The sequence below is a fragment of the Novosphingobium profundi genome (assembly GCF_020524485.1).
Taxonomy (GTDB): domain Bacteria; phylum Pseudomonadota; class Alphaproteobacteria; order Sphingomonadales; family Sphingomonadaceae; genus Novosphingobium; species Novosphingobium profundi_A.
In genome coordinates this window covers 682775-740445 of sequence record NZ_JAIVLF010000003.1, presented here as the reverse complement: position 1 = coordinate 740445, position 57671 = coordinate 682775, and the positions used below count along the sequence as shown (strand labels likewise).

The window sequence follows — 57671 nt, the reverse complement described above, 5'->3', positions numbered from 1 at the left end:
ATGGACATCGACGGTTGCGCCGATCGATGCACCGTTCACGTTGGCCTGCGGGGACTTGTAGACATCGGCGCCCGAGATGATTTCGGAGGGCAGAACGTCGAACGAGAATTCGCGCCCGTTGTTATCCGTGGCAAGCGTGCGGCCGTTGACCGTTACCGCGTTGAACTTGGGTCCGAAGCCGCGCACCGTGATGTAGCGTCCCTCGCCGCGGTTGCGCTCGATGGTGACGCCCGCGATACGCTGGAGGGATTCGGCGACGTTCTGGTCGGGCAACTTGCCGAGATCCTCGGCCACGATGGAATCGACCACAGACACCGCATCGCGCTTGATATCGATGGCCGCGCGCTGGCTGGCGCGGATGCCGCTGACGATGATCACGGCCTCGGCATCAGCTGCGCTCAACTCGCTTCCCTGGTCGGCCCCGTCGTCCGCGGCCTCCTGGGCAAGGGCCTGGGGCGCTGTGGCCAGGGCAAGAATGGCGGCCGAGCATAGCAGCGCGGTCGGCCCCGCGCGACGAAACCTTCCCTGAGTGGGCATTCTCAACTCTCCCTTATTTATTGTTCGATGTAATTACGCCTCCTTTGCGGAGAGTCAACATACATCATATGTATTACGCTTTTGGCGTGAGATTTGTAGCTTAGCGGACTGAGCGAATGGGCAGGACGCACAGCGCCGAGCCGAATACGAAGATGATGGCGGTTACGAAAATAGCCCTGTAATCACCGGAAAAAATCCCGAGCAGCACGGCGGCCATGACAGGGCTGATGATCTGCGGGATGTTGACGGCCGTGGTCAGCACGCCGAGGTCCTTACCCTCGTCGCCCAGCGCGGCCTCGGGCAGGACCTGGGTCATGAGGGCCATGTCGATCGACATGAACATGCCGTAGCCAACCCCGATGATCGCGGCGTAGATCCACATGCCCGTCATCGTCGGATGGAGGAGCGGAGCGAGCATGGCGGCCCCCATGATCAGGCTTCCGGCAACGACGAAGGGCTTGCGCCGCTGCCAGCGGTCCGAGAGCCAGCCCGAGGTCAGCGAGGACACCACCAGGCACACGAGCGTCACCATCGCCATGTTCGCTATCGCTCGGTTCGAGGCCGCGTCTTCCAGTCCGATGTAGTCGCGTAGGATATAGAGAAGGTAGGCGGCGATGGCCTGATAGCCCATATAGATCGTGAAGCGACTGGCGAAGGCCCAGGCAAAATCCGGGTGGGCACGCGGGCTGATCCAGAAGCTCTTGAAGAAGGTCCCCCAATGGATGGGACGGCGCGGCATCCGGTCGCTGGGCGGCTCGCGGTTGATCAGCACGAAGACCAGGCACGAGACCGCGATGGCACCCGCAAAGAGGCCATAGGCCAGCACGCGTTCGCCGGCGAGATAGCCCGCAACGACGGTTCCGGCGGTCAGCCCTGCGGTCATGCCCGCCCCTACGATACCCGAGACTGCGCCGCGCGTTTCGGGAGCGAAGCGGTCCGCGATGAGAGTGGTCATGGCCGGTTGCACCGAATTGTAGGCGACCGAGGCCATGACCCACAGCACGATCAGCGAGACGAATCCCGTCACCCCGGAAATGCCGAAAAGGCACGCCGAGCCGATAACCGATCCCAGGGCCATCCAGGGGGTCCGACGGCCCCAGCGGGTCCGCGTCCGATCCGAAAGCGCACCGGCGATGGGCGTGGTCAATGTGGAGAAGACCGAGGTGATCGCGAAGAGGATCGCCAGGTTATTCTCCTTCGACGCGGGCGAGATCTCGGCAATCTGGTTGGGCAGAAGCACGCCCAGGACCCCGCTGTAGAGGGCCATAAGCAGGAAGAAGTTGACCATCAGCGACAGTTGCAGGCGCCAGCGCTGCGCGCCACCGACCCATGCTGTCCGGCCAGGTCCCGGTGTAAAGGACATATCGTGTTTCATCCTTCCCCCCGCGCAGCGGACGTGGGTTCGGTGGTTGGGGCAAGACACAGTCCGGTGCGTTCGGCCCGGCGATGCGGGCCCCCGCGCACGTTCCAGCCCAGCGCGCTTGCGCGCTCGGCGATACGGCTCTCGTCGATCTCGATGCCCAGGCCCGACCGGTCCCCCAGCACGAGCCCGCCGTCGCCGATCTCCTGATCGACGTCGAGACCTTCGGGAAAGGAAAAGTCCTGAATCTCCAGCCCGATCATGTTCGGTACGGCGACCGCGGCATGGGCCAGCGGATTGGCGTTGTAGGCGACCGGCGATACCGGGAGCCCACGCGCGTGCGCAGCCATCGCCACGCGTAGGAAATGGGTGATGCCCCAGCAGCTTCCGGTCTGCACGATATCTACCGCGCGCTGGTCGAAAAGGGGGGTGAATTGCTCGATCCCGGTAAGGTTCTCGCCGGTCGCGACCGCCGTGCGGGCGCAGGCCGCAATGCGAGCGAGGCCCGCTGCATCCCACCGTCGAACCGGCTCCTCGATCCAGGTCAGGTCCACCCGCCTCTCGATCTCGGCAAGATGGCGCAGCGCCTGCTTGCAATTCCAGGCCTCGTTGACATCGAGCATCAGGGCCGGGCGGGGACTGTTGCGCTCCAGGATCGTGCGTACAATTTCGAGGCGGGCGATGTCTCGGTCGAGATCGCGCCCCCCCTTTACCTTGGCCGCGGTGAAGCCCAAGTCCGCCCAGCGGTTGTAGTGGGCTGCGAACGCGGCGTCATCGAGGCCGTAGCACAGTCCCGAGGCATAGCCATGCACGAAGCGGTTTCCGGCTCCGAGTGTGCGCCATAGCGGTTCGTCTGCCATCTTCGCCTTGAGATCCCACAAGGCCATGTCAAGCGCGGCGATGGTGCCAAAGGTCGTGCCGGCATGGCCGCTCTTGAAGACATGGGCCAGCATCGCGTCATAGAGCGTTGCCACTGCGCGCGGATCGGCGCCGTCCACGGCCGGGAACACGCGGTCGATCTCGGCGTGGGCGCCAAGCCCGATGCCGGTGAGGCCGCCATCGGTTTCGAGAAGGAGGATCGGCACTTCGGTGATCCCCGATGGCACAAGCCCATTCACGTCCCCGACCGGGCGGCCCCAGTCATGTAAGGCGACAAGGCTTCGATAGCCGGTGATCTTCATCTACGCATCCTCTGCCCATGGCATCATTGATAATTCGTATTATGTATGATCTATCAAGCTTTGCAAGCCTTGACGAATCTTTCCCGGTCGGGTCAGCGTTTCCAGGGCGCCGCGCGCGTCCAGGATCCAGAGTTGAAGCGAGCACGTAGCAAGATGCAGGACAAGGTTAGCAGCGACCGCCCGGTGAGCGTCCCTCCACGGCGCCGGCCCAGGCTTGCGGTTGCCGTGGTCGAGGAACTGGTCAACGCGATCGTGACGGAAGTCTACCCGACCGGGACCGCGCTGCCGCCCGAGAACATGCTCTGCGACCGCTTCGAGGTCAGCCGTACCGTGGTGCGCGAGGCGACGACCGCACTGACCGAGAAGGGGCTGGTCGTCTCGCGGCAGGGGCGCGGTACGATCGTGTGTGAGCAGTCCAATTGGAACCTGCTCGATCCGATGATCCTGGCCGCGCTGTTCCGCCGGAGTGATGGGCTTCTCTATCTCGACAACCTGTCCGAGATTCGGGCCTCGCTTGAAGGGGCGATGGCGGCCAAGGCCGCGCGCAAGGCCACGCCCGAGGACTTGGCCGAACTCGAAACGCAGATCGGGAAACTGGAGAGCCTCGTCGAGATGCCCGCCGCCTATGTTCAGGAAGATGTCCTCTTCCACGACGTTATCATGCGCATGTCCGGCGACCGGCTGAGCAAGGCCATTATTGACCGGGTCCAGTCGCGCGCACTCAACAACCACGGCTATGCTGGACGGCTCAGCGTCGCGCACGTGCGCGAGACGCAGAAGGCTCATCGCCGTATCTACGATGCGATCGCCGCGCGCGATCCGGATCTCGCCAGCCGCGCCATGAAGGAGCATATCGAAAGTTCCTGGGCGAAGCGCCGCGCTTCGGATGGGACCACCTCCGTCACGGCTTAGCGCGGCACCCTCGCGCCCGACGGGCCGATACGCGTTCACGTTTGTTCGGCAAGGGCGTAGATCCGCTCCATCTCCACCCATGTCCGGTCCGGAGCGGAGGGCAATGCCCGCTGGAACTGTGCCATCAGCGCGTTCCAGGCCTGGACGTCGGGATTGGCGGCGTCGCGTGCGGCCTTTCCGGCATCGTCCCGCGCCAGCGCGGCATCCTGTTCCATGATCATGAACATTCGATCGGCGACCTGCCAGATCTGGAGGTCACGCACGCCGTCGTTGCGAATCGCCTGCGTGACGGCGGCGGGCGGACCACCGGGCGCGTGCCAGGCGCGATAGCGCGCGATCATCTCCGGCTCGTCGATGAGGTCGACGGCGAAGCAGCGGCGGGTGATGGCGGTCATTGAACTCTCCCTGTTGACGCGTCTATCCTTCCTACGTATTCATCATACATCTTACAAGATGAAGGGAGCAGGAATGGCCTGGTTGTACGGGGCCCAGGTGCCGCGAAGGCACCTTGCGGCGCACACCGGATCGCTTTCGCAGTTTGCGGGCGTACGCCTCATGACGCTGGCCGATGGGGCCGAACGGGGGGTGAGGATGCTGGAGTTCCGCACCGGCACGGGTCTGCGCTTCACCGTGATGGTGGACCGCGCAATGGACATCGCCGAGTGTGAGCACGCAGGTCGGGCGATCGGCTGGCACTCGCCCTCTGGCTTCCGCCATCCCGCGTTGCACGAGTACGAAGGCGAGGGCGGGCTTGGATGGTTCCGGGCAATGTCCGGGCTGAACGTGACCTGCGGGCTCGACCATATCCTGTTCATGCACGAGGATACGGCCCATCACTATCATTACGGCCCGCGCGAGAAGGTCGCTTCCTCGCTGCATGGGCGGATCGGGACGATCCCGGCGCAACTGACCGGCTACGGAGAAAGCTGGAACGGGGATGTCTGCACGTTCTGGGCCGAAGGTATCGTGCGCCAGGCGACGGTTTTCGGCGAGGATCTGTATCTCGTCCGGCGGATCGAGGCTGACATGGGCAGCGACGAGATCCGGCTGAACGACCGGGTGGTCAACCACGGCTTCTACACGACGCCGCACATGTTCTGTTACCACATCAACGTCGGCCACCCCGTCGTCGCCGAAGGCGCGCGCTACGTGGCACCCGTGCGCGAGGTGCTTTGGGCGTCCCATGCCGGGGACTATGGAGGACAGGGGGTCGGCTATCGCACACTGCCCGCGCCCATCGTTAACTTCCACGAACAGGTCTGGCAGCACGACATGGCAGCTGATTCACAGGGGCGCGTCGAGGTGGCCATCGTCAACGAGCGGATCGGTCTCGGCTTCGCCGTGGTTACTCGCAAGGACCAGTTCCCCTGCATGTTCGAGTGGCAGAATTTGCATGCCGGGCACTATGCGGTGGGGATCGAGCCTTCGACCAACCACGTCCATGGCAAGGACTTCGCCCGCCAGCGGGGTGAGTTGATCGAACTCGAACATGGCGAGGAACGACTCTACGAGACCGTCCTGCGTGTCCTGCCCGATGCCGATGCGGTCGCTGCGGCGATCACGCGGATCGAGGCCAGCGCGCGCCAGCCTGCCGAGGACTATCCGGCGCCGACCGGTGATTTTCCGGCCTTGGGAGGTGTGGTATGAGGGGGCGCACTGTACTCTACACCGGCGCGGCCGGGGGGCTCGGGCTCGCGACCAGTCTGCACCTCCTTGACCGCGGGGCGAATGTCATCGCGCTCGACAACGACGTGGCCAAGATCGCTGTGCTCGAGGCTGCCGCGCAAGAACAGGGACATGGACCGGGTGCAGGCACGTTGACGGTGTCGCGCTGCGACCTTGCTGATCTCGATGGTCTGGAGGGCGCCCTCGACGGTTTCGTCGAACGCTTCGGCGGCATCGATGTCGTCATTAACAATGCGGCCATCTATCCCTCCAAACCCTTCGAGGACTTCTCAATCGAGGAGTACCAGTATGTGCAGCGGATCAACGTCGATGCCGGGTTCGTGGCCGTACAGCGCGCCCTTCCGGGCATGCGCGCGAAGGGCTTCGGGCGGATCATCAACATCTCCTCCATCACCATTTCGGGGGGCTGGGCGAACCTTGCTCCCTACGTGGCGTCCAAGGGGGCGCTGATCGGCCTGACCCGTGCCTGGGCGCGCGAGTTCGGGGCATGGGGGATTACTGTCAACGCCATCGCGCCGGGTGCCTTCCCGACCGATGCGGAAAAGATACACCCCGATCCGGCTGGCTACGAGGCGATGGTCCTCGAAGCGCAGGCGATCAAGCGGCGTGGCCGCGCCGGCGACATCGCCCACGCCATCGGTTTCTTCGCCGCCGAAGAGGCGGGTTTCATCACGGGCCAGACGCTGCACGTCAACGGCGGTTGGACCATGTCCTGAAGGGCACCAAGCACATGACAATTCTCAAAGGAATCCGGGTACTCGACTGCTCCATAGCGATGGCCGGTCCATTCGCCGCGCAAAGGCTTGGCGACATGGGCGCGGATGTCGTCAAGGTCGAGCCGACCAGTGGCGAATGGCAGCGCCATGCTTCTGCCGGGGGGGCGCAGGGCAACCGTATCAACGTCTCGTTTCTCTCACTCAATCGCAACAAGCGCTCGCTTGCGATCGATCTCAAGTCGCCTGAGGGCAAGGCGGTGCTGCTGGACCTGGTGAAGGACGCGGACGTGTTTCTCCAGAACTACAGGCCCGGTGTCGCCGAGCGTCTGGGCGTCGATTACGCCACGCTTCGCGCGATAAACCCGCGCCTCATCTACATCTCGATGTCGGGCTACGGCGAGGATGGTCCCTATCGCAACCTGCCGGGCCAGGACCTGCTGCTGCAGGGCATGTCCGGAGCCATGCTCTCGACCGGCGTCGAGGGCACCCCGCCCAGTCCGGCGGGGCAGTACCTTGTCGATGCGGTGGCAGCCTACAACGCCTTCGAAGGCGCGCTGGCCGCTCTCTTCCACCGGGAACGGACTGGCGAGGGGCAGCTGGTCCAGGTCAATATGCTCGATGCGATCACTACCATCCAGATGCAGGAGCTGTCCGTCTTCACCGTGGGGCACAAGGCCCAGTCCCGCTCGGCTGAACCACATGCCCATAGCTATATCCGCGCGCCCTATGGCGTCTTCGCGACCAGCGATGGGTACATGACACTGGCAATGGCGCCGCTTAAGGTGCTGGCCCGCGAGCTCGACGATCCGTTCTTTGCCGAGCTGGAGGAAGAGCGCGATGGCTGGACCCAGCGCGACGCCATTTTCGCTCGTGTGCGCGAGCATCTCGTCACGGCCAGCACTCAGCACTGGCTTGCCAGATTTCGCGCGGCCGACATCTGGTGCGGCCCCGTCTATGGCTACGCCGATCTTCTCGAGGATCCTCAGATCAAGCACAACGGCACGTTCGTGGAGTACGAACACCCCACCGAAGGCCATGTAAAGGTGCCGGGCTTTCCCATCCGTTTTTCCGCTACGCCCTGCGCAATCACGCGCGGCGCACCGCTGGTGGGCGAGCACAGCCGCGACGTCCTGGGTGAGACCGGGCGCAGCGAGGAGGAAATCGCGCAGCTGATCGAATCGGGCGTGGTGCGCCAGCACGCATGAATACCCCCAGCTACCTTGGCCTGACCTGGGATCACCCGCGCGGCTATGCGGCGCTCGATGCCGCCGCTGCGCAGGTGGCGCCGGGGCATGGAATGTCGCTGCACTGGGAGCGGCATCCGCTCGAAGGCTTCGAATCCCACCCGATCGCCGAGCTTGCCGCGCGCCACGACCTTATTGTGCTCGACCATCCCCACATCGGCGAGGCACTGGCCACCGACTGTCTTCGGCCAATGGAAGACGTTCTGGGTATGGCCGAAGTCTCGACGCTGGCGCGCGAGACCATCGGCCCTTCGATGGCCAGCTACGCCTTTGATGGTGCACACTGGGCCCTTCCACTCGACGCGGCAAGCCAGGTCATGGCCTTCGCCCCCGGCGTGGTAGAGGAGCCCCCCCGCACCTGGGACGACGTACTGGCACTGGCGGACAAGCGGCGGGTCGCTCTGTCGCTGTCCGGTCCGCATGCAGCGCTGACTTTCCAGTCCGTCGCGGCAGCCTTCCAGGGACGAACCCGGCCCAAGGGACGCTTCGTCACGCCTGAGGCGGGGCGCGAGGCTTACGCCGTCATGCAGGCTCTCACCACACAGGCCACGCGCGACTACGCAGGTCACAACCCGATCGCGCTGCTTCACGCCCTTGCCGCAGGCGCGGATCTGGCGCTTGTTCCGCTTGTCTACGGCTACGTGAACTACGCGGCGAGCGGCCAGGTCGTCTTTTCCGATGCGCCGCGCGGCCCCGCCGGAATCGGTTCAATTCTGGGAGGGACGGGGATCGCGGTCTCGCGCTGGGCGCCTATAACCCCAGCGCTCCGACGGCACTTGCGCTGGCTCATGTCGAGCGAGGCGCAGTGCAGCTTCATTCCCGCACATGCCGGGCAACCGGCTCTGCATGCGGCGTGGTGCGACGCCGCATGCGATGCTGCGGCCGGGCATTTCTACAGCGCAACGCGCGCGACGCTGGAAGGCGCCGCGCTACGCCCCCGGCACGCCGGTGCCATCGCCTTTCAGACCGAGATTGCGCAGCGTCTGCGCGAAGGGCTCCTGACAGGCGAAGCCGCCGAGCCCGTTCTCGCGGCACTCGAAGCCGCGTTTGCCCGCTACTACGAAGAAGGAACCGAGACATGAGCGCCCATCTGAGCTTCGAGATCGCCGACCATATCGCCACGATCACGCTCGATCGCCCCGACAAGCTCAACGCGATGACCCCGGACATGGCGAAGGCGCTGGTCGACGCGGTCGCGACCTGCAATTCCACCGACGATGTGCGCTGCCTTATCGTCACCGGGGCGGGGCCCAGGGCGTTCAGCGCCGGCTCGGACATCTCCACGCTCGATGCCTATGCAACACCCTGGGACTTTCGCAACCGCGCGGACTATTGCGATGCCCTTCGCGCCTGCCGCAAGCCGGTCATCGCGGCAATCAACGGCTATGCGCTTGGTGGCGGGCTGGAGACCGCGTTGGCCTGCGATATCCGCATCGCCTCTGCCAGTGCTCGCTTTGCCGCGCCCGAGATCAAGCTGGGCTGGATCGGGGGCGGCGGCATGGCGGTGGGGCTCGCTCAGTCGGTGGGCATGTCGAACGCCGCCCTGATGCTCCTTACGGGAGAGATGGTCGAGGCGCCTCAGGCGCTGTCCTGGGGGCTCGTCAGCGAGGTCACCGCGCCCGAGGAGCTGATGCCTCGCGCCTGCGAGATCGCGGCGCAGATTGCGCAGCGCGCGCCTATCGCAGCGGAGACGGCCAAGCTGAACCTGCGCGCGGCGCACCAGATGCCCTACGAGAAAGCCGTCGAATACGAGCGCGATCTCCAGGCCATCTGCTTTGCCACCGAGGACGCGGCCGAAGGACGCATGGCCTTTGCCGAGCGTCGTGCCCCCGAATTCAGGAGACGCTGAACCATGCCTCTCGACCTTTCCCCACGCGCCATCCTGCCCGAGGACCCTGCCGCCTTGCTGGTGGGACGTGTCTGGCGGCCCGAACTATGTGGCCCCTCGGTGGTCCGCGTCGACGGCGCGCAGTTGACCGACATATCCGGTAGCTTTCCGACCGTGCGTGACCTGTGCGAGAGCACCGATCCGGTCCACGCGCTGCGCGAGGCAACCGGAGAGAACATCGGTGCGCTCGACGCGGTCCTGTCCAATAGCGATCCCCTGCGGCGTGATCCCACGCGGCCCTGGCTGCTGGCGCCAGTCGATCTGCAGGCGGTGAAGGCCGCCGGGGTCACTTTCGCGAACTCGATGCTGGAACGCGTGATCGAGGAACGTGCGCGTGGGGATGCCCGCGCGGCGGAGGCAATCCGCGCGCAGGTCCAGGCGCTGGTGGGCGATGACCTGGGCCGTCTGCAACCCGGCTCCCAGGCCGCGATGGCGCTCAAGCAGACGCTGATCGAAGCGGGCGCCTGGAGCCAGTATCTGGAAGTGGGCATCGGCCCGGATGCGGAAATCTTTACCAAGGCGCAGCCACTGGCGAGCGTGGGTGCAGGCCATGACATCGGCGTTCATCCGGCCTCGGACTGGAACAATCCCGAGCCCGAGGTGGTCTTGATGATCGCTTCGGACGGGCGCATTCTGGGCGCGACACTGGGCAATGATGTAAATCTGCGCGATGTCGAAGGCCGCTCTGCGCTGCTGCTGGGCAAGGCCAAGGACAACAACGCGGCCGCCGCGATCGGGCCATTCGTACGCCTGTTCGAGCACAATTTCGATCTCGCCGCCGTGGAACACCTCAGCCTGACCCTGACGGTGCACGGAGAGGACGGTTTCACCCTCGAGGGCCATTCCCAGATGCGCGAGATCAGCCGCAGTCCCGCCGATCTGGCCGGGCAGGCCTGCAACGCGCACCATCCCTATCCCGACGGGCTGGTACTGTTCCTGGGCACGTTGTTTGCGCCCACCCAGGACCGGGGCGAGCCCGGGCGCGGCTTTACCCATGCCGCAGGCGACGTGGTGCGCATCCACTGCCCGGAACTGGGGACGCTTGCCAACCGTGTACAGGCAACAGATGCTTGCGAACCCTGGACTTTCGGCGCGGCGGCGCTGATGCGGAACCTCGCGCAACGAGGACTGATCTGATGACCAAGCCCAAGATCCTGCTGACCCGCCGCTGGCCCCGCATCGTTGAGGAGCGACTTGCCGAAACCTATGAGGTCACACTCAACGATACCGACACGCCGCTGGGCGAGGCCGAGATGATCGCAGCCATGCGCACGCACGATGCGCTGTGTCCCACCGTCACCGACAAGGTGACGCGGGCGGTTCTTGCCGCCGAGGGACGCCGCGTGCGCATCGTGGGCAACTACGGTGCGGGCTACGAGCATATCGACCTTGACGCCGCGCGCGCGCAGGGCATCGCGGTCAGCAACACCCCGGACGTCCTGACCGAGGCGACCGCCGACATTGCGATGACGCTGATCCTGATGGCGATGCGCCGTGCCGGGGAAGGGGAACGCGAACTGCGCGCGGGTGACTGGACGGGGTGGCGCCCGACGCACCTCCTGGGGCGTTCGCTCGACGGCAAGTTGCTCGGTCTCGTCGGCTTCGGGCGCATCGCCCGTGCGGTGGCCAATCGCGCCCAGGCCTTTGGCATGAAGATCGCCTACCACAGCCGCCGCGCCGCGCCCGACATGCCCGAAAGTGCCTACCACGCCAGCCTTGACGAACTGGCCGAGTGCGCGGACGTGCTCTCGCTCCACGCGCCTGGCGGACCGGAAACGCGCCACATGATCGATGCGGCGATGCTCGCGCGCATGCCTGCGCATGCAGTGCTGGTGAACACCGGGCGCGGCTCGCTGATTGACGAGGCGGCGCTGGCCAAGGCTCTTGCACAGCGCTCCATCGCGGCCGCCGGGCTCGATGTCTATGAGGCCGAGCCGAAGGTAAACCCCGCCCTCGTGGATCTTCCCAACGTGGTACTGCTTCCGCACCTGGGAAGCGCCACGCTGGAAGCGCGCACGGCGATGGGCATGAAAGTGGCCGATAATCTTGATTGCTTCTTTGCCGGGGAGTCCCTCCTTGATCGTGTCGTCTGAGGCCTTTCCGACTGGCGAGGCGGTGCTTGCCGCGCTCGCGGAGTGGCTACCTGCCCACCCTCAGCGGCCGCTGATCCTGGGCCTGTGCGGCGCGCAGGGGTCGGGCAAGTCCACGCTTGCCGCCTGGCTTGCCGAGCGGCTGGGGGAAAGAGGCCTGCACGCCGCGACTCTCTCGATCGACGATCTCTACCTTGGCCAAGCGCAGCGCCGGGATCTTGCTCGCACGGTCCACCCCCTCTTTGCTACGCGCGGGGTCCCCGGCACACACGACGTTGCGCGGGGACGGGACCTTTTTACCGCGCTGGGGGAGGGCTTCAGGCCGCTTGACCTGCCGCGCTTCGACAAGGGCCGCGACGAACCTGCGCCGCAAGGGCAGCGGGTCGAGACCCCGCTCGACGTTCTCATCTTCGAAGGCTGGTGTGTCGGCGCGCGACCGCAGAGAGCCGCGCAGCTGGTGGCCCCCGTCAATGCACTTGAGCGCGAGGAGGATCCCGAGGCTATCTGGCGTGGGCACGTCAACGCCGTGCTGGAGAGCGACTATGCCCCACTGTTCGGCGCGATCGACCGGCTGGTCCTGCTCGCCGCGCCCGGTTTCGAGGTCGTGCGGGGGTGGCGCGGGGAGCAGGAGGCGCAGCTGCGCACCCGGCTTGCCAGCGCGCCTGAAGCGGGGCGCGAGGTGATGGACGCGGCGACCCTAGACCGCTTCGTGCAGCACTACGAGCGCCTGACCCGCCACATTCTCGACGAGATGCCCGCGCGCGCGGATCTGCTTCTGCGCCTCGCACCGGACAGAAACCTGAGGCTCCAGCCATGATCATTTCCTCTCCCACGGACTTTCGCGAGGCTGCCCGGCGCCGTCTTCCGCCTTTTCTGTTTGACTATCTCGACGGCGGGGCCTTCGGGGAGGAGACGCTGGCCGCCAATCGCGCTGCGTTGGCGGAAGTCCATCCGCGCCAGCGCGTGCTGCGCAACGTCTCCGATCTCAGCCTGAAGACGCGCCTGTTCGGCGAAGACACGGCTATGCCGGTGATGCTGGCCCCGATCGGGCTGGGCGGCATGATGCGCCAACGTGGGGAACTGCAGGTCGCGCGCGCCGCGCGTGCTGCGCAGGTCCCTTACATCCTCTCCACCGTCAGCGTCTGTCCGCTGGCCGATGTCATCGAAGCGAGCGGCGCACCGATCTGGTTCCAGCTCTACGTTCTCAAGGACCGGGGCTTCATGCGCCACGCGCTCGAGCGCGCGCAGGCGCTGGGTGTGACCAAGCTGGTCTTCACCGTCGACATGCCGCTGCCCGGTGCGCGTTACCGTGATGCCCATTCCGGCATGAGCGGCCCGGCTGCCCCGCTGCGCCGTGCGCTCCAGGCGATGACCCATCCACGCTGGAGTCTCGATGTGGGCCTGATGGGCCGGCCGCATGACCTGGGCAACATCTCCGACTATCGTGGCATGCCCACAGACCTGTCCGACTACATCGGATGGCTGGGAGCCAATTTCGACCCGTCGATCACCTGGTCGGATCTCGAATGGATCCGCGACATGTGGAAGGGCGAGATGATCGTAAAGGGCATACTCGATCCCGAGGACGCGCGCGATGCGGTGCGTTTCGGGGCCGACGGGCTGGTCGTTTCCAATCATGGCGGGCGCCAGCTCGACGGCGCGCTGGCGAGCGCGCGGGCGCTTCCCGCGATCGCCGAGGCGGTGGGCAAGGATCTGACCGTGCTGGTCGACGGTGGCGTGCGCACCGGGCTCGACGTCGTGCGTATGCTCGCACTTGGCGCCAAAGGTGTGCTGCTGGGCCGTGCCTATGTCTACGCGCTTGCGGCAGGCGGCGAGGCGGGGGTCGCCCGCCTCCTCGATCTGATCGCGCAGGGTATGCAGGTGACGATGGCCCTGGGCGGGGTCACCTCGGTTGAGGATATTGGTCCCGATCTACTGGCCTGATGATCCCAAAAAGACGGCCATCTGCACGGAGCAGATGGCCGTCAGGGAGGGTGGGGCTGAAGGGATGAGACGGGCTTGAACGTTCCAAGGCCCTGATGCCTCGGCATCAGGGCCTTGGTGTCAGTTCGGGCCTTCGGAGCGGTCCGGGCGAACCCCTGCTTGGGCGATTACGAGGGCGGCCGCCTCGGGCCAGGCGCGGTCAGGAACCAGGATGTTGCCCCGTGCATCGTTGCCGATCTCGGGTAACCAGCGTCCTCCGGTCGTGTTGGAGGTATGCCAGTTTCCCGTGGCCCGGTTGTCGGTGGAGATGCGCCGCCGGAACATGTCGCCTGCGGTATTGATGTTGAGCCACTTCCCGCCGGTCTCCACGACATTCCCGGTCACGGTGACGTGCTTCGACCCCTCGTCGAGATAGATCCCGATGCGGTTGCGGATGTCGAAGATGTGGTTGGCGCGGATCACTGCGTCGGGGTTGGCGGACAGGTTGTAGATCGCGCCGCCGTCCATATACCAGGTCTTGACCCCGTGGACGCGGTTGCCCTCCACCAGGGTGGCGCGCAGGGTGGTGGGGGTCGTGAAACGGGGATTGTGCACATAGCCTTGCTGGTTCTCGGCGTAGTTCGGATTGCCGCCGGCATCGTTATAGCCCCAGCCCCAGCCGACCGCGATCCCGTCGTAGGGCGCATCGGTGATGTCGTTGTGGACGATCCTGGCACCCTCAACGTAAGTCGAGAGGATCGCGGCGTTGTCCTTGTAGTGCTGGCTCACCGTGGCGACGGTGTTGTCCGCGATCGTCAGCTCCCGGTTGACGAGCGCGGGGCTGTCTGGATGGTGTGCCTCCAGCCGCACGCCGCCTGCCATGATCGCGCCCCCCGAAAGCACCGCGAAGCGGTTGCGGCGGACCGTGATACGCTGCGTGGCCAGTCCCACGCCCGAGAGATTGGCGTTGGCATCGTTGCCGATGCCCAGCGCGATCTGTCCGATCTGGGAGAAGGTGTTGCGAGTGAAAGTGATGTCGCGCGCCGCGGCCACCTGTACGGCGGCAGGCATCTGGTGCCAGCGCTGGCGCAGCGATTCGAATTCCACGCAGCCCCAGTCACAGCTTTGCCAGGCATCGGCCGGGCGCAGCGGCGTCGTCTCCAAGAGGTATGCACCGCTCTGCTGGTTGGCATAGCCGGTCGGGCGCGAGGCCCCGAGCCAGCTGGTATGAGCAAAGCCCAGTCCCTCGAACCGCAGGCGTTCCACCGGGGCTTCGGGCGTTCCGGCGATGGAGACGAGTGCCTCCAGGCGGGGCAGTACTACCGTGCGCTCGGCCATGTCCTCGTCTTCGCCAATGCGAAGGTAGAGCTTGCCCGCATCGGGATCGATCACCCATTGGTAGGGGCGGGCGTGCCAGTCGTTGGTGCGCCCTATGAATTCGAGCGCGTTGACGAGGAAAAGGCGGCTGTCGTCGGGAAAGATCGGCTGCGAAAGGGTGTCGTAGCCCCAGGTGTTGTTGTCCCAGGCGGGCTGCTGCATGGTGACGCGTGTTCCCGAAATTTCCTTCACGGGCGAATAGCGGTCGGTGAAGAAGCCGGTTGCCTCCACTTCGAGACGTTCGGGATGGGCGATCTCTCCGAGCCAGGCGAGGTCCGGCGCGGTGATTGTGAAACCCGTGGCATCGAAGCGCACATCGCTTGGCGCGATCTCAAGCCAGGGGCGTTCGGCCATTGTCCCATCGACCCAGATGTCCCGGGTGTTGAAACCGCGCGGAACGTCCGCCACCCAGATCTGGCGCTCAGCATCGAAGAGGGTGAAGCCGGTAACCTCGACGCCACCCGAGAGGACGGGGTGCGCGCCGGTCTCTGCCCGCCAGATCACGTCATGTCCGTTCTGCCCACCGTCGACTTTGCGGAAGAGGAGTGGGGCTTCGAGGTGGTAGGTTCCTTCGCCAAGGAGCACGGTGACGTCGGCTTCGAGGTTGGCGCTTCGCACCAGCGACTGTGCGTGCGGTAGGGTGCGCACCGGGTGGAGCTTCGTGCCGGGATTGGTGTCATCGCCCTCGGGTGAGACGTGGATCTCGACGGTCCGGGCCTCGGCCAGGGTTGGCAGGAGGCTGGCTGTGCCCAGCGCGCAGGCCAGCAGGGACGCGATCGTGCGCCGTTTCATCATCTCTTCTCCCATAAGGTACCGCCGCGTGTCGCGGTCAGTTTGTCCATCCCCCGTCGATCACATGGGTCATGCCCGAGGTGAACGCGGATTCGTCCGAGGCCAGGTAGACGGCCAGCGCGGCGACTTCCTCGACCCGGCCGAAGCGGCCCATGGCCTGACGTGCGGTGAACTCGGCATAGGCCTTGTCGAAGTCCCCGGTATCGCGCAGGCGCTGCAGGAGCGAGGGTGTCTCTACCGTGCCCGGGCAGATTGCGTTGCAGCGGATGCCCTGCGTCACGAAGTCCATCGCCACTGACTTGGTCAGTCCGACCACAGCGGCCTTGGTCGTGGCGTAGGCAAAGCGGTTGGGAACCGCCTTCACGCTGCCCGCAACTGAGGACATATTGATGATCGAGCCGCCGCCCTTCGCGAGCATATTGGGAAGGATCGCCCGGATCATGCGGTACTGCGCGGTCACGTTGAGCGTATTGGAAAAGGCCCAGGTGTCCTCGTCGCAGTCCAGGATTGTCCCGGAATGGACGAAGCCGGCGCAGTTGAACAGGACGTCGATCTCGGGATGTGCAGCCGCAATCTGTGTGACCGCGGCCGCATCGGTCACGTCGAGGCGGACACAGGTACAGCGTGGTCCAGCAAGATCCGCAAGCCCTGCCGCGTCGATGTCCGTCGCGATCACGCGCGCGCCTTCGCGCACGAATGCCTCCACGCTGGCCCGCCCGATGCCTTGTGCCGCGGCCGTGACCAGCGCTGTTTTCCCGGCGAGACGCCCCATCATCACTCTCCTTGAATTATGTAATATGTATGATGAATTATGAGGCGTCGCAAGAGATGTCAATCGGCTGCGATGAAATCCTGGCGCTGCTCGCCCAGCTTGGCGATGCCCAGGCGCACTACGTCGCCGGACTTGAGGTACCAGGGCTCCGGTTTCTGGCCGAGGCCCACCCCGGGAGGCGTTCCAGTGGTGATGACGTCCCCGGGCAGCAGTGTCATGAAGCGGCTGAGGTAAGATACGATCTGCGCTACGTTGAAGATCATGGTTGAGGTGTTGCCGTCCTGGACGCGCCTGCCGTTCACCTCCAGCCACATCGCGAGGTCCTGAGGATCTCCGACTTCGTCGGCCGTCACCAGCCAAGGGCCAATCGGTCCGAAGGAGGGAAAGCCCTTGCCCTTGTCCCAGGTCGCACCACGCTCGGTCTGCCATTCGCGTTCGGACACGTCGTTGATGACGCAGTATCCGGCCACGTAGTCCAGCGCCTCTTCCTCACTGACGTTGTGCGCCCTTGTCCCGACTATGACACCGAGTTCAACTTCCCAATCGGTCTTGACCGAGGCGCGCGGGATGGTGACTGGATCGTTCGGCCCCTGAATGCAGCTTACCCACTTGTTGAACACAACCGGTTCCTCGGGGATGGGCAGGTTCGATTCGGCGGCATGGTCGGCGTAGTTAAGACCGATTGCCACGAATTGCCGTGTGCCGGCCACGCAGGGTCCGTAGCGCTGGTCATCCGAAAGGAGAGGGAGACTGGCGGGATCAAGCGCGGCGAGGCGGGCGAGCCCGGCTGGTGAGATGGCCTCTTCGCCGATATCGCGGACGAAGCCGGACAGGTCGCGCAGCTTGCCCTCGGTGTCGATCATCGCGGGACGTTCGGTCCCGACTTCCCCAACACGGCACAATTTCATGAATCTCTATCCTTGGTCTTTAGTGGATCAGTGGCATGGACAGCCACCTGCTATGTTGTATGATGTCGTATGTTTGTTCGGTGCGCAATAGGTAGCGGACGGCAAGGAGAGGACATGACAGTACAATTTTCGGGCGTCCATACGCGCGCCATGGGCCATCAAGGCTTGCGCGTGCTCGACTCCCACCAACATTTCTGGCGTTTGCAGGATCCTTGGTGTGTCTGGCCAGACAGACAGTGGCCGCGCCTGTACCGCGATTTTCTGCCCGGAGACCTTGCCGCCGCAACAGCGGATCTGTCCTTTGTCGGATCGATCCTCGTCCAGTCACAGCCCGATGATCGGGACACCGACTGGCTGCTTGCACTTGGCGAACACGACCCCGCGATCCTGGCAGTCGTAGGCTGGGTGGACATGGCCGCCTCGGCCGCATCGGCGCGCATTCGCGATCTGGCTGGGCATGCCAAGCTGCGCGGGCTCAGGCCGATGCTCCAGGCCATCCCCGAGGTGGAGTGGTTGCTGAGGGACAGGCTGCATCCCGCGCTTGTGGCCATGCAGGAGCAGGACCTGCGCTTCGATGCCTTGGTCGAGCCTCGCCATCTCGGAGCGCTGGCCACGTTTGCCCGGCGCTGGCCGGAGCTTCTCATCGTGATCGACCATGGAGCGAAGCCCGATGCACGCGGCGATGTTCCCCCGCGCTGGCGCGACCAACTGGCCGCTCTGGCCGAGCTTCCCAACGTGTGGTGCAAACTCTCAGGCCTGCGCACGCAGCAGGCCCCGGGCGATCCCGCCGCGACGCTTGCTCCTTATGCGCGTCATATCCTCGAATGTTTCGGGACGCGTGCCATGTGGGGCAGCGACTGGCCGGTGATGCACCACATGGATGACAGCTATGCCGGGGCTCTAGCCGACCTTCAGGCCCTCTTGCCTGAACTGGACGAGGCGCGTCAGGCCCGCCTGTTCGAAGGCGCGGCTCGCGAATTCTACGGACTGTGAAAAAGGACGCCCACCCTATGCTGCAAATTCCCGGAACACTCGGCTTCGGCGCGGCAGCCATCGGCAATCTCTACAAAGCCGTTCCAGACGAGGAGGCATATGCGGTTATTGAAGCTGCCTGGCAGGCCGGGCTGCGCTATTTCGACACCGCGCCCCACTATGGCTTCGGGCTCAGTGAAAAGCGCCTGGGCCAGACCCTTGGTGAACTCGATCCACAGGCCAGCGCGGTCATATCCTCAAAGGTCGGCCGTCGTCTCGACCCCGACCTTGAGGGCGATCTTGCCGCTGATCGGCAGGGTTTTGTCTCACCGGAGCCCTTCCGCAGCGTCTTCGACTACACCTACGATGCGATCATGCGCTCCTTCGAGGAAAGCCAGGCGCGCCTCGGTCGCACGCGGATTGACATTCTCTATGCCCACGACATCGGGCGCTATGCCCACGGCGATGCGCACGAGGCTCGTATGCGTGAATTCCTCAACGGTGGTTTGCCCGCGATGCAGGCGCTCAAGGAGCAGGGGGTTGTCGGTGCGATAGGCTTGGGCGTGAACGAGACCGCGGTGTGCGAGGAGATTCTCGGCCATGCCGATCTCGACGTCATCCTCCTCGCAGGCCGCTACACGCTTTTAGACCAGTCTGCTCAGAAAAGTCTGTTTCCCCTTTGTGAACGGCGCGGCGTCCGCATCGTGGCCGGAGCCCCCTTCAATTCGGGCATTCTGGCCAAGGGCGTTCGCCAGGGGAGAGTGGCTCACTTCGAATATGGCGAGGCGCCCCGCGCGGTGATCGAAAAAGTTGCCGCCATCGAGGACATCTGCGAGGCTTACGCCGTGCCGCTGGCCGCAGCAGCGCTGCAATTCCCGCTGCGTCACCCCGTTGTTGATAACGTCATCCCGGGTATTGGATCGCCTTGCCATCTGGAAAAAGCAGTCGCTTTGATGGCGCATCCTATCCCCGAGGCGTTTTGGACTGCGCTTCATGACAAGCAATTGCTCAACCTTTCAACCTAACCAATATCATGGATTTCGGTTGAGGTGGGGCGGAGGGAATAGATTGGTATGCGCCCTTGTCGGTTGTTGGTGGGCCGAATCTACAGGCTAAGGAGCTGACCGTCTGGTTCCCCTTGTCCACCAAGCTTGGCAGCGGCGCAAAGGGATGAAAAGCTGACATTGGGATTGAGGCCTTTATCCTGTGATCTCAACCAGTCGGTCTGCGAGACATCATGTCGAAAATACAACGATATTGGTCAGTCTTTCTAAGTGGCGGTTGTCTTGGTGTGGCCGCTTATTTCACGCTGACCGATACAGCCTATCGGATGATCGGATGCCCAGTTGAGGTTTACCCTGAGGCAGGCTTTCTCCTCATTGTCGGGCCTATGGCGTTCATAGCGCTCGTACTTGCAATCATAAGCATGAATGTACAGGTCCGGCCGCGATTGCGGAGAGCCCTGGTCATCGGTTCTGTCTTGCTCAGCGTTGTTTGCGTGTGTTTCACACTTGTGTTGGTTTGGCCGACAGGTAGCAGCTGTTCGTAGATTACAACGTCCACAACGGGCGACGTTGGAAGCGCCAACTTTAGTGGCGATCAACCCGTCCACGGATGTCCTCCCGCTACGGCGAACGTGCAGGATCTTGCGGCGCAAGAAAGCGCAAGGGGGGCGCTCCTGATACTCCATCGCCGTGCTCTGCCGGGCCTTAGACCGCTGCGCGACCGTACTGGTTGTCAGTCCCGTTGGCTGAGGTCTGGCGTTTTGTCTGGGGCCTGCATGGCCAGAATGGCGGTCAGTGCGGCGACTTCGATCGAGATAGTGTCGATGATAAGATCCTGACCACTGGCGAAGTATTCCTCTTCGCCCGGTTCATTCCCAGCCTCGGCACCCAGTGGCAAAAATGCCCGGCATTGCGCAAGCGAGAGAATGCGGTGTTCGGTCTCGACGTCCGGCATCGCGTCCGCAAAGCCTGCGAGGGTGATGCGGGCCGCTTCAAGCATGTCGCCACTTTGTCCGCCAAGATAATAAAGCGCGTCCATCGGGCTTCCTGCATCGGCATTGTTTCGCACATCGACGTGTATCACGTCGCTATCGAAATCGATCCCGGCAAAGGCCTCAAGGGCCATTTCTCTGTCGCCATCCAGCGCGTTCAGAAGTTCATTGAATGCGTTTGGGGGCGTGTCATGCGCGTCGATTGTCAGGCGCAGCGCGATAACCACGAGATCAGGAGGCAAATTCTCCGCCGTAATCGTGACGATAGTCCGATTGGCTGAAGGGCTTGTGACATCAATGGAGACGCTGCGGGCACCAAGAAAGCCCCTATCGGTCAAAGCCACCAACGCGTTCATCGTGCCCTGCAGGTCTTCGACGCCGGCCTCTCTGCTGTCCTTACTAGCCCTGCTCTCCGACAGGGTCAGCGCGATGATTGCCTTATTGGGCGTTTCCAGATCGAAGCTTTGGCTGATCTTGTTCGAGTAACGCGAAAGGGGCACTGGGGAATCCTCGTGAAGGCGCTGCCGGTCGTAGCGCGATAATCGCATGCGTCAGCAAAGCCGACCCCATCTTTTATGGCAAAGGCTTCGTCGTGATCGCGTTGCGCTGGGCACCCCTTAAAGCCAGAAATTCCAGCCATATAAGGAATGAGCAGCGCTGCAGGATGAGGCGGTTTGGGACAAAATCGCCGCTCCCTCCTGACTTCGCAAGGGGCAGAATTGGCTGGCAGCGACCGTTAGAATTCTGTGAGAACGCGCTCTCCGAAGATAAGGACTGGACGATAAATGCTTTAGGGTGGAACTGGGAGGGATGAAGATGTCTTCGCTGATGTTCGGGGTGCTGCTTGCCATCGCTACATTCGCGTGGTTCTTATATGTTTTGCCGCCGGGCTGTGCCATGAACACAACCGGCTGCCGCGAGCGGTTCGACGTGTTGAGCTCTGTCGATCTGCTCCACTTCAGGACACCTCTGGCCCTGGCCTTTGGCGCGTTTTCTACGGCGCGAGACGCAGCTGAGCAGCCTCCGCTGCAGTTTACGATTGAAAGGATTGGCCCCCCCGCCGAGCAACGGGGCGATAGCACTCGCCGCCTACAATGACTCCTGCCCGGCCGGGCTGACGATGAAGGGGGACTGACGTGTGCCCACCCACGACATCAGATAGCCGCTGGATTGGGGACGTGCATTCTTATTGCGGTGAACAAGGCTGGGCAGTGATAGCATCGCCTGCGACGCGACCTGAGCCCGATATTCCATCGGCTGAAGTGGTGTTCTGCGACTTGCTGCAGGCGGGGCTGGACACGTCGTTCTCCCATCGGCATAGTCTCTAAGGCACCGGAATAAAGAGACGTTCTGGGTGCGTGAGGTAAGAAATGTGGGAAGCAGGCTAAGGCGTCTCAACAAGGTGAGCCATTTCAGAGCTTTGTAACTAAATCTGAAAATCCCACCCTCTCCGCCACGAACCTGGATGATCAGGTTTTCCACAGTCCCAGATTTGGCAGCAGGTCTCGCTTCGCGCGCGAGCACGGCGTCTTTTGGCCTTGCCCCGGTCGGGTTCGTGCTCTTCCTGCAGGATGCTGCACCTCGCCAACGGCTCAGGCCGTGTTCGCGCCAGAGCGACGTTGACGAGACAGGCGCCCGTATGGTCAGTCGGAGCCGAACAGGTCGCGGGTGTAGACCTTGTCCGCGACATCGCGGATGGCATCGGTCTGGCGGTTGGCAAGGATGATGTCGCAGTCCTGCTTGAACGCGTGGAGATCGTGCATGACCTTCGAGCCGAAGAAGGTTTCCTCGCTCATCGCCGGTTCGTAGATGACCACCTCGATACCCTTGGCCTTGATCCGCTTCATGATCCCCTGGATCGAGGACTGGCGGAAATTGTCTGAACCCGCCTTCATCACGAGCCGGTAGACGCCGACCTTCTTCGGGCTGCGTGCGATGATCTGATCGGCCAGGAAGTCCTTGCGGGTCCGATTGGCATCGACGATCGCTCGGATCAGGTTCTGGGGAACTTCGGAATAGTTCGCGAGCAGCTGCTTGGTGTCCTTGGGGAGGCAGTATCCGCCATAGCCGAAGCTCGGGTTGTTGTAGTGCGTGCCGATCCGCGGGTCGAGGCCGATCCCGTCGATGATCTGGCGGGTGTTGATGCCCCTGGAAATGGCGTAGCTGTCGAGCTCGTTGAAGAAGGCCACGCGCATCGCGAGATAGGTGTTCGCGAATAGCTTGATCGCTTCGGCCTCGTCGGCGTCGGTGAACAGGACCGTGACATCGTCCTTCTCGGCGCCTTGCACCAGCAGGTCGGCAAAGATCCGGGCGCGCTCCGAGCGTTCCCCGACGATGATGCGCGACGGGTTCAGGTTGTCGTAGAGCGCGCGGCCCTCGCGCAGGAACTCCGGGCTGAAGATGACCTGCTGCGTGTCCATGCGCTGGCGCACCTCACGTACATATCCAACCGGAACCGTGGACTTGATGACGATCGTGGCCGCAGGCGCGTGGCTGGTTGCCAGCCCTATGACCGCTTCCACCGAGGAGGTGTCGAACTTGTCGGTTTCGACATCGTAGTTGGTCGGCGTCGCGACGATGACATAGTCGGCATCGGCCAGCGCCTCCTCAGGCGAGGTCGTGCCGCGCAGGTCAAGCTCGCGGTTAGACAGGAACTCTTCCAGCTCCGCATCCACGATCGGAGACTGGCGTGCGTTGAGCATCGCCACGCGCTCGGCCGAAATATCGACGGCCAGGACCGTGTTGTGCTGCGCGAGCAGGACGGCATTGGACAGGCCGACATAACCAAGGCCAAAGACAGCAATTTTCATCTACGAGTACTCTTGCGGTGACAATGCGGTGATGCCCGAATGTACGGGAACGATCAGACCTGTCGCCATATACTGCGAACTTGGCACGGGAATGTCACGTTTCGAAGAGAGGTAAGCCATCTGCGCTGCCTTGCGTCAGGCGCGGACATGGGCCGGGCTTCCTCTTCGTGGCGTCAGGGCACGGAAAAAGGGGGGCGTACCTGTGCACGGCGCCGTAATCGAACTTTGTCCTTGCGACAACGGCGACAATCCGTTCGAATTCCTTGCCGAATATGCTTGTGCCCATGGCCAAAGCACAGGGCCCATGCAAAGCGGGCCCGCCGCGGATGAGTGCGGCGAGCCCGTTGGTGCTTGGGTATGATCGTGTCGCGGCGCGGACCAGAGGCCATCGGCGCGCGTCTCCCTGGTCAGTCGGGCAGCATGGCGGTGGGCCACCAGGTGATGATGTGCTCGTCGTGGGCGGAGGTCCATACGCCCTCGGGTGTGTAGCGCAGCGCTCCGCTGCCCGCCGCCTTGCCCATGCGCGCGGTGATTTCGGAGGTCGCCGCGTCGATGACGACGAAGCGCTGGTCGTCGGTGGTGCGCAGCCAGACCTTGCCTGCGCCGGTGTCGATGTCGCCCCACTTGAGATTGTCGCCGACCTTGATCCGGCCGGTCACTTCGACACTGGCCGGGTCAACGCGCGCCAGTGTGCCGTCGCCCTGCTCCTGCACCCAGACCGCGCCTTCGCCCGCAGCGAGGAAGCCGGGCGTGGTGCCAAGAGGGGTGCTTCCGGTCACGTCGTTGGTGGCCGGATCGATGCGCTGGAGGGTCTGCTTCTCGGCGCTGACGGCCCACACGGCATCGAAGCCATAGGCCAGATACCAGGTGCCCGGATCGACGGTGATCTGCGCGATGACGGCGTTGGTGGCCGGATCGATGCGCGCGACCTGCCCGTTGGGATTGCTTGCGACCCAGATCGAGCCTGCGCCGAAGGCGACGTTCAACTCGCCCGCCTGGTTGGCGATGCCGGTGTAGATCGCGGCAACCAGCTTGCCGCTGGCAAGGTCGATGCGGTTGATCGTGCCCGCGCCGCAGTCCGCTACCCACAGCGAACCGGCCGCGATGCTCATGGTGCCACACGGGCGGCCAAGTGGGACTTGCGCCTGCTTGCCCTCACGCGACCACTTCTCGACGCGGCCGCGGTTGGTCGCCCACACGCTCTCGCCGTCGACGGCCAGGAAGTCCGCGAAATCGGGGACATGGACGACGGTTTCATCCTGCGCCAGCGCAGGGCTGGCGAGCAAAGCCGTGGCGGCGGCGGCGCCTGCCGCCAATGTGCGGGTGTACCTGTTCATCCGATGTCCCCCATTCAACGTAGTGTGCGCAAGAGTGCCTGGTGCGACCCGAAGCGTGGCTCTCGCCTTAGCCGAGGCTGGCGATGTAGTTGCGCCAACCTCCAAGCGAAGTGATGTCGGTGGCGCCGATCGTCGCGCGCGGCTCGGACACGAAGCCCTTGACGCTGGAGCCATCGGCCAGCGTGACCGTACCGATGGCAAGCGGCGCGGGCACTTCGGCGACGAAGCTGCCGAATTCGGCTGCACCCAGCTCGTAGACTTCGACCGGCAGGCTGGTGCCGCCTTCCTCGAAGACGAGGGCGGGCTTGGGCGGCGTGCTGTTGGCCAGCGCGTAGAGGCGGTAGCTGGGCGCGGTGTCGAAGGCCCCGATGAATTTGGCATCGCGCGAGGTCAGCTGCCAGTGGAGCGGCATGTCCTTCAGGTGGGCGCCGACAACGGCCAGTTTCACGGTTTCCATACGTCCCTCAAGATCAAGCGGTGGCAAAGGAGAAGATGTGCGCGCGGCCAGGTAGCTGTCGGCCACGTCGAGCAGCGCGCGGTCGGTGTCGGCGGGCCCGATCAGGGTCACGCCAAAGCCGGTGCCGTTGTCGCGGATCCCTGCCGGGACCGCCAGTGCGGCCATGTCGAGCAGGTTCACGAAGTTGGTGTAGTAGCCAAGGTTGGAATTGAGCGCGACGGGCGCTTTTGCCAGCTCGGCCACGCGGTAGGTGGTGCCGGTGGTAGGGAAGGCGAGCATGTCGACCTCCTCCCACAGAAGGTCGGCGTGGCGCTTCAGCTCGGCCATGCGGTAGATGCCGTTGAAGAGCTCGACCGCGCCGATCTTCAGGCCCGGTTCCACCACTTCGCGCACGACCGGATCGATGGCCTCGGGATCGCTGGTGAGAAGGTTTTCGATGGCGGCGGTGCGCTCGGCAACCCACGGGCCGCCATAAAGGAGCAGGGCGGCTTCCTGAAGCGGAGCGTAGTCGATCTCGACGATCCTGGCCTCGCGGCCCAGCACCTCGAGCGCCTGCTCGTAGAAGTATTCGGCTGCAGCGTCGCCGAAGAACTGGCGCTGATCCTTGCGCGGCACGCCGATGACCCTGGGCGCAAGCGGCGCGTCGGCCAGCGGCTTGGAGTAGGGATCGGCGACATCGAAGCCCGCGATCACGCCATCGACCAGACGCGCGTCGGCGGTGTCGTCGGTGAAGACGGTGATGCAGTCGATAGTGCGGCAGGCCGGGACCAGCCCCTTGGTGCTCCAGCGGCCCTTGGTGGGCTTGAAACCGATGAGGTGGTTGAAGGCGGCGGGAACGCGGCCCGACCCCGCCGTATCGGTGCCCAGTGCAAAGGGTACGATGCCCGCCGCGACCACGATCGACGAGCCCGAGCTCGACCCGCCGCTGACGTAGGCCTGATTATAGGCGTTGCGCGGGATGCCATAGGGGCTGCGCGTGCCGACAAGGCCCGTGGCGAACTGGTCGAGGTTGGTCTTGCCGATGAGGATGGCGCCTGCCTCGCGCAGCCGCGCGACCACGGTGGCGTCCTCGTCCGGCGCGTAGGCGAAGGCGGGGCAGGCGGCGGTGGTCTGGAGCCCGGCCGCATCGATGTTGTCCTTTACCGCGAAGGGTACACCCGCAAGCGGGAGGCTCTCGCCCGCCGCCACGCGCGCGTCCACCGCGCGGGCCTGAGCCAACACGTCCTCGGGCGCGGCGCGGCTGATCCAGATCTGGGGCTGGATTGCATCGTAGCTTTCGGCCCGCGCGAGGGTTTCCTCGGCGACGGCAAGGGCGGTGAGGGTTCCGGCGTTGACACCGGCGGCAATGTCCGCAGCGCTGCGGCGGCTCAGGTCCATCATGCGGTCCTCGACAGGGCGAGCATCGGCGAGCCGGGCTGCAGCGACTTGCCCTCTTCCATGTAGATCGCCGAGATCGTGCCCGAACCCGGGCTCTCGACAGGGGCTTCCATCTTCATTGCCTCGACCACCGCGATGCGGTCGCCCGCCTTCACGATGTCGCCGGGCGAGACGAGAAGCTGGGCAACGACGCCGCCGTAGGGGGCCTCGATGAGGTCGGCGCCTTCGGGCACGTCCACCGCGACGGGTTCAAGCTCTTCGACGTCCTCGGCCTGGGCCACGCGGTCGAATTCGCCGTTACGGTGCCATTCGGCGCGTTCCTCGTCGAAGGCGGCCTGGCGGGTGGCCTGGAATTCCCCGATCGATTCCGCGTTGTCCGCGAGGAACTTGCGGTAGTCGGCCAGGCGGAATTCGCTTTCCTCGATCTGGATCGAGCGGCGCCCGTTGGGAAACTCGCGGCGCCATTCCATCAGCTCGTCCGGGCTTACCGGATAGAAGCGGATCTGGTCGAAGAAGCGCAGCAGCCAGGGCTTGCCGTCGGTGAAGGCGTCGGTCTGGCGGTAGGTGTTCCAGACCTGGATGGTGCGCCCGAAGAGCTGGTAGCCGCCCGGACCTTCCATGCCGTAAATGCACATGTAGGCGCCGCCGATGCCCACGACGTTGGGCGGCGTCCAGGTGCGGGCCGGGTTGTACTTGGTGGTGACGAGGCGGTGGCGCGGGTCCATCGGGGTCGCCACCGGCGCACCGAGATAGACGTCGCCCAGGCCCAGCACGATGTAGTTGGCGTCGAACACGATGTTGTTGACCGCATCGGCATCGGGAAGCCCGTTGACGCGGCGGATGAACTCGATGTTGTCAGGGCACCAGGGCGCATCGTCGCGCACGATCGACATGTACTTCTCGATCGTCTCGAGAGTGGCCGGATCGCGCCAGCTCAGGGGCAGGTGGACAACGCGTGAGGGGACGGTGAAGTCTTCCAGATCGCCCAGGCGCTCCTCAGCGGAGATGAGGGCAGCGAGCGCGTCCTTCTGACGCAGGACTTCGCCATCGAAGTGGAATTGCAGTGAGCGGATGCCGGGCACGATGTCGATCACGCCGGGCAGGGCCATCTTCTCCAGTTCGGCCATCAGCGCGTGGACGCGAATGCGCAGTTCGACGTCGAGGACGATGTCGCCGTACTCAATGAGGATGTTGCGGTCGCCCTGCTGGCGGTAGACCGTACGCGGACGGCCCGGGCCTTCGGGAAGTTGGGCTAGGATCGGGTCAAGGTCGGCAACATCGCGCTGCGGCGTGGCTGGTACGGGCGTGCCGCTTTCCAGGAAGGCGCGCTGCGCGGCGTGGGCCGCATCGGCGTCATCCATGGTCACCGGCACGAAGCGCACCTTGTCGCCCGCGGTGAGCTGGCCGACCTTCCACAGGTCCGCCGCGATTACCACGAAGGGGCATACGAAGCCGCCCAGCGACGGCCCATCGGGGCCCAGGATGATCGGCATGTCACCGGTAAAGTCGACCGCGCCGATGGCGTAGGCGTTGTCGTGGATGTTGGAGGGGTGCAGGCCCGCCTCGCCGCCATCGGTGCGCGCCCACTGCGGCTTGGGACCGACCAGGCGCACGCCGGTACGGTTGGAGTTGTAGTGGACCTGCCAGCTCGCCGAGACGAGCGTGCCGATATCATCGTCGGTGAAGAAATCGGGCGCGCCGTGGGGGCCGTAGAGGACGCGCAGGGTCCACTCGGTCGAAACCTCGGGGATCTCGGGCGTCGGGAGCGCCGCGCCCGTGGGCTTGCCGCCCAGGTGCAGCGTGTCGCCCGCGAGCAGACGGCGCGCGGCGGGGCCGCCGAACTGACCAAGCTCGAAGGTCGAGCAGCTGCCCAGATACGGCGCGACATCAAGGCCGCCTGCAAAGAGGATGTAACCGCGCATGCCGCCGCCGGTCGCCCGGCCCATCGAGAGGGTCTGGCCGGCTGCGATCTCGAGCACGGTGCCGCGCGCGACCGGCTGGTCGTCGAGCCGCGCGCCGAAGTCCGCGCCCATCAGGCAGATGCGGGCAGGGGCGGTGAAGGCGAGCGTCGGGCCGGTGACGGTGATTTCGAGGCCCTCGGTGCCTTCGGGATTGCCGAGCAGGCGGTTGCCGAGGCGGAACGACTGGTCGTCCATCGGGCCTGAAGGGGGCACGCCGACCGCCCAGTACTTCTGGCGGCCCGGCCAGTCCTGCACGGTCGTTGCCGTGCCGCCGGCCACTACGCGAAAGCCGGTGGGCTGGTAGGCGATGGTGTCGAGGACGCGGGTGGAGACCGCGCCGCTGGTGAATTCTGTGCAGCGGGTCACATCACGCAGCCAGCGCAAGTTGGTCTCGATGCCGTCGATGCGCGCCGTGTCGGCCACCTTCTGGACGGCCGCGACGGCTTCCTCGCGGGTGGGGGCATGAACGATCAGCTTGGCGAGCATGGGATCGTACCAGGCGGTGATCTCGCTGCCGCCCGCAACCCAGGTCTCGACGCGGATGTCGTCCGGGAATTCCACGTTGGTGAGAATGCCCGTGGTCGGGCGGTAGTCGAGCGAAGGGTCCTCGGCGTAGATGCGCAACTGGACCGCGTGGCCCTTGGGTGCACCGTGGTCGTCATCGAGGAAGGCGTAGTCGCCCGCGCCGCCGCGGATCATCCACTCGACAAGGTCGATGCCGAAGACTTCTTCGGTCACGCCATGCTCGACCTGGAGGCGCGTGTTCATCTCCAGGAAGAAGAACTGCTCCTTGTCGGCATCGTAGAGGAATTCCACGGTGCCTGCCGAGCGGTAGTTCGCGGCCTGGCCCAGGCGAATGGCCGAGGCGATGAGTTCCGCGCGTACGGCCTCAGGCAAACAAGGGGCGGGGCTTTCCTCGACCACCTTCTGGTTGCGGCGCTGGAGCGAGCAGTCGCGCTCACCAAGCGCCACGACCTTGCCTTCGCCATCGCCGAAGAGCTGGACCTCGATGTGGCGCGCGCGGCGGATGTAGCTTTCAAGGAACACGCCCGCATCGCCAAAGCTCGCCTGGCCCTGGCGCTTGACCGAGGCGAAGCCCTCGCGCACGTCACCTTCGTTCTCGCACACGCGCATGCCGATGCCGCCGCCGCCCGCGGTGGCCTTGAGCATGATCGGGTAGCCGATCTTCGCGGCGGCCGCGACGGCCTCTTCCTCGTCGGTGAGGAGGTCGGTGCCGGGCGCTAGGGGCACGTCGTGCGCGGCGGCGAGCGCGCGCGCGGAGTGCTTGAGGCCGAAGGTCGAGATGTTCTCGGGCGTGGGGCCCACGAAGATGATCCCCGCATCGGCGCAGGCCTGCGCGAATTCGAGGTTCTCGGAGAGGAAGCCGTAGCCCGGGTGGATCGCCCCCGCGCCGGTTTCCTTGGCCGCCGCGATGATCGCTGCGATGTCGAGGTAGCTCTCGGAGGGCTTGGCCTCGCCGATGCAGACCGCGACGTCGGCCTCGGAGACGTGGAGCGAGCCCTCGTCGGCCTTGGAGTAGACCGCCACCGAGCGCAGGCCCATGCGGCGCAGGGTACGGATGATGCGGGTTGCGATCGCGCCCCTGTTGGCGATCAGGACGGTGTCGAAGTTCATACGGTCACGATCATCCGGACAGGGCTCGGGTTGAAGCCGTTGCAGGGGTTGTTGATCTGCGGGCAGTTCGAGACGACGACGATGACGTCCATCTCGGCCTTGAGATCGACGGTGAGGCCCGGCGCCGAGATGCCATCGACGATGCCCAGCGACCCGTCTGCCTCGACCGGCACGTTCATGAAGAAGTTGATGTTCGAGACGATGTCGCGCTTGGTGCGCCCCTCGGTGAGGTTGGCGTTGAGGAAGTTCTCGACGCAGGCGTGCTGGGCCTTGGTGTGGTGGCCGTAGCGCAGGGTGTTCGATTCGCATGAGCACGCACCGCCAATGGTGTCGTGGTAGGCGACCGAGGTGCCCGCGATGGTCATCATCGCATTGCCCTCGTTCGAGCGCAGCACGGTGCCTTCGCGCAGGAACAGGTTGCCCTGCGCCGAAACGGTGTCCTGCGCGCTGTAGCGCTCGGCATCGTCGGCCTCGGAATAGAGCAGGAAGTCGACGGCCTGGTTGCCTTCCACGTCCACGATGCGCAGCGTTTCGCCCGCCTTGATGTGGTGCAGCCAGGGGCCGCGTGCGGGAACGGTCTCGTCGTGGACAACGGCGCCGGAAAGATCGGCCAGGTAGGGATCAGCGGTCATGGCACTTGGTCCTTTCAGCGACGGAAGTAGTCTTCGACATTGAGGAAGGCGCGGCGGCCTTCGGGCGTGGCGTTGCGCACCGCATCGTCCTCGGGCGTGATGGGCCCGCGCCAGGCGGTCGCGCGAAGGGGGGTGCACGACCACTCCTCGCGCGGGTCCATCACGTGGGGGCAATTGGCGATCACCACGATCACGTCCATTTCCGCGCGCAGGATCACGCTGCGCCCGGCATCGAAGGGGCCGGTGAGGGGGGTGATGACCCCGTCGTCCTCAACCCGCACGCCCTTGAACAGGTTGACGCACGGGTGCACGTCGCGCGGGCCCAGGCCATGCTTGGCCACCCCGTTCAGGAAGCGGTCGCGCCCGTTGGAGAAGTAGGGGGCGGGCTCCTGGCCCTTGCCGTACTTGGCCGCACTCAGCCTGGCGTTGGAGACACCGCAGAAGCAGTCGTGCGTTTCGGCCTCGTCCTCGACCAGGCTCATCAGCACGCGGCCCATGTCGGAGAGGAGCAGGCGGCCCTTCTCCAGATAGGCGTTCCACTGGACCTTGACGGTGTCCGCGACATTGAGGCGTTCGCTGGGCATCTCGGCGTTGAAGATCAGGAGCGAGGCGCAGGCATCGCCCTTGAGATCGATGAGGCGCAGGCGCGCGCCGCGCGAAAGGCGCCGCGTGGCGTAGCCGCCCGCTGCGATGGTCTCTTCCCAGACGAGGTCGCTGGGCGAAATGCCGGCGGGAAGATCGTCGGCCACGGGCGGCAGCACGGGCATGCTTTCCACCACGGTGCCTTCCATGCTGCGGGCATGGTCGCGCGCGGCCAGGGGATTTTCCAGGGTCTGTGTCATGGATGCGCTCCGGGAATGTGAGGGGGCGTGTCGGGGGCGCCGCGGTCCTGCTTGTGGAGCGGCGGCAGAAGCGAGGTGGTGGTCACCAGTTCGAGCTGCTGAAGGCCGCGCAGGCGGCGGATCGCGTCGCACAGCTCCTTGAGGCGGGCGTAAGGACCCTGCACCAGGAGCACTTCCAGCGAGCGGTCGTGCTCAAGGAAGATGTGCTGCGATGAGATGATCTCCTTCAGGAAGCCGGACTGGGTGCGGAAGAGCTGGTGGCGCATGCGCCCCCGCTCGCCGCGGTAGACCATGGTGATCGTGCCCGCGAGCATCTCGTCGGGACGGAACAGGGACTCGTGCTCGGCCAGGGCCTGGCGGATCAGCTCGGCGATCAGCTGTGAGCGCGAGGGCAGGGCTCGTTCCGCCACCATCACGTCGAGCTGCCGGAACAGTTCGGCGGGCAAGCTCATGCTGAGACGGGCAAGGGAAGCGGATTCGGAGCTCATGCCTCTGGTCTCTCAGTTATTACGAACTTCGTCAATAGTAATACGCTCGGCGTGGTAGGTGACCTGCGCATTCTCCTTGTCGAGCGGCAGGTCGTAGACCACCGTCGCGCCGTAACGGTGCGGCGCCTGGGGGTCGTGGCGGCGCTTGTCGAGCGTGAGCACACGGGTTCCCAGGGTGAAGGCTTCGCGGATGTCGTGGGTGACCATGACGATGGTCAGCGCATAGTCACGCCACAGCCGTGAGATGAGCTCGTGCATGTCGGCGCGGATACCCGGATCGAGCGCGCCGAGCGGCTCGTCGAGGAGCAGGATGCGCGGGCGCTTGATGAGCGCCTGGGCAATCGCCAGGCGCTGCTGCATGCCGCCCGACATCTCGGCCGGATAGCTGTCGAGATTGGCGCCCAGGCCGACCGCGGTCAGCATTTCGGCCGCTTCCTCGCGGGCCTTGCGCCTGGCCGAACCGAACAGGCGGGCCGAGAAGGGCGCGCCGTCGCATTCGTGCCCGAACATGACGTTGCGCAGCGCGGTCAGGTGCGGGAAGGTGGAATAGCGCTGGAAGACGACGCCGCGGTCGGGCCCGCATTCGGGCGGCAGCGGCGTGCCGTCGAGCAGGATCTTTCCGCGGCTGGGGCCTTCCTGGCCCAGGATCAGGCGCAGGAAGCTGCTCTTGCCTGCTCCCGAGGGGCCGACCACCGAAACGAAGGACCCTTCCTCGATGTCGAGGCTGAGGTTCTCGATGATGACCTTGTCCCCATACTCGACCCAGACGTTGCGGAGGCTGAGAAGGCTGCTCAATGGTCGTCTCCATGGGCCCAGGCAAAGCCGCGCTTGCTGATCGTGACGAGGACGAAGTCGATGGCGATAGCGAGGAGCGCGATCCAAGCGACGTAGGGCAGGATCACGTCCATCGAGAGATAGCGGCGGACCAGGAAGATGCGGTAGCCAAGCCCGACGTCCGAGGCGATGGCCTCGGCCGAGATCAGGAACACCCAGGCCGGGCCCAGCGCCAGGCGGATTGCCTGGATCAGGCGCGGCATGGCCTGGGGTAGCGCAACGCGGATCATCACCTGCCAGCTGCTGGCGCCCAGCGTCTGGGCCTTGATGATGAGTTCGCGCGGGAGCGCCTGGACGTGGGCGGCGACGTCGCGGATCATGACCGGCGCAATGCCCACCACGATCAGTGCCACCTTGGCCGTCTCGCCAAGACCGAGCGCGATGAAGAGGATGGGAAGAAGGGCAATCGGGGGGATCACCGCGATGCCCGTCACCAGCGGCCCGAAGGTGGCGCGCACAGGCGGCAGGATGCCGAGTAGCAGGCCGACCGCGAGCGCCATCAGCGTCGAGATGCCAAGGCCGATGCCCAGGCGCTGGAGGCTCGCCAGCGTGTCGGCCCAGAAGATGAACTGCCCGGAGAGCTTGTCCGGCTCCATGATGAGCGCGGACATGCTCGAGACCATGGCCGAGGGAAGCGGCAGGATCTTGTCGGCCGGGTTGGCCTCGTGCCGCTGGACGGCCAGGAACAGGTAGGTCAGCACGAGGAGCAGGATCGGCAGCGATCCGAGGAAAATCCGGTTGCTCCGGCCGACCTGGCGATTCACCCAACGCATAAGCGGCGCCTCACCTCAGGTTCGATTTTTCGGGGGGAAGAGAAGGGAAGCGGCCGATCAGAGCTTCTTGTCGGCCGCCATCTTCATGAAGCTGTCGTCGAAACGCAGCGTGACGTTCTGCGCATTGCCCAGCGTCTTGCCGCCGGGGAAGGACATGCCCACGGTATCGGCCGAGGGCGCGCCGCCAAACAAGCCCTGCTCGAAGCTGAAGTCGCGCACGCGGGTCATGGTGGTGACAAGCGCCGCATCATCGGTCGCCTTCACCGCCTCGGCCGGGTCGGCGTAGAGGTGGGTGGTGGCAAGCTGGCTGTCGAACTGGGCGGGGCTGGCACCGGCAAGTTTGGCCATGGCCGCGCGCGCGTCCTTGCCCGCTTCACTCTGCTGCTGCATCAGCGCGACCGTTTCGTACCAGATGCCGGTCAGCGCCTTGCCGAGCTTGGGGTTGGCCTTCAGCGTCTTGGTGTCGACGACGAGAAGGTCGAGGATTTCGCCGGGAATATCGGCCGAGCTGAACACCTCGTTGGCGCCGTCCTGCGCCTTCATCGAGGAGAGCTGCGGGTTCCAGGCTACCGCCGCCTTGACGTCGGGGCTGGCAAAGGCGCCCACGATGTCGGCATCGGCGGTGTTGATGGTGTTCACGTCGCGCAAGGTCATGTTCACCGATTCGAGCGCGCGGGCGAGCAGGTAGTGCGAGACCGACAGTTCGACCAGGTTGACCGGCTGGCCCTTGATCGCCTTGAGATCAGACGCGTTCTTGAGCAGCACGCCGTCGTTGCCGTTCGAGTAGTCGCCCACGATGATCGCGCTGGTGTCCTTGCCGCCCGCGGCCGGGATGGTGAGCGCGTCCATGTTGGCGACCGTCACGCCGTCGAGCTTGCCCGCGGTGTACTGGTTCACCGATTCGACGTAGTCGTTGACCTGCACGATGTTGATCGTGATGCCGTACTTGTCGGCCCACTTCTTCACGATGCCGGCCTGCTGGGCATAGGGCCAGGGCATCCAGCCCGCGTAGATCGACCAGCCGATGTTGAATTCGGTGCGCGGGGTCTCGGGCGCGTCCGCAGGCCCGGAGCACGAAGCGGTGAAGAGCGCTCCGGCGGTCACGGCGAGGGTGGCGGCCTTGCGGATGGATGCGAGCATGAATCAGTCCCCTTTCGCAGCGCAACATTGCGCGTCTGGAAGGGCTTGTCCATCCAAAATGTATTACGCCGTGAAGATTGTGTAATACCGGCGCAGGCGCGGTGCTGACAGGTCGTTACCTGGGGTGACGCGCACAGGATACGGCTTCCGGCGCGCATTTCTGCGCCTTTGAGCCCCTATCCAACCCGGCGGGGTTTCTCCTCGCGCACGATCATTGTCCGTGCGCGACGGCGCGCGTTCAGGCCGCTTCGGTGCCTCGCGCCGCTTTCCCGGTCACCGCCGAGGTTGCGGCGTCCAGGCCGTCCTGCTCGTGCAGCGGGGGCAGTAGTGCGGTGGTGGTGACAAGCTCGAGCTGGCTGACGCCGCGGATACCGCGCAGCGCGTCGGCCAGGTCGGCCAGGCGCACGGCCGGGCCCTGGACCAGCAGCACCTCGAGCGACTGGTCGTCCTCAAGGAAGACATGCTGCGAGGAGATCACTTCCTTGAGGAACTCGGTCTGGCGCTCGGCAAGCTGCTGGCGCACGCGCCCCCGGTCGCCGCGATAGACAATGGTGATCGTGCCCGCGAGCATCTCGTCGGGACGGGTGCGCGCCTCGTGCTTGGCGAGCGAGTGGCGGATCAGTTCGGCGATCAGCTGCGAGCGCGAGGGCAGGCCGCGTTCCTCGACCATGATGTCGAGCTGGCGGAACAGGTCGGCGGGCAGGCTCATGCTGAGGCGGGCAAGTTCGGTGCTCATCGGTCTCTCAACTCGTCTCGTCTTGGGGCCCGCGCCGGGGCAAGGCATCCTCGAAGGATCGGGCGCGCTGTCTGTCCTCAATCGCGAAAAGTATTCGGCTTGTCCATCGGCAATATTACCACGTTCGCTCTTCGGTAATATCAAGGTGGGGCGGGAGGTCATGTGCGGGGGGTGGCGCCCGAAAGGCCGCTCGCATCCGGGTGTGGCATAAGGGGCACAGCACGCCGCCAGAGTGCGGCGAATCACGCTTTCGCGCTGCAAAACGGCAGCATCCCGGAGCATTTTGTGCACGCCGACATGGAGCGTAGGGCAAGCATTTCCGCGAGTTGCGACTTTTTAATGCGCAATGTTGCGGTCGCGAATTAATACTCTTGACGCAATCTGTAATATCAATACCGTGTCCGTATTCGCCACTGAGAGCGAGCTTGGACACGGGGAGGAGAACGCAAGGGTTGCGCCGTATTTCGGCGCGATGAGGGAGATTCGTAATGGCTCGAACGCCGACCTTCAGTCCGGATTGCCACGAGGAGCACGAACCTGTGTCTTCCCACGCTTCGGCTGTCGGAATTGACTTTGCTCCGGCGCCGCGTGCATCAGGACTCAAGGCGCTGTTCGTCGATCTTCTTCCGCCCTTCACGGTTCTTGCCGTCGTTCTCTTCTGGATGTTTGCGCCCGCCTCGCTGACGCAGAGCCCCTGGTCGCTGGTTGTTGCGGGGCTTGCGGTGACGGCGTTCGTGCAACTTCTCGAATGGGCGTTCGAACGCCACGAAGGTTGGCGCATGAACGGCCGCGAATTCGCGACCGACGTTTTCTACGTGGTACTGGGCTACACCGCCATCGGCTGGCTGGTCGAGGTTGCAGGCGATGGACCGCTGTTCGCGCTCAAGGAAACGCTAGGTATCGCCACGCCCTGGGCGGGGGAACTGCCGTTCCTCGTGCAGGTCGTGATGGTCATGGTCCTGTTCGAGTTCGGGCAGTACTGGATGCACCGTCTGATGCACAATTCGACGCCGTTCTGGCTGACCCATGCGCCGCACCATCACGTCACCCAGCTCAACGCGATGAAGGGCTATGTCGGCAACCCGATCGAACTGTTCCTGATCGGTCTGAGCGTCCTTGCCTTCTTCGATTTCGATGCGGTTCCGGTGTTCTGCGCCTTCAACGTGCTCGGCGTTGTCTCGACCTACGCCCATGCCAACGTGCGCGCGAACCCGCCAGCGTTCTATTCCTTCTTCTTCACCACCATCCGCCACCACAGCCTGCATCACTCGACCGACTACGAGAGCACGCGCTGCAACTATGCCAATTCGCTCATCCTGCTCGACCGCCTGATGGGCACCTACCGTGAGGGTGAGGCCACCGTGGTCGGCCAGGATGACCTTCGGCGCCTCACGATCCGGGAGCAGTTCCTGTTTCCCTTCCAGCCGGTGATCGATCGCCTGCGCAGCACGACCAAGACCACGAAGGCGTCGACCGGCCAGCCGTAACGCACCGGGAGCATCCGGCGCGCGCCGCATCCCGTGTGCGCCGGGTCTTCATTCCACCAACCATTCGGATCCGGCTCTGGCGGCGTGCTGTCAGGGAACGGGCAAGCTTTAACTAAAATCTACAGGGGGTTTGCATGTCAATTCGGGGACAATTCAAGGCCGGGCTCTTGTGCGCGACCGGCATTACCTGCGCGGCGCTGGCCTCGCCCGCGCTGGCCGATGAGGCGGCCGACGCACCGGCGGATGTCGCAGCTCCGGCCAGCGCGGCGGCGGCAGCCGATGCGCCTGCACTGGTCGGCTCGGCGATCGTCGTCTCGGCCACCCGCCGCGACACCACGATCATGGAAACGCCGATCAACATCAGCGCGATCAGCGGCGATGATCTGCAGGAACAGCACATCGACGACATGCGCAACCTGGGCGCCTTCACGCCGGGTGTGACGATTCTCGACAACGGTCCGCGCGGTGCGGGCACGATTGTCATGCGCGGGCTTTCGGCTAGCGACACGTCGGCCACGGCCGGTGACAATTCGAACTCGGCCGTCGGCATGTACCTGGGTGAAGTGCCCATGTACTACGACTTCAAGCTGATCGACATCAACCGCGTCGAGACGCTGCTCGGGCCCCAGGGCACGCTTTATGGTCTGGGTACGCTGGCTGGCGCCATGCGCAACATGCCCAACCGCCCCGACGCCAGTGAATTCTCGTTCGAGGGCAGCGGCCGCGTCTTCGACATGGCCCACTCGGGCGACACCGGCTACAACGGCTATGGTGTCGTCAACGTGCCGATCGTGGAGGACACGATCGCGTTCCGCTCGGCGACCGGCTACTATTTCAACCCGGGCTTCATCGACTATCCCTACCTGCTGCAGGAGCCGGGAACCTCCATTCCGCAGCCGGGCGGCGTCGACAATCCGCTCGGCAGCGAGGCGGACCAGGACGCGAACTTCACGCGCGGCAAGGATCTCAACTTCGAGCGTACCTTCACCACCCGCAACCAGCTTGGTTTCTACGCCGACGATCTCAAGGTCTACGTGACGTACGCGCACCAGGAGACCAAGACAGACGGCCGTTCGGCCAACGGCGGCGGTGTCGTGGGTGAGGGCCGCTACGAGGCGCCGTGGCGCTATATGGAGCCGGCCAAGCGTAGCGGCGATCTCCTCTCGCTCGAAGTCGAGGGCAACGTCGCGGATGCGGTCAACGTGGTCTTCGTCTCGGCCTACACCCAGCGCAAGTCCGAGTACCAGGGGGACAATACCGATCTCCTGATCGACCTCGACTACGATTACGAACTGTTCCCCGGGTTCTCAAGCTACAACCAGTCGAACCAGAAGGAGCACGCCTTCACCAACGAGCTGCGCTTCGTCTCGACCTTCGACGGACCGTTCAGCTTCGTGGCTGGTGCCTTCTGGAACCGCCAGTCGTACCGCTCGAACTACGACGAGTACGTCCCCGGCTTCCCCGAATGGGCGAACGAGAACTGGGGCACCGACCTCGAGACCGACCCCTCGGTGGACGGCTATGCGCACGAGTACTCCTCGTTCGTGCGCTCGACCAACGACGAGAAGGGCCTCTACGGCGAGGCGACGGTGCACTTCACCGATGACCTGCAGGTCACCGGGGGCTTGCGCTACTACAAGTACGATGCCTGGGTGAATGGCGGCTCCTACCTGCCGCTCTGGGCCGACGATTACAGCTCGCGCTCGGGCAGTACCTCGAAGGACGGCCTCGTCTATAAGATCAACGCTTCGTGGAACATCACGCCCGAGTTCATGGTCTATGGCACCTGGTCGACCGGCTACCGCATCGGCGGCGTGAACCGCGTGGCGCCGTGCAGCCAGGAAGTCATCGACATCCACGAGGCTGGCGGCCAGCAGAACGGCCAGACGCTGTGCGCCCTGCCGAACGAACTCGACTACGGTCCGGACGAGACCAAGAACGCCGAAATCGGCATGCGCGCCCAGCTCTTCGACAACAAGCTGATGCTCACGCTGGCGGCCTTCCACGTCGGCTGGGATGGCATCCAGCTTGACGGTCAGACCACCTACGGCGCCATCGGCATCACGTCGAACGGCGGCAAGGCGGTCTCCAAGGGCATCGACGTCTCGTTCCAGGCGCAGCCGCTGCCCGGCCTCTCGATCCGCGGCAACTACTCCTACCTTGATGCGCACCTGACCGAGGACGTGCCCGCCCTGCTGTCGATTGCAGGGGGCGATCTTGTCGGGGCCTTCTCGGGCGACCGTCTGCCCGGCTCGGCCAAGAACAAGGGCGCGATCGGGGCGACTTACGAGCTGCCGGTGGGCGACAATGCGCTCAACTTCGGCTGGACCGCCACCTACACCGGCAACATCCTGACCCGCGTGGGTGCCCGTGGCGGCGGTGAGAAGCTGCCGGACTACTGGATGCACCAGGCCAACATCACCTACAAGACCGACCGTTTCGACGTGGGTGTGTTCGCGACCAACATCTTCGATACCTACGCGGTGACTGGCGTCAGCAACGACCTGACCCGCCGCAATCTGGTCAACGACGGGGTGATCTCGCGCTACTACGCGCGCTCGGTGGCCCAGCCGCGCACCATCGGCGTGCAGGGCACCGTGCGCTTCTGACGCACTGACCTGAAGTTGGCCCCTAAATAGAGAAGGGCGCGGTACCATCGGGTGCCGCGCCCTTTTTGCTGCGCCGTGCTTGGGAGGGGCGTCGCTCGGGGCGCGCCTGTAATCAGTCGAGCGCGATGCCGCGCGCGTGGAAGAAGGCGGCGACCTTTTCCATGTCGGCGGCGTGGGTCTTCCAGCGCCCGATCCCGTCGCGGTTGAGCGTGCGGCGCACCTGCGCGGCGCTGGGGGTCGCAACGGCAGCGGTATTGCGGTGGAAGTCGAGGCAGGCCGCATCCCAGTCGAGCTCACAATGGGCCAGGAGGCGGCGGGTTTCCTGCTCCTGGTTGTCGACCAGCGCCTCGTAGCCGAACTGGAGCACCCGGCCCGGAAAACGTGTCTCCCAGAACGCCATCAGCGCATCGAAACGCGCGTAGTAGCGCGCCGTGTCCATGAGGTCATAGGAATAGGCGTAGTAGGCCGACTGGGTGGCGAAGAGGTTGCGCAGGTTGCTCCAGACCGTGTCCATCGCGCCGCGGCGCAGGCACACGATCTTGGCGTTCGGCAGCGCCTGCAGGATGTGGCCGATATAGAGGAAATTGGCGGGCAGCTTGTCGGTGAAGCGCGGCGCCTGGCTGCGCCGATGATGGCGCGCGCGGGCAAGGTAGGCCTCACCGATGGCGGCCGGCGCGCAGTTCGCGCTCGCCGCGATCGTCTCGGCATCGATGACCTGGCGCGAGGGCGTGCGGGCCATTTGCTTCACCGCCAGCGGCATTGCCTGCAGTTCGCCGGTTGCCTCCACGTCGCGGTGCGAGGAGAGGATGCGGTCAACCAGCGTGGTGCCCGTGCGCGGCATGCCGACCACGAAGATCGGGGCGGCGTCGGGGCAGCCCGACTGGGTGGCGAGCGCGGTGTCGGTGCGTCGGAAAAGCGTTTCGAGCGCCTCGAAGATGGCCGCGTCCTGGGCAAAGTCATAGCCTGTCGCGCGCTTGTGCGCGGTGTTTGCGGCGCGCAGCTGCGCGAAGGCTTCGGCGGGGGCCCCGATGTCCTCCAGTTCCTTGGCCAGCGCATAGCGCAGGCGCAGCGTGTCGCCGGGCGGGGGGGCGCTGGCGAGCACGTCTTCAAGGCGCGCCACATTGTTGGCCTCGCGCGTCTGGCGCGACAGGATCGAGAGGGCGTAATGCACCCGCGCGTTGCCCGGATCGGCGTCGAGGATCGCTTCGTACTGCGCGCGTGCCTCCTCGACCTGGCCGGTAAAGCCCAGCGCTGCGGCAAGATTGTAGCGGTAGTCGAGGTTGTCGGGTGCCCGCTCCACCGCGCCGGTGAAGGGGGCAAGCGAGGCTTCGTGGTCGCCCAGGCGCGCCAGCACGCAGCCCAGCGTGTCGAGCGCGAGCGGATCCGTGCAGGGGAGCGCCAGCGCGCGCGCGGCGACTTCGCCCGCCTCGCCGTCGCGGCGCAGCAGGATCAGCGCCTTGGCCAGTTGGGCGAGATACTCGGCGTTGCCGGGCGCCATCTGCGCTGCGCGCTGGAGCAGGGGAAGCGACTTGCCGAATTGCCCGCTTTCCGCCGCGGCCATCCCGGCCAGGAACGGGCCTGCGGGATCGCTGGGTGCGCGCTGGCAGAGAGTCTGCGCGGCGGTGGCGGCTGTGGCGATCTCGCCGCGTCGCAGGGCCGCGCGGGCCTGGTCTTCGAGTGTCATGGCATCCTTGCTCGCTGTCGCGGGGGGCGCTTCCGGTCCCGCGCAACGGCGCGGCGCGGGTTTGTCCGAGCCTAACCGGGCCGGCAGGGGGCGGCAATTGCCTTTGCGCATGCCACGCTGAGTCCTGGCGCCCGCACGCGCCTCTCACGCGGGCGCGCGCGAATCAGGGACGCGTGGATGCAGCCGAGCGGACGGGTTTGCAAGGTGGTCCAAGGGCTTGTTGGCCCGGCCTTGCGCGCAAAGGGGCTTCGTGAGACGCTTCGCGTTCAGGGAGCGGGCGATCCGGCCAGCATAGCGGCCGGGCGCAAACTCCGGGATTCTGCGCATTTTGTGCCTGCAGGTGCTCCTCGACGCACCAAGAAAACCGGAAAAAACAGTGCTGCGGCAATAATATGCGCCCCAGGTCCATTTGGGCATGGACAGCTGCAGAATCGATTATTACGATACCTGTATTCAGTATTACTAGAACGATTGGCTGCGTATTACGGGGGTAGGTAATATGGACGGAGTTCGCGTAGGAAAGCGTATCATCGGGGCTGACTCTCCCGTCACTATCGGCTGGGAAAACCTCGGCCGGGTCGAGGGTGGCCCGGTGAAGCGTTTCATCTTCACCTGGTTTCAGCCCGCGGTGCTCGTCGCGCTCGTGCTGTTCTGGATGTACGCGCCCGATTCCATTGCCAAGACCTCGACCGCGATCGGCATCGGTATCGGCTTCAAGGCGCTGCTCTACGTGCTGGAGTGGGTGAGCCCGCGTTACAAGAGCTGGCGTCTCACCTGGAAGGAACTGGTCGTCGACCTGTTCTACGTCGCCATCGCCTACACGCTGATCCGCGCGGTGGGTAAGCACTTTGGCAGCGATGTCTGGGCCGAACACATCCTGGCCGCGTTCAACTGGGAAAAATTCGCCTGGTTCACGGACATGCCGCTCCTGCTCCAGGCCTTCCTGATCACCCTCTTCGCGGACATCTGCTACTACTGGATGCACCGCGGCATGCACAACTGGTACCCGCTGTGGCTGACCCACTCGGTTCACCACTACATTACCCAGCTCAACATCAACAAGGGGTCGATCGGCAGCCCCATCGAGATCTTCCTGATCGGCCTTGGCATCGGTGGCTTCTTCGACTTCCTGCCGCGCGCCGCGCTGCTCGCAGGCTCGCTCGGCATGGCGATCAGCATCTACCAGCACGCCAACATCCGCTTCAACACGCCGCGCTGGTGGGGCTATGTGTTCAACACCACCGAACACCACAGCGTTCACCACTCGCAGGACTTCGAGGGCAGCCGCAGCAACTACTGCAACACCTACATCTTCCTGGACCGCATCTTCGGCACTTGCGTCGATGGCGAGGCGGAAGTGCTGGGCATGGAAGGCGGCCGCCGCATGTCGATCTGGGAGCAGATGCACTACCCCTTCACCGAGGCCTGGAAGACCAGCAAGGCTTTCGTCCAGCGCCGCCTGCATCCGGGCGCCTCGGGCTCGACCGTACCTGCCGAATGATGCTGGCCGGGCGCCCTTTGCGGGGCGCCCGCCTGCGCCCCTATCGTTTTTCGGGACCGGTGCGCCGGTCCGCAGGACAGCCATGTCCGCCGTACGCCACTGCGGGAGTACCCTTCGCGTGAACTTGCCCCTTATCGACACCATCTGGCGCGTGCGCGGGTCGCTCCCGCTCGACACCGCCGCGCCCGCCTCGGAGATCTTCGCGCGCCTTGAAAGCCTGTTTCAGGTGGCGGGCACCAGCTACGAGATCGAGAACGATGCGCTGACCTTCCGCAAGAAGGACCCGCTCTCGCAGGACAAGATGTCGATCTACAAGAGCGGCACCTTGAACGTGCGTCACGAAGGCGAAGGGCGCTCGCTCGCCTGGGACATGCACAGTCCAGCGTTGATGTTCTGCTTCTGCCTGCCCTTCTTCTTCCTCGGCGTTGCCTGGCTGCTCGAGGAATCGCGCACGCCCAGTTTCGTCTTCACCGGGATCTTCGCGTTCCTCTATGTGGTGGGGCGCATTCTCGAACCGCGCCTGTTCCGGGCCGAACTGCGCCGCCGCATCGCAGGCGAGGTGAATGGCGACATGGGCGCTCCCGCCCACTCCTGACCGGAAGCTGCGCGCTTTCCCGCAAAAGCGCCGTTTTTTGATCCATGTCGGGTTTGCCAGGCCGCCGCCATGCTAGTCTTCGCCGCGAGGAGCGAGGGAGAATACGCAGCATGGCGACGGTCGAGACACCTACTGGCAAGGGCACCGGCACGGCACGAACCGCGCAGTTTCACCTTCTGGCCAAGCCGAGCGGCCCGGCCTGCAATCTCGACTGCGACTATTGCTTCTACCTGGAAAAGGAAGCGCTCTACGAGCGTCCCGCCAAGCGCCGCATGGCCCCCGAGGTGCTCGACGCCTACGTGCGCAACGTGCTCGCATCGACACCGCCCGAGGCCACGCCGCTTTTTGCCTGGCAGGGCGGCGAACCGACCTTGCAGGGCCTGCCCTTCTTCCGCGAGGCGGTACGGTTGCAGAAGCTTTATGCCGCCGGGCGGCCGGTCACCAACACGCTCCAGACCAACGGCATCCTTATTGACGAGGACTGGGCGCGCTTCCTGGCCGAGGAGCGTTTCCTTGTGGGTCTCAGCCTCGACGGGCCGGCCGAGGTCCATGACCGCTACCGCCGTTACCGTTCGGGCGCGCCTTCGCACCACCTGGTGATGGCGGCGTTGGAACGGTTGCAGCGCCACGGTGTCGAGTACAATGTGCTCACCTGTGTCGACCGGTATTCCGCGCGCCAGCCCCTGGCGATCTATGACTTTCTGAAGGCCGCAGGTGTCGAGTTCATCCAGTTCACCCCTGTGGTCGAGCGTATGGCCGGGCGCGATTACGCCGCGCAGGGTTTCGACCTCGAAGGCCCCGGCGCGTCCCCCTCGCAAGGCAAGGCGCCGCAGGTCGCGCCCTTCGCGGTCTTGCCCGAGGCCTGGGGCGACTTTCTCGTCGGCGTCTTCAACCGCTGGCGCAAGGCCGATATCGCGCGCATATTCGTGATGAACATCGAGTGGGCGCTGGCCTCGTACATGGGGCAGCCGGGCGCGGTGTGCCTGCACCAGAAGCAATGCGGCCACGCGCTGGCGAGCGAATACAACGGCGATGTCTATTCCTGCGATCACTACGTCTATCCCGACTATCGCCTGGGCAACCTTACCGAAGACAGCATTGCCGACATGGTCCTTTCTCCGCGCCAGCAGGCGTTCGGCGAGGCCAAGTGGCGCGATCTGCCGGGCAAGTGTCGCTCCTGCGCGCAGCTGACCCTGTGTTGGGGAGGCTGCCCCAAGCATCGCTTTACCCGCACGCGCGACGGGGAAGCGGGGCTTAACTATCTGTGCCGGGGGTACGAGCGCTATTTCCGCCACATTACGCCCTGGCTGAGCGTGATTGCCCAGCGGGTGATGGCAGGTCAGCCGCTCGACCCGATCATGGCGATGAGCCCTGCGCAGGTACGTGCGCGGGCGTAGAAGGTAGAAGAACAGATCCGAGGGCCATCGCCCTCGGGCTCCCCAAATTGTCGACCCCACCTTGCACGCGCTGCCTTGGCTGAGAAAGGTGAGGGTGCCCATTCTGGGGTCAAGGGGTGATGACCCCTTGTATCCTTCCTTCCTTCCTAATCCTGTTTGCAGCCCTCCGGTGCCTGCGCCCGATGGGGTGGCCGCCGCGACGGGCGGATAGCCACGCACCTTGACGGGGCCACGCGCGGCTTTCTAGGTGTGGGACACTCCCTGTTCTTCCGCGCCTTGGGTGTCGTGGCTGCGGCCCCGATGCGCAGATTGCGCGGGATGCCCTTTCGGATCGCTCTTGCCCGTGTTGACCTTGTTCCGTTCCCGACGTCTGCCGCGCGCGCTTTGCGCGGCCTCCGCGCTTGCCCTGTCCTGGGGCGCCTCTGCGCAGGCGGCCAGCAGTGGTGGCCCGGGTTTCGAGCTGCGCGGTCCCGAGATCGTGATGGAGGTGACGCGCGGGGACACGACCCTGCCCGCTGCGCAGGTGCCGAGCCTTCTCGCCGGGGACGAGGTGACCTTGCACTTGCCCCAGAGCGAGGATCCCGACGACAAGCTGCGCGATTTTCTCTTCGTTGCCGCGTTCCTGCGCGGAGCCGTGAACCCACCGCCTGACGACTGGATCGCCACCGGGCAGGGCTGGAAGGACAAGGAGAAGGACAACACCCTGCACCTGACCGTGCCCGAAGGCGCGCAGCAGATGGTGCTCCTCATGGTTCCGCGCACGCAGGGCGCGCAAGGCGTGCTGGAGGATGCGGTGCAGGGCAAGCCCGGCGAATTCGTCCGGGCTGGCGGTGAGCTTTACGAGGCCTCGCTCGACCATGCACGGCTGGAAACCTTCATGGCTTCGATCCGCGCGCAGGGGGACCGCAACCCCGAAGCCCTGCGCAAGGTCGCTCCGGTGCTCGCCTCAAGCCTCGGCATGCGTCTTCAGGCCGATTGTCTCGACAAGGTGCTGGAGGAGCAGGCCGCGTGCCTGATCGAGGGGCGCGGCGCGCTGGTGCTGAGCGATGTCCACACCAGTTCGCTGGCCGATACGCTGGCGGGCGCGCCGACCGATCTGGCCCTGCAGCTGAGCGCGACGCCGCAGGCCGGCTCGGGCTCGTACAGCGCCTATATCGGCGTCGCGCGTGACATCGCGCGCCTGTTCGGCGCCTTCAACAACCCGCAGTTCGACTATCTTCCCGCGCTGACCGAGCGGCGGGCGGACCGTCTGGCGCTGCGGCTCAACACCGCGCCCTCCTTCACCAAGCCCAAGTCGGTGCTGGTCGTGGGCATGCCCTCTGTCGAGGCCGATGTCCTGCCGCGCCTGCGCAGCACGCACACGGCCCCGATCTGTGCCGCGCAGGGCCATGTCCTGCTGCCGGTGGAAGGCGCACCGCTGGTCTATGCGAGCGACTTTGCGCACGCGATGGCGCTGCGCATCACCGCCTCGGACGGGCGCACAGTGGACGTGCCGGTCACCGCGCGTGCTGACCGGGGCGGCTATGTCTTCGATGCCCGAGCGATCCCGGCGACCTTTTCCGGGGCCTTGCGCGCGCACCTTCATGGCAACTGGGGGTTCGCGCCGTTCGAGGGGCCCGACTTCACGCTTCAGCGCCCCGGGAGCGGGGCCTGGCACTCGGTGGGCGACAACGGCACGCTTGTCGTCGGTCGTGACAGCACGGCCGTTCTGGCAGGCACTGCTCCGGCCTGCGTCAGCGCGATCACCTTGACCGGGAGGGACACGCGCCGGGCCTTGGAGTGGGAGGTGAAGGACACCGAACGCCTTGCCGTGAGCGTCCCGCTGGAAGGCGCACGGCCGGGGCCGGTACAGCTGGCGTTGCATCTTCAGGGAGAGGCCGATCCGGTGACCCTGACGCTGGAGACCCGGGCCGAGGCAAGCCGGATCGATGGACTTCAGTTGCACGAAGGCGACGGGGAGGCGCGCCTGACCGGGCAGCGGCTCGACCAGGTGCGTGCCCTCGTGCTGGCAGGCCAGACGCTCGAACCCGGCGCCTTGCAGCGGCGCGATGGGCGCGATGTGCTCACCCTTGCCGTAGATGCGACCGGGATGCCCGGTGCCGGGACCACATTGGAGGGCCGCGTCCTGCTGGCCGATGGGCGCGAGCAAACCCTGCCGGTGACGATTGCGCCGCCGCGCCCCGATGCGCAGGTTCTTTCCCGCTCGGTGCGTATGCCCGAACCGGCCCAGGGCACGCAGCCACTGGAGCTGACGTCCGACACGCTGCTCCCGGCGGGCGGAGAGCTCGTCTTCTCGCTCCAGACCGCGCCGGGACAGCGCCTGGGCCGCGATACCGTGGTCGAGGTTGCGCTTGAGGGAACAGCCGAGCCAGTTCGTCTGGGCATCGGGTCGGGATTGATGCCCTCGAGCCCGGGCGTGCTGATCGCGCGGCTCGATACCGGCGCGCTGGCGCCTGGCAGTTTCGGGCCGCTGCGCTACCGACTCGTCGCAAACGGTGTGGCGGGACGCTGGCAGGACCTGGCGCGGCTGGTGCGGCTCCCCGCAATCGACGAGCTTGCCTGCGCCAAGAGCAAGGCGGCGCACTGCACGCTTCAGGGGCGCAACCTGTTCCTTGTCGCCGCCGTGGCGCAAGGCGCGGACTTTGCAGATGCGCGGGCCGTGCCCCCTGGCTTTACAGGGGAGCGCCTCGAGGTGCCTGCACCCGGCGCGGACGGGCTTTACCTGCGCCTGCGCGATGACGACGAGGCGGTGGCCCGATTGCGGCCGCACGGGGCGTGACTGCGGCTCAGGTGCGCCCGGTGGCGCTCGACTTGTCCTGCTGCGGGCGGCGCCCGCTCAGCCGCTGGTAGAAGCGCGAGAAGTACGAGGGATCGGAAAAGCCCAGGTCATTGGCGACCTGGACCACGCTGGCGTTGGTGAAGCACAGCAATCGCTGCGCCTCCAGCAGCAGGCGCGCGTGCAGCATTTCGGTTGGGGTGCAGCCGGCCGCGCGCTGGCAGATACGGGTGAGCGTCTTGCCACTGACGCGCATCTGCGCCGCATACCATTCGACCCCGCGGTGTTCGGTCAGGTGCAGCTCGATCAGCTGGCGAAAGGCGGAAAGGCGCGCCTCGTCCGACTGGGCGGGTGGGGTTTCGCTTTGCGGGGCCTCCAGGCTGCGCACGAGTGCTTCGGCGAGCGTCAGGAACAGCGCGGAAGGGAGCCGCCAGTCGGCCTGGATCGCCAGCATCTCGCGGCACAGCCAGTCGACCCGGGCGACCGCTTCTGGCGCGACCTCGCCGCTCGCTCCATGGGTGAGCATGTGGAGCAGCGGGTCCTGTGCGTCCGAACCGCGCGCCACGAAGGCGGCCGAAAGCGAAAGCACGTAGCCGCGCGTGTCAGGTTGGAACTGGAAACCGTGGACGCTGCCGATCGGGACGGCCATGAAGCAGGGACCTTGCAGCGTCTCCACCTGGCCGTCGCAGCGGAAAGTGACCTGTCCCTTGGATACCAAGAGAATCTGCACACTATGCAGGTGACGGTGCGCGCCGATCTCCCAGTCGAGCAGTGAGCTGCGCGCGGCAATCGTCTCGATATGCGCGAATTGAGCGGGAATTTCGCCCAGGTCCTCACCATAGAGGAGAAAGGTGGGAATCGTGCCGGGTGCCATGTCCTGTGTCCGAATAGTACCTGAAGTGTGACGCCCCAAGCCCTTCCTGTCGAGGGGGGACGCGCGCATTACAGGGGCAAGAGAAAGAACAATCAGGGCGCGCCCGCTGCGCGCCCCATGTGCAGCGCCGACACGGCGCGCATCGGGAAAGGAGCACGGCATATGCGTACACAAGTCGCCATCATCGGTGCGGGACCTTCAGGTCTCCTCCTCGGACATCTCCTGCGCCAGGCGGGGATCGACTGCGTTGTCCTCGAACGCCAGACCGGACCGTACGTCCTCTCGCGTATCCGTGCGGGCGTGCTGGAGCAGGTCACCGTCGAGCTTATGGAGCGTCTCGGTCTCGATGCGCGCATGAAGGCCGAAGGCCTGCCGCACGACGGCTTCAACCTTGCCGACGGCGAACGCCTCATCCGCATCGACATCAAGGCACTCACCGGCAAGGAAGTCATGGTCTACGGTCAGACCGAACTGACCCGTGACCTGATGGAAGCCACCAGTGAGCGCGGGCTGGAAGTTGTCTACGAAGCGTCCGACGTCGCGCTTTTCGACATCGAGAGCGATGCCCCTTACGTCACCTACACCAAGGACGGCACCTCACACCGCGTCGATGCCCGCTTCATTGTGGGCTGCGACGGCTTCCATGGCCCTTCGCGCAAGGCCATCCCGGACTCGGTCGGGCGTAGTTTCGAGCGGGTCTATCCCTTCGGGTGGCTGGGCATCCTTGCCGATGTGCCGCCCTGCAACCACGAACTCATCTACGCCAACCACGAACGCGGCTTTGCGCTCGCCTCGATGCGCAGCGAGACGCGCAGCCGTTACTACGTGGACGTGCCGCTGACCGAGAAGATCGAGGACTGGTCGGACGAGCGGATCTGGGACGAACTGGCCGTGCGCCTCGGCCCCGAGGCGGCCGCCAACATCACCCGCGGCCCCTCCATCGAGAAATCGATCGCACCCTTGCGCTCCTTCGTCTTCGAGCCGATGCGCCATGGTAGCCTGATGCTCTGCGGCGATTCCGCGCACATCGTGCCGCCGACCGGAGCCAAGGGCCTGAACCTGGCCGCCAGCGACGTGCACTACGCCGCCGAGGCACTGCTCGCCTTTTTCAAGTGCAACGATGCCGACGCCATCGCGGGCTATTCGGAGAAAGCGCTGGCACGCGTGTGGAAGTCCGAACGCTTCAGCTGGACGCTGACCAAGCTCATGCACCGCTTCCCCGAAGATGGCCCGTTCGAGCGCCGTATGCAGCAGGCCGAGCTGGACTACATCGCCAGCAGCGAAGCGGCGCAGCGTTCCATTGCCGAAAACTATGTCGGCTTGCCTGTCTGAAGGGTAGAAGAAGAGGGTTTCCGAGGGCCATCGCCCTCGGGCTCCCATTACCAGTCGCCCTCACCGCTCTCAGCCACGGTGGCTGCGAGCGGTGAGGGCGTCGGGTATGGGGTCAAGGGGTGATGACCCCTTGAAACTCTTTTACTTTCTTCAGGGCGTAGTCTCGGAATACCGCTCCCAGTCCCCCAGCAGTTCGTCGACCAGCACCGAACCCACCGTGTAGAGGTTCTCCACCGCCGCCTCGAGCCCTGCGAAACCCTCGTTTTCGCGCAGGAGGTAGCTCGCGGCATCGGTGCCGGGCGGGGGCATCGTGAAGTTGGAGCCCGCGCGCAGTACCAGCACCCGGTGGCGGTCCGCGCGGCCTGCCGCATCGAGGTAGGTCATGGCCTGAAGGATGCCTGTGTCCTCCATCGCCGAGGTCACGAATTTGCCCTTGCCGCCGGTCCATTGCGGCACCCAGTGGTTGGCCCAGTCCGTCAGGCGCGCGCCGTGCCAGAAGGTCATCGCCGAGAGTTGTTCGCTTTCGAGCACGCGCGGGGGCTCCAGCGCCTTGGGAAAGCCGGTAAAGCTGGCGAGTTCTGCTGCGATCTCGAAGAGCGAGACGACAACGACCTTGACCGGCAGCGGGCTGTCGCAGGGGGCGGCGGGCTTGCAGGAGGCGAGCGTGCGGGCGGCACGGGCGGCGGCGTCCTGCGCCTGGGCGGCAGGCGCCAGCGTGCAGCTTGCCAGAAGGGCCGCGGCGAGGAAACCCAGCCGGGAAGGGCGCCGCGAACGGAGCGGGGAAAGGCGCATGCTAGGTCGCGTCTGTGTGAGAAGGTGCGGCGCAGGGACGGTGCCGTGGGGGGAGCTTCGTCCCTGCGCCTGGGGGAGCGTCAGAAGTTGTAGGACAGCGTCGCCTGGACGCTGCGCGGACGTTCGGGCAGCGCGATGGTCGAGCCGAACAGTTCGGTAAAGTTGGCGCGGAAGTACTTCTCGTTGGTCACGTTCTTGACCACGACGCGCAGGTCCCAGGGCCCCGTGCTGTACGACGCGCTGGCATCGAACAGCGTGTAGGCGGGCAGGCGCACCGCCTGTGACTGGCCCGAGTAGACCGAGTCCACCGCGACCATGCTGCCCGCAAAGGCAAGGCCATTGTCGAAGGCGTAGGTGGCGGTCAGCGCGTAGAGGTTGGTGGGAATGCCGGCGCGGCGCGAATCGCTCTTCGAATTGATGGGGATCAGGCCGCCGGGCTGGCCGCCCAGGTGCAGCGTCTGGTCCTCGACATTGATGAGGTCTTCCATGCCCAGGAAGCTGAAGGTGCTGCCCGCTTCGTAGAAAGTGAGGTTATATACCTTGGTGCGCGTATAGGCACCGGTGATGAGCAGGTGCTCGTCCACCGCCCAGCGCAGTTCGGCCTCCAGGCCCTTGGTCTCGACCGCCTGGTTCACCGTGCTCGACTGCGCGTTGTAGTCGGTACGCTCCTGCTTGTAGACCGAGATCGCGGCGTAGAGCGTGTCGTCGAGCCACGATCCCTTGATACCGCCTTCGTAGAGCTTGGATGCGGTGATGAAGGTGTCGCCCGCGATGTTCGAGACCGCGATGTCCGCGCCTTGCCCCGCGATCACGACCGACTGGCGCGCAATCGTGGCGTAGGGGACGAGGCCGAGTGGGAGCTTGTAGTTGGCGCTGGCCGACCAGGACCAGGCGCCCTTGCTGCCCGAAGCGCTGTCGGGGATGCCATCGGCGCGGTCGGATGCAACCTGGGCGGCTTCCATGCGGCCGATGTCCGAGGTCGACTTGGCCTTCACATGGTCGTAGCGCGCGCCCAGCGTGACATCGAGGCCGAAGGCGAAGTCGAGGTCGGTCAGCGCGGCAAAGGCGACGTCGGTGTAGTGTCCATCGACGTAGGAGGTGTAGTTGCAGTCGCACTCGGTCGAGAGCAGGCGATCGCTGGCCGGGTCGTAGCCCTGCGTCAGGTCGACGCGGTGGAAGTACTCGTAGTTGAAGTCCTCCCCGTGTTCGAAGCTGGTGTAGCGGATCGAGGGGGAGAGCTGGAAGGCGAACGTGCCCGCGCTCGACTCGAAAGTCTTGGAGACGACGATCTTGTCCTCGAAGACCCAGGAATCGTGCAGCTGCGAGAAGCCGTAGGCGTTCTCGTTGATGTTCTCGTAGCTGTCGTAGAAGGCCTGGTTCTTGATCTCGATGTCGCCGGGACCCGTCCAGATGAGGTCGGCGTAGAGCGTGGTCGCGTTGTTGTCGAGCCGGTCGTCCTTGCCGGTCAGCGTCTTGCGTCGGCTGAGCGTGGTGGTGCCGGTGTTCTGGAGGTTGAGCAGGTTGTTGGGGCTGGAGGTGTAGCAGGCATCGGTGATCGAATCCGGGAACACGCCGCCCCCGCAGGCAAAGCCGCCGAAGATCGAGAGACCGCCGGGCACCGCCGCATTGATCTCTTCGACCGACATCTGCCCGTCGCCATCGGTGTCGAGCGAGATGGCATTGCCGGTGATGTAGGTGCCGTCATCGACCAGGTCCTGCGTCAGGCGGTTCCAGCCGCCATTCTGCTGGCCGCGGAAGCGGTGGTACATGCCGCCGAATTCCAGCCGGAGATCGGGCGTCAGGTCGGTGTCGAAGGCGGCCTGCAGGATCGTCTGGTTGGTGGACATGTTGTCCCAGTAGCTGCCCGAATCCTCGACCTCGGCGTAGAGGCTGTACCCGAATTCCTGCGTGCCGATGTGGCCCGGACCCCGGATCTGGGCGGTGAGGTCGGTCTTGTTCCAGCTGCCCAGCGTGAGGCCGACTTTACCTTCCGGGCTGGCCATGAAGGCGCCGCCCTGCGCGCGCGCCGAACGCGGCACGAAGTTGATGTAGCCGCCGGTCTTGGAGGGTCCGTAGATCGGTGAGGCGGGACCACGCACGATGTCGACCCGGTCCGCCGCCGCGATCGGGGTGGGGTAGTTGCCCGGGTTGTCGAGACGGCGCACGCCGCGAAAGTACACTTCGCCGGGCGTACCGCGAATATCGAGCGCACCGCCTACGCCGAAGAACGAGTTGGTGAAGGTCCCCGGCGACTGCGCGACGAGGTCATAGATCTCGGTGATGCCGAAGCGTTCCATCTGCTCGGCGCTGACGGTGGAGGCGGAACGCGGGGTTTCGACGATGGTCTTGTCGAAGCCGAAGACCGAGCCGACGTCGGCGACGGGCAATGCGTCAAGCGAGCCGGTAACGACGATCTCGGAGGCCGGATCGCGCTCTGCCGGCTCCTGCGCGAGTGCGGGCGTGCTCAGCGCGGTGCAGCCCAGAAGGCCTGCGACAAGCACATGAGTGCGCGCTGCAGATCTGCGAGACCTGCCTGTAAAACAACGTGAAATCCGCATATCAACCCCCTCATGAATGCCCCGGCGCGCCGTCCCTGTCTGGCGCGGCCGAAATGTTCTGCTCTCCCTTTCAGTTGTCCTCGCCCCATTTAGGTCGTCTTTACGTCCTCTATTTCCGTGTATTTCCTCACGGTCTCGGACTGTTGTTCCATGTTATTCGTGCGTAGGGCTAGTGGCGCATAAATGTGCAAGCAAATGCAATGAATTTTACAAGGTGTTGCGAAAATTAGAGAGCCTACGGTGCCGTAGAAGTGGGTGCGCTCTTTTTTGCAACGATCTGTCCAGATCATTGCGTTTGCTAGATAGGGTGGCGGCAGGCAGGAGGGGGACATGCGCCGCGCCTTCCCTTTCTTCCGGATCGGACCCGATCCGCGCTCCCTCTTGCGCCGACCTCGGGCAGGAAGGGTCAATTGGCCCGTTGCCCGCAGGGCTGCGACGGGGCATGATCGCGTGGTTGCACAGGGGCTTGGCACGTGCCGTCCCGTGTCGGCGCGCACTGTGCGCGTCGCCCCGGCAGGAGATAAGGCCGCATGACCACGCCCTCCCCGACCCGGCCCGGCGGCGCTGCCGTCCCGCGTTCGCGCGCGGCCATCGATGCCGCAGCCGCCGCTGTCGGACTGCCAATACCGCAGGCGTGCCGTTCCGGCGTGGAGGCCAACCTGGAGCTGCTCGAGAGCCATGTGCGCCGGATGCGCGGAGAGGACGGGGAATGACCCTCTGGCACCGCAGGTCGGCCTGCGACATCGCCCGGGCGGTACGGGCGCGCGAGGTGACGGCCCGCGCGGTCCTTGAAGGCTGCCTTGCCGATATCGAGGCACGGGCCGCGCCGCTGGTCGCGGTGACCCAGCTTCTGGCCGAACGCGCACGCGGCGAGGCGGACGCCGTCGATGCCCGGATCGCGGCGGGCGAGGACCCGGGGCCGCTGGCGGGCGTGCCCTACGGGGTGAAGGACCTATTCGACGTTGCCGGACTGCCGACCACGGCAGGCTCGCGCGTCTACGCCGATGCGCCGCCTGCGCCGCGCGATGCCAAGGCCGTGGCGCGCCTGAAGGCGGCGGGCGCGGTGCTTGTCGCCACGCTCAACATGGATGAGTTCGCCTATGGGTTTGCGACCATCAACGCGGCCTATGGCACCACGCGCAACCCGCATGACCTCGCGCGGCTGGCGGGCGGCTCTTCGGGTGGCTCGGCGGCCGTGGTGGCGGCCGGGCTCATGCCGCTGGCGCTGGGATCGGACACCAATGGCTCGGTGCGCGTGCCCGCGAGCCTCACCGGGCTCTATGGCCTGAAGCCCACCCACACCGCGCTGCCGCTGGACGGGGTCTTTCCGTTTGCCGAAAGCTTCGACGATGTCGGGCCTTTCACGACGTCGGTCGAGGACATGGCTTGCGTCTGGGCGGTGCTGCGCGGGGAGCCGATGGTGTCCGAGACGCGCGCGGACCTGCGTGTTGCCCGGCTGGGCGGGCGCTTCCGGATGAATGCCGATCCCGACCAGCTGGCTGCGATGGACGCCATCGCGGGTGAGGGGGCCTCGCTGGAGATCCCCGAAATCGGACGGGCGCGCTCGGCGGCGTTTTTGATCACCGCGTATGAGGGCGGCACGCTCCACCGCGCCGCGCTGGCCAAGCAGGCCCTCGACTACGATCCGCAAGTGCGTGACCGCCTGATTGCAGGCGCCCTCCTGCCCGAAGCCATCGTGGACGAGGCGCGCGCGTTCCGGACGGACTATATCGCCAGGGTCACGGCGATGCTGGCGGACACCGATGTGGTCCTGGCTCCGGCCACGCCCTGCACTGCACCGCGCATCGAGGATCCGCGTATCGAGATCGATGGCGAGATGCGGCCCGCGCGCGCGGATCTTGGCATTCACACCCAGGCGATCACGTTCCTGGGCTTTCCCTCGCTGGCCGTGCCCCTGAAGCGACCGGGTGCCTTGCCGCTCGGCCTTCAGCTGATCGGCAAGCCGGGTGAGGAGAACAGGTTGTTCGCGCTGGCACGCCAGCTGGAAATGCGCGGGTTCACGGGGGTGAGCGCGCCGGCCCATGGGGCCGAGACATGCGAAGAGGGGACTACGCAATGAGTGAAACTGAGACGCTGGCCCGGCAGGACAGCGCCTGGGACGCACGGCTGGAACGCCGCTTTGAACTGCGCGCGCGCGGCACCACGCCGCGCACCGAGGTACTGGCCGGGTTCACCACCTTCCTGACGATGGCCTACATCGTCCTCGTCAATCCCGCGATCCTGGGAACGGCGGGCATGCCCGTTGCGGCGGTCGCGGCGGCGACCTGCTTTGCGGCGGCCTTTGCCTCGATCCTGATGGGCTTTACCTCGAACACGCCGCTTGCGCTGGCGCCGGGCATGGGGCTCAACGCCTATTTCAGCTTTACCGTGGTGCAGCAGATGGGGGTGCCCTGGCAGGTGGCGCTGGGCTGCGTGTTCATCTCGGGCGTGGCTTTTCTTGTCCTGACGCTGACCGGCATTCGCCAGCTGATCGTCCACTCGATCCCGCAGTATCTCTTTGCCGCAGTGGCGGGCGGTATCGGCCTTTTCATCGGTTTCATTGGCCTGCGCGATTCCGGCATTGTCGTTGCCAACCCGGCGACGTTCGTGGCGCTGGGCGACCTGCGCCAGCCTGCGCCCGCGCTCGCGCTCTTCGGGCTGGTCCTGATCGGCGGGCTCAGCGCCTGGAACGTGCGCGGCGCCATGCTGATCGGGATTGTCGCGACGACGGTGCTGGGCTGGGTTTTCGGCCTCGTCAGCTTCACGCCCGAGCCCTATTCGCTCGAGGCGATGACAGGCACGCTGTTCCAGCTGGACCTGGGCGGGGTGTTCGGCTCCGAAGGCCAGCATGGCCTTGGTCTTCTCGAAGTGCTCTTCGTCTTCCTCTTTGTCGACCTGTTCGACAACATCGGCACGCTGGTCGCGGTTACCAAGCGCGCGGGGCTGATCGGTTCGGACGGAAAGATCCCGCGTCTCAACCGCATTCTCGTCACCGATGCGGTGGCGACCATGGTCGGCTCGATGGCGGGCACGAGCACGGTGACGAGCTACGTCGAGAGCGCATCGGGCGTGCAGGTGGGCGGGCGCACGGGCCTCACCGCCATTGTCACCGGCCTGCTGTTCCTCGCGATGATGTTCGTGGCGCCTTACGCGCAGCTCATTCCGCTTGCCGCGACCGCGCCTGCGCTCATCATCGTGGGCGGCATGATGTGCCTGCCTCTGACCGAGGTCGAATGGGAGGACCCGCTCTGCGCGATCCCGGCCTTTCTGACCGTCGCGATGATCCCCTTCACTTTCTCGATTGCCAATGGCCTTGCCTTCGGGATCACCGCCCATGCGGTGCTCAAGATCGTGCGGGGAACCTTCGGCAAGAGCGACCTTTTCCTGCTGGTTCTCGCCGCGCTTTTCGTTGCCCGCTTCATCTGGATGGGAGCTGCCTGATGCGCCGTGCCATGTCTCTTCTTGCTACTGCGCTTGCGCTTGTCTCTGCCCCCGCGCTGGCCGAGCCCTTCGACACGACCCCGCGCACGGTGGTGATGACCGCCTTTGCGCCCGAATGGGACGCGCTCGCCCCGGCCATTGCCGAGCCGCGCGAATACAGCGCCAATGGCCTCACCTTCCTGGCCGGAACGCTGGAAGGAAAGCCCGTGGTGCTGATGCAGAGCGGGGTGAGCATGGTCAACGCAGCGATGAACACCCAGCTTGTGCTCGACCGGTTCAAGGTGAAGCGCATCGTCTTTTCCGGGATTGCGGGCGGGGTCGACCCGGAGCTTTCGATCGGCGATGTGGTGGTCGCCAAGGACTGGGCGCAGTACCTCGAAGTCTCCTTCGCGCGCCGCACCGGCGAGGGCTGGGTGACGCCCGAGCCGGTCGATGCGCAGGCACCCGCCAACTGGGAGATGATGTTCCCGCGCGGCGTGCGCGTGGGCAACGCGAGCGAGGCCCCGGTGCGCCATTATACGTTGGGTGCGGACCCTGCACTGCTGCAGCTTGCTGAAGACGTGACCGCACGCATCTCCTTACAGCGCTGTACCGGGCCTTCGGGTACGGCGAGCGGACCGCACTGCCTCGTCGAAGAGCCCAAGGTGGTGGTCGGCGGCACGGGCGTGAGCGCAGGTGTCTTTGCCGACAACAAGGAATTTCGCGAGTACCTTCAGGCCGCCTGGGGGGCGCGTGTCGTCGACATGGAGAGCGCCGCCGTGGTGCAGGTCGCCTATGCCAACGAGGTGCCCGCCATCGTCTTTCGCAGCCTGTCGGACCTTGCTGGCGGCGATGATGGCGAGAACCAGATGAATACCTTCATGGCGCTCGCGTCTGTCAATTCTGCGCATGTCGTGCGCGCATTCCTCGCCGCGCTTCCGGACTGAACAGAAGGCCCAAACCCATGCAGACCGTCACCGCGCAAAATGGCATCGCCACCGCCCCACACCACCTCGCCGCGCAGGCGGGCCGCGACGTGCTCGCCGAGGGGGGAACGGCGGTGGAGGCCTGCGTCGCCATCGCCGCAACGCTGAGCGCGGTCTATCCGCACATGACCGGGATCGGCGGGGATGGCTTCTGGCTGATCCGCGAGCCCGACGGGCGGCTCCACGCGATCCACGGCGTGGGCGCGGCGGCGGCCAGCGCGGACCTGTCCCTCTACGCAGGGCTTGATGCAGTGCCCCAGCGCGGACCTCTGGCGGCGAACACG

48 protein-coding genes (2 of these 48 running past the window's edge) are annotated in these 57671 nt (G+C 65.4%); 25 read left to right on the top strand and 23 right to left on the bottom strand.

Translation table 11 applies throughout. The features are described 5' to 3' along the window. The 3 genes from LC060_RS09650 to LC060_RS09640 all read right to left on the bottom strand — a co-directional run. On the bottom strand, positions 1-537 hold the 5' end (the start) of the coding sequence (locus LC060_RS09650) for a TonB-dependent receptor (RefSeq protein WP_226634960.1). It extends 2220 nt beyond the left edge of the window; 537 of the gene's 2757 nt are visible here — the first part of the coding sequence; its start codon is at positions 535-537; the stop codon falls past the left edge of the window. Between the two features lie 100 nt (positions 538-637). Further along, positions 638-1900 carry an MFS transporter gene (locus tag LC060_RS09645; RefSeq protein ID WP_226634958.1) on the bottom strand — a complete coding sequence of 421 codons (1263 nt, stop codon included), beginning with the start codon at positions 1898-1900 and terminating at the stop codon, positions 638-640. An 8-nt stretch (positions 1901-1908) separates the two neighbouring features. After that, on the bottom strand, positions 1909-3078 hold the full coding sequence (locus tag LC060_RS09640; protein WP_039390620.1) for a mandelate racemase/muconate lactonizing enzyme family protein: 1170 nt from the start codon (positions 3076-3078) through the stop codon (positions 1909-1911). Between the two features lie 132 nt (positions 3079-3210). Between LC060_RS09640 and LC060_RS09635 the strand changes: the two genes are divergently transcribed. After that, a complete protein-coding gene (locus LC060_RS09635; RefSeq protein WP_226634956.1) occupies positions 3211-3990 on the top strand; it encodes a FadR/GntR family transcriptional regulator in 780 nt (259 codons plus the stop codon). A 35-nt stretch (positions 3991-4025) separates the two neighbouring features. On the opposite strand, the gene LC060_RS09630 is transcribed toward LC060_RS09635, so the two are convergent. Further along, the gene (locus LC060_RS09630) at positions 4026-4385 is read right to left on the bottom strand and encodes an L-rhamnose mutarotase (protein WP_039390622.1); all 360 of its coding nucleotides are present in this window, start codon (positions 4383-4385) and stop codon (positions 4026-4028) included. A gap of 73 nt (positions 4386-4458) precedes the next feature. Between LC060_RS09630 and LC060_RS09625 the strand changes: the two genes are divergently transcribed. Genes LC060_RS09625 through lldD form a run of 9 tightly spaced genes read left to right on the top strand, consistent with a single transcriptional unit; the run spans position 4459 to position 13558 of the window. After that, on the top strand, positions 4459-5637 hold the full coding sequence (locus LC060_RS09625; RefSeq protein ID WP_226634954.1) for an aldose 1-epimerase family protein: 1179 nt from the start codon (positions 4459-4461) through the stop codon (positions 5635-5637). Further along, positions 5634-6392 carry an SDR family NAD(P)-dependent oxidoreductase gene (locus tag LC060_RS09620; RefSeq protein WP_226634952.1) on the top strand — a complete coding sequence of 253 codons (759 nt, stop codon included), beginning with the start codon at positions 5634-5636 and terminating at the stop codon, positions 6390-6392. The genes LC060_RS09625 and LC060_RS09620 overlap by 4 nt, the downstream gene beginning before the upstream one ends. A 14-nt stretch (positions 6393-6406) precedes the next feature. Beyond that, positions 6407-7597, top strand: a complete 1191-nt coding sequence (locus LC060_RS09615; RefSeq protein ID WP_226634949.1) for a CaiB/BaiF CoA transferase family protein — start codon at positions 6407-6409, stop codon at positions 7595-7597. After that, positions 7594-8718 (top strand): extracellular solute-binding protein, encoded by a 1125-nt coding sequence (locus LC060_RS09610; protein WP_226634947.1) that lies wholly within the window; start codon positions 7594-7596, stop codon positions 8716-8718. Before LC060_RS09615 ends, LC060_RS09610 begins: the two co-directional genes overlap by 4 nt. After that, positions 8715-9485, top strand: coding sequence for an enoyl-CoA hydratase/isomerase family protein (locus tag LC060_RS09605; RefSeq protein ID WP_226634945.1), 771 nt, complete (start codon positions 8715-8717; stop codon positions 9483-9485). Before LC060_RS09610 ends, LC060_RS09605 begins: the two co-directional genes overlap by 4 nt. A 3-nt stretch (positions 9486-9488) precedes the next feature. Continuing rightward, on the top strand, positions 9489-10661 hold the full coding sequence (locus tag LC060_RS09600; protein WP_226634944.1) for a fumarylacetoacetate hydrolase family protein: 1173 nt from the start codon (positions 9489-9491) through the stop codon (positions 10659-10661). Next, positions 10661-11617 (top strand): 2-hydroxyacid dehydrogenase, encoded by a 957-nt coding sequence (locus LC060_RS09595; RefSeq protein WP_226634942.1) that lies wholly within the window; start codon positions 10661-10663, stop codon positions 11615-11617. The genes LC060_RS09600 and LC060_RS09595 overlap by 1 nt, the downstream gene beginning before the upstream one ends. Further along, a complete protein-coding gene (locus tag LC060_RS09590; RefSeq protein WP_319005420.1) occupies positions 11607-12431 on the top strand; it encodes a kinase in 825 nt (274 codons plus the stop codon). Before LC060_RS09595 ends, LC060_RS09590 begins: the two co-directional genes overlap by 11 nt. Then, positions 12428-13558 (top strand): FMN-dependent L-lactate dehydrogenase LldD, encoded by a 1131-nt coding sequence (lldD, locus tag LC060_RS09585; protein ID WP_226634940.1) that lies wholly within the window; start codon positions 12428-12430, stop codon positions 13556-13558. The genes LC060_RS09590 and lldD overlap by 4 nt, the downstream gene beginning before the upstream one ends. A gap of 120 nt (positions 13559-13678) precedes the next feature. Here lldD and LC060_RS09580 read toward each other — a convergent pair whose 3' ends face one another. The 3 genes from LC060_RS09580 to LC060_RS09570 are packed head-to-tail and all read right to left on the bottom strand — an operon-like array spanning position 13679 to position 17386. Then, the gene (locus LC060_RS09580) at positions 13679-15709 is read right to left on the bottom strand and encodes a right-handed parallel beta-helix repeat-containing protein (RefSeq protein ID WP_226634938.1); all 2031 of its coding nucleotides are present in this window, start codon (positions 15707-15709) and stop codon (positions 13679-13681) included. A 34-nt stretch (positions 15710-15743) separates the two neighbouring features. Further along, positions 15744-16478, bottom strand: a complete 735-nt coding sequence (locus LC060_RS09575) for an SDR family oxidoreductase (protein ID WP_226635298.1) — start codon at positions 16476-16478, stop codon at positions 15744-15746. A 59-nt stretch (positions 16479-16537) separates the two neighbouring features. Beyond that, complete coding sequence (locus LC060_RS09570; protein ID WP_226634936.1) at positions 16538-17386, bottom strand: fumarylacetoacetate hydrolase family protein; 849 nt, start codon at positions 17384-17386, stop codon at positions 16538-16540. Between the two features lie 114 nt (positions 17387-17500). Here LC060_RS09570 and LC060_RS09565 point away from each other — a divergent pair, with 114 nt between their 5' ends. Both LC060_RS09565 and LC060_RS09560 read left to right on the top strand, forming a co-directional pair. Continuing rightward, positions 17501-18379: an amidohydrolase family protein gene (locus LC060_RS09565; RefSeq protein WP_226634934.1), complete on the top strand. Its 879-nt coding sequence runs from the start codon at positions 17501-17503 to the stop codon at positions 18377-18379. A 17-nt stretch (positions 18380-18396) separates the two neighbouring features. Beyond that, positions 18397-19383 (top strand): aldo/keto reductase, encoded by a 987-nt coding sequence (locus LC060_RS09560; protein WP_226634932.1) that lies wholly within the window; start codon positions 18397-18399, stop codon positions 19381-19383. A gap of 712 nt (positions 19384-20095) precedes the next feature. Here the strand turns inward: LC060_RS09560 and LC060_RS09555 are convergent. Next, positions 20096-20854: a hypothetical protein gene (locus LC060_RS09555; protein ID WP_226634930.1), complete on the bottom strand. Its 759-nt coding sequence runs from the start codon at positions 20852-20854 to the stop codon at positions 20096-20098. Between the two features lie 316 nt (positions 20855-21170). Here LC060_RS09555 and LC060_RS09550 point away from each other — a divergent pair, with 316 nt between their 5' ends. Next, the gene (locus LC060_RS09550) at positions 21171-21452 is read left to right on the top strand and encodes a hypothetical protein (protein ID WP_226634928.1); all 282 of its coding nucleotides are present in this window, start codon (positions 21171-21173) and stop codon (positions 21450-21452) included. A 545-nt stretch (positions 21453-21997) separates the two neighbouring features. Here LC060_RS09550 and LC060_RS09545 read toward each other — a convergent pair. From LC060_RS09545 to LC060_RS09495, 11 genes are all read right to left on the bottom strand, one after another. Next, the gene (locus tag LC060_RS09545) at positions 21998-23164 is read right to left on the bottom strand and encodes a nucleotide sugar dehydrogenase (protein ID WP_226634926.1); all 1167 of its coding nucleotides are present in this window, start codon (positions 23162-23164) and stop codon (positions 21998-22000) included. Positions 23165-23571: 407 nt separating this feature from the next. Beyond that, entirely contained in the window at positions 23572-24501 is a 930-nt protein-coding gene (locus LC060_RS09540) for a YncE family protein (protein ID WP_226634924.1), read from the bottom strand. A 67-nt stretch (positions 24502-24568) separates the two neighbouring features. Then, complete coding sequence (gene atzF, locus LC060_RS09535; protein ID WP_226634922.1) at positions 24569-26338, bottom strand: allophanate hydrolase; 1770 nt, start codon at positions 26336-26338, stop codon at positions 24569-24571. Then, complete coding sequence (gene uca / locus LC060_RS09530) at positions 26335-29931, bottom strand: urea carboxylase (RefSeq protein WP_226634920.1); 3597 nt, start codon at positions 29929-29931, stop codon at positions 26335-26337. Before uca ends, atzF begins: the two co-directional genes overlap by 4 nt. After that, positions 29928-30563 carry an urea amidolyase associated protein UAAP2 gene (locus tag LC060_RS09525; protein ID WP_226634919.1) on the bottom strand — a complete coding sequence of 212 codons (636 nt, stop codon included), beginning with the start codon at positions 30561-30563 and terminating at the stop codon, positions 29928-29930. The genes uca and LC060_RS09525 overlap by 4 nt, the downstream gene beginning before the upstream one ends. 14 nt (positions 30564-30577) lie before the next feature. Continuing rightward, on the bottom strand, positions 30578-31405 hold the full coding sequence (locus LC060_RS09520) for an urea amidolyase associated protein UAAP1 (protein ID WP_226634917.1): 828 nt from the start codon (positions 31403-31405) through the stop codon (positions 30578-30580). Continuing rightward, on the bottom strand, positions 31402-31893 hold the full coding sequence (locus tag LC060_RS09515) for a CopG family ribbon-helix-helix protein (RefSeq protein ID WP_039390659.1): 492 nt from the start codon (positions 31891-31893) through the stop codon (positions 31402-31404). Before LC060_RS09515 ends, LC060_RS09520 begins: the two co-directional genes overlap by 4 nt. Before the next feature lie 12 nt (positions 31894-31905). Then, positions 31906-32688: an ABC transporter ATP-binding protein gene (locus tag LC060_RS09510; protein WP_226634915.1), complete on the bottom strand. Its 783-nt coding sequence runs from the start codon at positions 32686-32688 to the stop codon at positions 31906-31908. Next, positions 32685-33500 carry an ABC transporter permease gene (locus tag LC060_RS09505; RefSeq protein WP_226634913.1) on the bottom strand — a complete coding sequence of 272 codons (816 nt, stop codon included), beginning with the start codon at positions 33498-33500 and terminating at the stop codon, positions 32685-32687. Before LC060_RS09505 ends, LC060_RS09510 begins: the two co-directional genes overlap by 4 nt. Before the next feature lie 57 nt (positions 33501-33557). Continuing rightward, positions 33558-34640 (bottom strand): putative urea ABC transporter substrate-binding protein, encoded by a 1083-nt coding sequence (locus LC060_RS09500; protein WP_226634911.1) that lies wholly within the window; start codon positions 34638-34640, stop codon positions 33558-33560. A 238-nt stretch (positions 34641-34878) separates the two neighbouring features. Then, positions 34879-35376 carry a CopG family ribbon-helix-helix protein gene (locus tag LC060_RS09495; RefSeq protein WP_226634909.1) on the bottom strand — a complete coding sequence of 166 codons (498 nt, stop codon included), beginning with the start codon at positions 35374-35376 and terminating at the stop codon, positions 34879-34881. Positions 35377-35864: 488 nt separating this feature from the next. Between LC060_RS09495 and LC060_RS09490 the strand changes: the two genes are divergently transcribed. Together LC060_RS09490 and LC060_RS09485 are read left to right on the top strand one after the other, a co-directional pair. Next, positions 35865-36863 carry a sterol desaturase family protein gene (locus LC060_RS09490; protein ID WP_226634901.1) on the top strand — a complete coding sequence of 333 codons (999 nt, stop codon included), beginning with the start codon at positions 35865-35867 and terminating at the stop codon, positions 36861-36863. Between the two features lie 134 nt (positions 36864-36997). After that, the gene (locus LC060_RS09485; protein WP_226634899.1) at positions 36998-39472 is read left to right on the top strand and encodes a TonB-dependent receptor; all 2475 of its coding nucleotides are present in this window, start codon (positions 36998-37000) and stop codon (positions 39470-39472) included. A 112-nt stretch (positions 39473-39584) separates the two neighbouring features. Here the strand turns inward: LC060_RS09485 and LC060_RS09480 are convergent, their stop codons facing one another. Continuing rightward, the gene (locus tag LC060_RS09480) at positions 39585-41156 is read right to left on the bottom strand and encodes a tetratricopeptide repeat-containing sulfotransferase family protein (protein ID WP_226634897.1); all 1572 of its coding nucleotides are present in this window, start codon (positions 41154-41156) and stop codon (positions 39585-39587) included. Between the two features lie 499 nt (positions 41157-41655). On the opposite strand from LC060_RS09480, the gene LC060_RS09475 reads away from it, so the two are divergent. From LC060_RS09475 to LC060_RS09460, 4 genes are all read left to right on the top strand, one after another. Beyond that, on the top strand, positions 41656-42657 hold the full coding sequence (locus LC060_RS09475; RefSeq protein WP_226634895.1) for a sterol desaturase family protein: 1002 nt from the start codon (positions 41656-41658) through the stop codon (positions 42655-42657). A 118-nt stretch (positions 42658-42775) separates the two neighbouring features. Next, positions 42776-43252 carry a hypothetical protein gene (locus tag LC060_RS09470; protein ID WP_226634893.1) on the top strand — a complete coding sequence of 159 codons (477 nt, stop codon included), beginning with the start codon at positions 42776-42778 and terminating at the stop codon, positions 43250-43252. Between the two features lie 110 nt (positions 43253-43362). Then, positions 43363-44649, top strand: a complete 1287-nt coding sequence (locus LC060_RS09465; RefSeq protein WP_226634892.1) for an anaerobic sulfatase maturase — start codon at positions 43363-43365, stop codon at positions 44647-44649. A 343-nt stretch (positions 44650-44992) separates the two neighbouring features. Then, the gene (locus LC060_RS09460) at positions 44993-47428 is read left to right on the top strand and encodes a hypothetical protein (protein WP_226634889.1); all 2436 of its coding nucleotides are present in this window, start codon (positions 44993-44995) and stop codon (positions 47426-47428) included. A gap of 7 nt (positions 47429-47435) precedes the next feature. Here the strand turns inward: LC060_RS09460 and LC060_RS09455 are convergent, their stop codons facing one another. After that, positions 47436-48299, bottom strand: coding sequence for a helix-turn-helix domain-containing protein (locus tag LC060_RS09455; RefSeq protein WP_226634887.1), 864 nt, complete (start codon positions 48297-48299; stop codon positions 47436-47438). A 162-nt stretch (positions 48300-48461) separates the two neighbouring features. On the opposite strand from LC060_RS09455, the gene pobA reads away from it, so the two are divergent. After that, the gene (gene pobA / locus LC060_RS09450; RefSeq protein ID WP_226634885.1) at positions 48462-49631 is read left to right on the top strand and encodes a 4-hydroxybenzoate 3-monooxygenase; all 1170 of its coding nucleotides are present in this window, start codon (positions 48462-48464) and stop codon (positions 49629-49631) included. Between the two features lie 150 nt (positions 49632-49781). Here the strand turns inward: pobA and LC060_RS09445 are convergent, their stop codons facing one another. Together LC060_RS09445 and LC060_RS09440 are read right to left on the bottom strand one after the other, a co-directional pair. After that, positions 49782-50423 carry a purine nucleoside permease gene (locus LC060_RS09445; protein ID WP_226634883.1) on the bottom strand — a complete coding sequence of 214 codons (642 nt, stop codon included), beginning with the start codon at positions 50421-50423 and terminating at the stop codon, positions 49782-49784. An 80-nt stretch (positions 50424-50503) separates the two neighbouring features. After that, on the bottom strand, positions 50504-52924 hold the full coding sequence (locus LC060_RS09440; RefSeq protein WP_226634881.1) for a TonB-dependent siderophore receptor: 2421 nt from the start codon (positions 52922-52924) through the stop codon (positions 50504-50506). A gap of 587 nt (positions 52925-53511) precedes the next feature. Here LC060_RS09440 and LC060_RS09435 point away from each other — a divergent pair. The 5 genes in view from LC060_RS09435 to LC060_RS09415 are tightly spaced (at most 17 nt apart) and all read left to right on the top strand, a layout consistent with a single transcriptional unit that may run on beyond the window. Next, the gene (locus tag LC060_RS09435) at positions 53512-53694 is read left to right on the top strand and encodes an AtzG-like protein (protein WP_226634879.1); all 183 of its coding nucleotides are present in this window, start codon (positions 53512-53514) and stop codon (positions 53692-53694) included. Next, complete coding sequence (locus LC060_RS09430) at positions 53691-55061, top strand: AtzE family amidohydrolase (RefSeq protein ID WP_226634877.1); 1371 nt, start codon at positions 53691-53693, stop codon at positions 55059-55061. Before LC060_RS09435 ends, LC060_RS09430 begins: the two co-directional genes overlap by 4 nt. Continuing rightward, on the top strand, positions 55058-56422 hold the full coding sequence (locus LC060_RS09425) for an NCS2 family permease (protein WP_226634875.1): 1365 nt from the start codon (positions 55058-55060) through the stop codon (positions 56420-56422). Before LC060_RS09430 ends, LC060_RS09425 begins: the two co-directional genes overlap by 4 nt. After that, positions 56422-57348, top strand: coding sequence for a 5'-methylthioadenosine/S-adenosylhomocysteine nucleosidase (locus tag LC060_RS09420; RefSeq protein ID WP_226634874.1), 927 nt, complete (start codon positions 56422-56424; stop codon positions 57346-57348). Before LC060_RS09425 ends, LC060_RS09420 begins: the two co-directional genes overlap by 1 nt. A 17-nt stretch (positions 57349-57365) precedes the next feature. After that, on the top strand, positions 57366-57671 hold the 5' end (the start) of the coding sequence (locus tag LC060_RS09415; protein ID WP_226634872.1) for a gamma-glutamyltransferase family protein. The gene runs 1272 nt beyond the window's last position; the window shows 306 of its 1578 coding nt (coding positions 1-306); its start codon is at positions 57366-57368; its stop codon lies beyond the right edge, outside the window.

Coding starts and splice junctions, on each gene's coding strand:
- LC060_RS09480 (WP_226634897.1), bottom strand. CDS start 41,156: ATGACACTCGAAGACCAGGCCCGCGCGGCCCTGCGACGCGGCGAGATC.
- LC060_RS09645 (WP_226634958.1), bottom strand. CDS start 1,900: ATGTCCTTTACACCGGGACCTGGCCGGACAGCATGGGTCGGTGGCGCG.
- LC060_RS09595 (WP_226634942.1), top strand. CDS start 10,661: ATGACCAAGCCCAAGATCCTGCTGACCCGCCGCTGGCCCCGCATCGTT.
- LC060_RS09495 (WP_226634909.1), bottom strand. CDS start 35,376: ATGAGCACCGAACTTGCCCGCCTCAGCATGAGCCTGCCCGCCGACCTG.
- LC060_RS09570 (WP_226634936.1), bottom strand. CDS start 17,386: ATGAAATTGTGCCGTGTTGGGGAAGTCGGGACCGAACGTCCCGCGATG.
- LC060_RS09475 (WP_226634895.1), top strand. CDS start 41,656: ATGGACGGAGTTCGCGTAGGAAAGCGTATCATCGGGGCTGACTCTCCC.
- uca (WP_226634920.1), bottom strand. CDS start 29,931: ATGAACTTCGACACCGTCCTGATCGCCAACAGGGGCGCGATCGCAACC.
- LC060_RS09575 (WP_226635298.1), bottom strand. CDS start 16,478: ATGGGGCGTCTCGCCGGGAAAACAGCGCTGGTCACGGCCGCGGCACAA.
- LC060_RS09550 (WP_226634928.1), top strand. CDS start 21,171: ATGTCTTCGCTGATGTTCGGGGTGCTGCTTGCCATCGCTACATTCGCG.
- pobA (WP_226634885.1), top strand. CDS start 48,462: ATGCGTACACAAGTCGCCATCATCGGTGCGGGACCTTCAGGTCTCCTC.
- lldD (WP_226634940.1), top strand. CDS start 12,428: ATGATCATTTCCTCTCCCACGGACTTTCGCGAGGCTGCCCGGCGCCGT.
- LC060_RS09630 (WP_039390622.1), bottom strand. CDS start 4,385: ATGACCGCCATCACCCGCCGCTGCTTCGCCGTCGACCTCATCGACGAG.
- LC060_RS09620 (WP_226634952.1), top strand. CDS start 5,634: ATGAGGGGGCGCACTGTACTCTACACCGGCGCGGCCGGGGGGCTCGGG.
- LC060_RS09430 (WP_226634877.1), top strand. CDS start 53,691: ATGACCCTCTGGCACCGCAGGTCGGCCTGCGACATCGCCCGGGCGGTA.
- LC060_RS09455 (WP_226634887.1), bottom strand. CDS start 48,299: ATGGCACCCGGCACGATTCCCACCTTTCTCCTCTATGGTGAGGACCTG.
- LC060_RS09420 (WP_226634874.1), top strand. CDS start 56,422: ATGCGCCGTGCCATGTCTCTTCTTGCTACTGCGCTTGCGCTTGTCTCT.
- LC060_RS09580 (WP_226634938.1), bottom strand. CDS start 15,709: ATGATGAAACGGCGCACGATCGCGTCCCTGCTGGCCTGCGCGCTGGGC.
- LC060_RS09435 (WP_226634879.1), top strand. CDS start 53,512: ATGACCACGCCCTCCCCGACCCGGCCCGGCGGCGCTGCCGTCCCGCGT.
- LC060_RS09485 (WP_226634899.1), top strand. CDS start 36,998: ATGTCAATTCGGGGACAATTCAAGGCCGGGCTCTTGTGCGCGACCGGC.
- LC060_RS09560 (WP_226634932.1), top strand. CDS start 18,397: ATGCTGCAAATTCCCGGAACACTCGGCTTCGGCGCGGCAGCCATCGGC.
- LC060_RS09640 (WP_039390620.1), bottom strand. CDS start 3,078: ATGAAGATCACCGGCTATCGAAGCCTTGTCGCCTTACATGACTGGGGC.
- LC060_RS09525 (WP_226634919.1), bottom strand. CDS start 30,563: ATGACCGCTGATCCCTACCTGGCCGATCTTTCCGGCGCCGTTGTCCAC.
- LC060_RS09520 (WP_226634917.1), bottom strand. CDS start 31,405: ATGACACAGACCCTGGAAAATCCCCTGGCCGCGCGCGACCATGCCCGC.
- LC060_RS09540 (WP_226634924.1), bottom strand. CDS start 24,501: ATGAACAGGTACACCCGCACATTGGCGGCAGGCGCCGCCGCCGCCACG.
- LC060_RS09465 (WP_226634892.1), top strand. CDS start 43,363: ATGGCGACGGTCGAGACACCTACTGGCAAGGGCACCGGCACGGCACGA.
- LC060_RS09425 (WP_226634875.1), top strand. CDS start 55,058: ATGAGTGAAACTGAGACGCTGGCCCGGCAGGACAGCGCCTGGGACGCA.
- LC060_RS09490 (WP_226634901.1), top strand. CDS start 35,865: ATGGCTCGAACGCCGACCTTCAGTCCGGATTGCCACGAGGAGCACGAA.
- LC060_RS09445 (WP_226634883.1), bottom strand. CDS start 50,423: ATGCGCCTTTCCCCGCTCCGTTCGCGGCGCCCTTCCCGGCTGGGTTTC.
- LC060_RS09545 (WP_226634926.1), bottom strand. CDS start 23,164: ATGAAAATTGCTGTCTTTGGCCTTGGTTATGTCGGCCTGTCCAATGCC.
- LC060_RS09610 (WP_226634947.1), top strand. CDS start 7,594: ATGAATACCCCCAGCTACCTTGGCCTGACCTGGGATCACCCGCGCGGC.
- LC060_RS09625 (WP_226634954.1), top strand. CDS start 4,459: ATGGCCTGGTTGTACGGGGCCCAGGTGCCGCGAAGGCACCTTGCGGCG.
- LC060_RS09565 (WP_226634934.1), top strand. CDS start 17,501: ATGACAGTACAATTTTCGGGCGTCCATACGCGCGCCATGGGCCATCAA.
- LC060_RS09515 (WP_039390659.1), bottom strand. CDS start 31,893: ATGAGCTCCGAATCCGCTTCCCTTGCCCGTCTCAGCATGAGCTTGCCC.
- LC060_RS09500 (WP_226634911.1), bottom strand. CDS start 34,640: ATGCTCGCATCCATCCGCAAGGCCGCCACCCTCGCCGTGACCGCCGGA.
- LC060_RS09605 (WP_226634945.1), top strand. CDS start 8,715: ATGAGCGCCCATCTGAGCTTCGAGATCGCCGACCATATCGCCACGATC.
- LC060_RS09505 (WP_226634913.1), bottom strand. CDS start 33,500: ATGCGTTGGGTGAATCGCCAGGTCGGCCGGAGCAACCGGATTTTCCTC.
- LC060_RS09600 (WP_226634944.1), top strand. CDS start 9,489: ATGCCTCTCGACCTTTCCCCACGCGCCATCCTGCCCGAGGACCCTGCC.
- LC060_RS09615 (WP_226634949.1), top strand. CDS start 6,407: ATGACAATTCTCAAAGGAATCCGGGTACTCGACTGCTCCATAGCGATG.
- atzF (WP_226634922.1), bottom strand. CDS start 26,338: ATGATGGACCTGAGCCGCCGCAGCGCTGCGGACATTGCCGCCGGTGTC.